The following is a 57,407-nucleotide window of genomic DNA, read 5'->3' on the forward strand; positions in this document are numbered from 1 at the left end:
CACGATTAATACGAAGACATACACCATCTCATTGGGTGATTGAAATCCTTCGTGAATCTCTACATCTTCTTCGACAATGATGTTCTCATGAATCACTACTGGTTCTGTTTCAGCCATAACTGTAGTGGGCGCAGTGATCATGAACAACATAGCGACGAGAATCAGTTGATAAATATATTTCATCATTAACTCCTAATTGATTGGTTTCATTGTGATTAAGTATATCATGTCTTCGCCACACGTCACGTCTGACATTTGACGAAACTCACAGACCAACATGTATAATCAATTATTTATTCAAAATCATATGCGAACAATCTATTTTATTTCATTTTTTTATGAAGGATGTTGATTATTTTCATCCATCAGGTGTCATGAGAATGCCATACAACTTTAATTAAGATAGCGCTTACAATTTAATTGTACTTATTAACTCATTCAGAAAGAAGGATTCTCCTTGAAACGAGCGCTACGCTTTGTAGAATGTAGGCAATTAGCTATGCAGGAACGCATCTCCATTCAGTCGTTATACCCCTTATCAAAGACACCCCCGCTCCTTTCCTTACCTCCTCATCAGCACGTGTACATCGCTTTAAACAAAAATAATCCATTAGCTGCTTTTGTTGCGAATGACGAGCATTTAGAAGCGTTTCAAATCATTCAACTCTCAAAGGTCTCATATATTGATCGTCATGTGTTTCGCGGGTTGCTTGACCGAATCATGTATGAACGAAGTCGAGAAACCACACACCCGATTACGTACTATCTTCAGGAAGAGGACTATCATAATCAAGATAAGCTTCGAATATATGAGGCAACTGGGTTTCAAGTATTCCATCAAACGAATACATATCACTTGCCATTCATTCCTTGTGAGAAAGCATCGCATACATACTGGACCCTCGAATTGATGGATTATTCACGAAGAGCAGATTGGCTCACCTTTCGAAATGCGCATTGTCATGTCCTACCTGGCGCCATTCCGATGACGGATGAACAATTCGCACACGAAACTCGGCAACAAACATTGTTTTACACATTACATTGGTGTCACCAACCAATCGGAATCATGAAAGTACGATTACATATGTATCACGTGTGCGTCCAAGAAATTCAGTTAGATTGTGACGAGTCTATGTTGCGCGATGCCCTTTCCTTTCTTCAACAAAAGTTTTATGATGCGTTCAGATATATCGACGAGGCTCATATTTCTACGACCAACTTGCAATCTGACTTGAATTTTGCACTTCGAAAGCAAGGTGCTCAAGTGTCGTCCGGTGGAATGTGTACGCTTATACAACAAGTACTACCGACTCCACTCTATTGATCAACAAAAAAGACGTCGATTGTATCAACTCGTTCTCACACGAAAAAGTTGTTCATTCGACGTCTTTTATTCTGCAGCAGTTGTCGACTCCATCGCCAAAGGCGGCATTTCCTTAAACAGTTCTGTCCGGAGTCCCGTATCTCTCAAATCGAGCGATTCAATCCGATCAAATTTGATTTGACGATCTACGACACTGAACCAATACGTGATGTTCGGTTCATCTTTGAAACGAATCGCATAATTCGATCCATTCAAATGAAAATCGACCTCGGTAGACAGCAACTCCGTCGGACCAATCTGTTTATGGGTGGTTAACCGTTCGAGCACAACTTGCTCTTCATTGATGCGATAATCGACAAACGTCGCAAGCGAGAGTCCAAACACAAATGATACTAGGGCGAACATGCCCACCAATCCCATTGTGATTTTTCCGTTCATTTCGCTGTCCCTCCCTCTCTTATTATATCGGATATGGTGGAAACGTTGTGAAGTGACATTTTGTTCAACTTTAGGCAAACTGAAGGTTGAGGAGGAATGTTTATGCAAATCGATCATACTGGCATCGCCGTCCGTGATTTAGACGAAGCGATCACATTTTATACAACTGTGCTTGGTGGAGAACTGATTGACCGTTATACGAATACAGCCATTGGGGTGGAAACCGAGCTAGCTGTCATTCACATTGGCGAAGATGTCATCGAATTGTTGCGACCAACAAGTAATACGAGTCCGATCGCGCGTTTCATGAAAGCTCGAGGAAAAGGCGTCCATCATATCGCATATCGTGTAGAAGATTTAGAAATCGCCATCGCTACACACAAACAAAATGGCATTACTTTTTTAGAAGACACACTACGTACGACCGCAAAGGGGCGACGTTTGATTTATATGGACCCACGTCATTCAGGTGGTGTCATCACCGAGCTTTGTGATTATCCTACGCAAAAGCAGTAAGAGACGTCTCTCTTACTGCTTCAACAAAGTATCTTCTATGATTTGACGGTTCTTTTCTTTTAGACGTTCGTTATGAGAAGAGACCATTGCCGTAGCGGTCGCATTCGGGTCAATATACGTTTTGGCCCGATTCACCGCATTCGCCGCATCTTGGAATGCCCCTGCAATCAAATGGACCTTTCCTTCATGCGTCAGAATATCACCTGCAGCATATAATCCCGGAACGGATGATTCACTCCCCGCGTTCCCTTTCACATAAAATCCATTGACCATTTCGACGTTCAATTCACTGTTCCGAAGGAGTTCCGCATCTTGTTCATACCCGTGATTGATGACGACCTCATCGACATCAACCACACTCGTTTCTCCCGTGTCAACCTGTGTTAACAGCACTTGCTGAATCGATTGTCCATCATGAGAAATCAAGTCCGTTACTTTTGACTGGGGGCAACAATCGACTTGGCTTTCTTTAATCTTCTCGATTTGCGCTTCATGACCTCCGAGCTCTTCTTTTCGGTAAACCAAAATGACTTGCTCCGCAATCGGCTCGAGTGCATTGGCCCAATCGACGGCACTATTTCCGCCACCTGAAATCAAGACCCGCTTCCCTTTAAACCGCTCTAGTGACTTGACCGTATAATGAAGGTTTGACAATTCAAATCGCTCTGCACCGCTGACTTCTATCTTGTGTGGTTTCAGAATGCCGCTCCCGGTCGCGACGATAACCGTTTTGGATACGTGATAACCATTCGACGTGTCGATCCCGAATAATCCATCCTGGCGTTTTGAAATCGACTCCACTTTCTCCCCTAGGATGACCGTCGGCGAAAAAGTGATGCCTTGTTGGACGAGTTGATCGATCAGATTTGCTCCCGTCGTCGGAAGGAGCCCCCCTACATCCCACACCATTTTTTCTGGATAAACGTGCAGCTTTCCACCTAGTTGAGGTTGAAATTCGATTATTTTCGTTTTCATGCCTCGTAATCCACTATAAAAAGCAGCATATAACCCTGCCGGACCCCCACCGATAATCGTCACGTCGAATTGTTCCTCGCCCATCGTCGTATCCTTCCCTTCTATGTAGATGATCTACTCACCTTAAAAATGATAATCATTCTCATTAGATGATAACCCTTTTTTCTGTCTTTTACAAACTTTTTCCCAACACCTTCCTCCATTGGTTTTTCTTCATTGAAGGTCGGGTAAGGAAAGATGAATCAAAAGGAAGGATGTGCGCTATGGAGTGGATGGATCTTGCATTGATCATCGTGTCCTGTTTTTGGCTTGTGGAGACATGGAAATTTCGTAATCGAAAAGAAGCAACGGACGGTTCCGTCGAGCGAAAAAGCTTTTATTTCGTCGCGTCGACGATGCTTGTCATGTTCTCTTTGTCTATCATCTATTCAATCTTTGTTGAGGCGCGTCCATCAATGGCTCAACGCATACTTGCTCTTTCGTTTTACATAGCGGGTGTATCATTACGATATTGGGGAATTTTCCACCTTCGTCATCAATTCACCCGACACGTTGTCGTTCGTCCTCAAGACGAGCTCGTCAGCTCTGGTCCTTATCGTTTCTTACGTCACCCCTTATACACAGGATTATTATTCATTACGTTAGGTTTCTCATTGTATTTTCTTCATTGGGCAGTCGCTTTGATCGGTACCGGTCTTACAGCTCTTGCGTTACTATATCGGATTCGGATTGAGGAAGGGATGCTGACCCGTCACTTCGGTCAATCGTATGTATCATGGTCAAAGTCACGCAAACGATTATTTCCGTTTATCTATTAAAAAAGGAGTCCGGTGATCCCGGACTCCTTGCTGTTTTATACGGAGTAACGACTGAGCAATCGGACGACAACGATCCCTGCGATGAACGCAATGACACTGAGTCCCCACATGAGCCCCGTAGCCGGCACTCCTGGAAATACGACGGCGAGCGAACCCATTACCAATCCGATGATGACCGAAAACGTCATTCCTGGGAAATTCGCCAACAAATAGCGAATCACCTTACTACTGACAATAAAGCCGACCGCAACGCCTGCCCCAACAATTCCGATAATGAGCAAATTGAAGTTCGAGATGGCGCTGATCACTGTCGGGTACACTCCAATCAGCAACAACACGAACGATCCGCTGATTCCCGGGAGTAGCATCGCCATACTTCCTAACCATCCAGACAAGAACAAGAGGAGCGCTGTCCCAAAGGTAACGTCCGTAATGATAGACGAATCAACCGGATTGAGAAACGCCATGCTCGCTACGAGTACCGTTGCTACAATCATGGCAATCACATGGATAGGACGAATCGATGCACGTGACTTAAACTCTACAAAAAGTAACGGAATGATCCCTAAAATCAATCCGATAAAGAAGAATTGTGTCGGCGCATAATACTCAAGCAACAAATACTCGATAATTCGACTTAAGGCGATGATGGCTGTTCCCATCCCAATCGCTAGCGGGATTAAGAAACCAATATACTTTTTCCAATATCGGCTGAATACACCGCTGATTGCTTCAATCAATTGATCATAGATGCCTAAAATAACTGCGATGGTACCGCCGCTTACACCAGGAATCAAATCACTCGTTCCCATGGCCATTCCCCGCCAAATATTCTTCCACTCCATAATGTATCTCCTTTACATATATCTTTCCTCAAGCACTTAGTATAGTCGAGAACGAGCGTTTGCGCATCCGCTTTTAGACCGAGAAAGGAGTCGAGCATGTCTCTTTTTTCATATAGTCAAAACGAGATCCCGAAATCATAATTTCCTTTTCTTTTTGGAATCCGAGTCGCGTATACAAACGATGAGCCGCTTGATTGTCTTGATCCACGTTCAAGGTGACGGCCGGGACACCACGTTCTGCCGCGACAGTACAGATCTGTTCAATCAACTTCGTCCCGATGCCACGGCCACCATACGCCTCTAGTACAGCGAGTGAATCGATGTATTGAACGAACCCTTCCGTCTCAACATCTAATTCCACTTTGCTCCCATTCGCCGTCAACCATTCCCGAATCGGGCGATCTAATGCTTCCGCCTCGTCCCCTCGATACGAAATGATCATTCCCGCCACTTCCCCTTCTACATCGGCGACCCATATGTTTTCGTGGCTTAAACGATTCTTCGGTTTTTCCACCCACATCGCCAATCGCTCTAATACTTCATCGGTATTCGTTGACCCCGTCAATGTATACGCGATGTCATGAATCGCCTGATACATGAGCGGTGCGATTTGTGTACAATCTTGCTTCGTTGCTTGTCGAATATTCATCATTAATCCCTCCATCACCTAGTCTAGCATAGGCAAACACATCGATTGTTTGTCCACGCCCGTTTTGTGGCATGATATAGAGAGAAAGGGGCGAAATGAAATGAAAGCAATCATTACTGGAATGAACGGCACGGTAGCACCGGTTGTTGCCGAAGCGTTACAGCGTCATGGCATTGAGGGGATTGCATGGAATCGTGAGCAAGTGTCCACGACAGACGAGCAGGAGATGCGACAATTCATTGAAAGCATCCGCCCGGACTATTTTTTACATATCGGTATGGGACCGGTTGAATGGGCCGAGACGCTCGCTCGTTTATGTGGGGAGATGAAGATTCCGTTCTTGTTCACGAGTACAGTGTCGATTTTTTCAGATGACGTGACTGGACCGATTTCACCGGACACGGCGCCAGATGCTGAAGATGACTACGGAAAGTATAAACGTGACTGCGAACGAGCCATCGTTCGTGTCAACCCGGGTGCTCAGATTGTTCGTCTTGGATGGCAGATTGGGGATGAAGCCGGATCGAACAATATGATGGACTATTTTACGAACGAGATGAAACAACGAGGGGTCATACAAGCGAGTGAGCATTGGTATCCATCTTGCTCATTTTTACCGGATACAGCGGAAGCTTTATTCGAAATCTTGACGAAACGCGGACCCGGCATCTATCAGCTAAACGGGAATGCGAACTATTCGCTTTATGACATTGCCGTCGGACTAAAAGAGCTTCATGACGCCGATTGGCAGATTGAATGCACGGATGAACCGAAACGGGATAACCGAATGATTGACCCTTCCGTCCCAATTCGTCCGATTTCAAAGCGTCTCAATTTACAAACGAAATAAACCGCACTTCATACTAAACGCCTACTCCATCAAGAGTAGGCGTTTACTTATTCGATTCATTTTATATCAGTCAAACGCAGTTTACTTTTCGGTAGACTCGGCATATCAACGAAGCTATAACTCAAATCTTGAGGAGGAACGATATACGAGAACTCCTCCGTAAACAATTCAATGACTTGTTCTAGAATCGCAATCGTCACATGCTCCCCTGCACAACGATGTCCAAAATCTACATCTCCTCCTCCTTGCGGGATAAAATTGAACGGACTCTCCTTCCAGTCCATAAAGCGAGCAGGATTAAATTGATCGGGTTCAGCCCAAATCGCAGAGTCGTGGTTCGTTCCATAAAGATCAAGGAGCGTCAGTGTTCCTTCCGTAAACGCGTATCCGTCCCATTCAAAATCGGTTTTGACTCGAGCTGCCGCTACAGGGAAAAACGGATAGAAACGTCTCACTTCTTGGACAAAGGCTGTTTTCGAAAGCTGTCCTTGCTTTACTTGTGCTCTTTCTCTCGGGAATTGATGAAGCGCTAGGACTGTAAAGAGGACATAGACCGAGATGGCAACAGTCGGTCGCAAAATGTTTAACACTTCGACAGCCACTACTTCTTCAGGCAACAACTCACCAAATTCATCTCGATGCCACGAGAACTCATAAAGTGCCGTCTGTTCATTCGGTAATAATCGATTTGACCGTACTTCTTTGACCATCTGTCGAATCCACGCTTCGGCCGAACTTCTTGCCTTCCGACCTTGCAAATAAGTTGGACCTAAAGAAGTACCCGATTCAAATAACAATCTCATTTCATCGGTCCGCTTCGCTACTTCGTCTCGTGCAAGCGGAACTCCAGACCATTCACAGACAGCTTTCATCAATACCTGTTGCGCCTCGTCATACAAAACGATTTCTTCTCCAGCATGTCGGATTTTTTTCCATTCACGGTCCGTCAATCGAAGCAGACGATCGATGTTTTCCTTCGTCATCAATGACATGAACATACGTTTTCTGAGCGTATGTGCCGTCCCATTCAATGTTTGCACCCCATCTTCCCCGAATAGGGTTTTGAGAAGACGTTTCGGCGCGGCATCCTGACGTGTAAATTTGTCCGCATCATAGAACAAGGCAGCAGCGTCCTCTCCTCCGAGACAAATTACGCGTTCCCCGAGCAAACGCGTTTCAAAAATATTCGACTGAAAACTTTTACGTCGGTTTGCGACAAACAAATATCCTTCACGTAAAAAATCGACACTATGGTCGAGCCCTTCTTGCTTTGGAATGACTTTCCCCATCCAAATCACCCTTTCTCTTTTTTTCGAACTACAAAGGATGTTCCCGCGTTGTTAGCGAACAAACCTAATATCGAAAGGAGCGAGTGACATGTTACCGTTCTTACTGACATTACGCCGGATTGTACGCGGGATTTGGCGCGGCCTCCGTGATCCTGAGTTTCAAGTCTTGTTCAGCCTTGCCTTTCTCACCGTTCTCTCCGGAACACTTTTTTACGCTAAATTTGAAGCGATGCGATGGTTAGATGCACTTTATTTCAGCGTCATCACACTGACGACCATCGGATATGGTGATTTCGCCCCTCAGACAGATATCGGAAAAATTTTCACGATTGGATACGTCATCACCGGTGTCGGCATTATGGTTGGCTTCATCACAAAAGTATTTGACCACTTACAAAAAGCACGACTCGATGAATTAGAAGCGAAACAAAAGACGCCACCCTCTGATTCATGAGGATGGCGTCGATGCGTTTAGGATACTTTTCGATTCTCAATTTCAAGTTGTTGATTGAATCGTTTCGTCTCCGCGATGACAACACCTGACAAGAACAAGAGACCAATCAAGTTCGGAATGGCCATCAAACCGTTGAAGACATCAGATAACGCCCATACCAAGTTTAAGTTGGTTGTCGTAGCACCAAGTCCGGCGACGAGCACGAAGGCAATCCGATATGGAAGAATCGACTTTTGTCCAAACAAATAATGGATGGACCGTTCGCCGTAATACGACCAGCCGAGAACGGTCGAGTAGGCGAATAGGACGAGACCGATTGTGACAATGTAGCCACCTGCCGGACCGAGGAACAGTTCAAATGTGGCTGAAGTCAATTCGACCCCTTCTAGTCCTGTCCCGATTTGACCACCCATGACGAGTGTCAAACCCGTCACCGAACAGACGACAAGTGTGTCTAGGAAGACTTGTGTCATCGAGACGAGCGCTTGACGACCCGGCATATCTGTTTTCGCTGCCGCTGCAGCAATCGGAGCGGAACCAAGACCTGCTTCGTTTGAGAACACACCACGTGCGACCCCATAACGAATAGCTGCCCCAATCGCGCCTCCACCGACGGCTTCTGCACTGAACGTACTGCTAAAAATCAATGCGAACGCATCTGGAATAAGAGAGTAGTTCATGATCATAATCAATAGGCCGCTACCTAAATAAAAGGCAATCATGACAGGAACAAAATAGCTGACTACTTTTCCAATCGAACGTACGCCTCCAAGAATGACCGCCCCTGTAAAAATCATGATGAGAATGCCTGATATGTAGAGTGGTACGTCAAATGTTGTTTTGAGCGCGAGCGCGACAGAGTTCGTCTGGACCCCGTTTCCAATCCCGAACGCCGCAATCGATGCAAATGCCGCAAATGCTACAGCTAGCCAACGTTGATTCAACCCTCGTTCTAGATAGTACATCGGTCCACCAGCCATCTGACCCCGTTCATCGGTGACCCGATACTTAACAGCCAGAACAGCTTCCGCATATTTCGTTGCCATCCCAAAGAATCCGGACACCCACATCCATACGATGGCCCCTGGTCCTCCTAACACAACCGCTGTCGACACCCCGACGATATTCCCCGTACCGACGGTCGCCGCAAGTGCGGTCATGAGTGCCTGGAAGTGACTGATATCCCCTTTAGAGGATTGATCCTGATTTTTCGAAAACGCCAATTTCAACGCATACGGTAATTTGGTGATTTGAATACCACCTAGACGCACCGTCAAGTAAATGCCTGTCCCCACAAGCAAAATTAAAAGCGGTGGTCCCCATACAAAATTGGATGCCGTACTCACCCATTCACTAAATGATTGCCCCATACAAAGTATCCCCTTTCCCCGAAAAATAGTGTACACCCCTATTTTTTCAGAATACTTAGAACAATGCAAAAGTATTGTGCTAAAACAACTGTTCGATACGTACATCTGTATACAAACAGCGAGACGAACTTAATCGTCTCGCTGTGACTCAGGTTTCTCTCGTTGTAAAGGCGCTTTCCAATCAAATGTATCCGGTACGTAATCGAGCCCACCTGGGTGAAACGGTTGGCAACGGATGAGACGGCGAGCGGTTAAATAACTACCTTTGACGGCCCCGTGTTTTTCAATCGCTTCGATCCCATAATGCGAACAGCTCGGATAAAATCGGCATGTTGGCGGCTTTAATGGTGAAATAAAACGTTGATAACCTTGAATCCCTTTTACTAGTACACGTTTCACACGATTTCGCCTCACTCTTTTGAATTAGTGCCATCATAGCGCGATTTGAAACGTTTGTCATGTTCATCGTTTTATGTATCAAATCCTTTTCCATCTCCTTACAATTGAGCAAGATGGGCGATATTCGAGAGCAGGTTTGTTATGATAGTCAACATAACTATTGACCGAATCGAAAAGAAGAGGTGACGAATGATGAAACAATTACTAATGGTCGGCGCAGGATCTATGAGTGAGGCACTCGTTCGAGGGTGGATCGACTCTGGGATCGAACCGACAAACATCACGATGACGAACCGAAGTGACCGGGAACGATTGCTCGCACTGCAAGATGAGCTCGGCGTTCATATCGTCGAAGAAGAAAACGTCAACGACTATGAGATCGTCGTATTAGCGATGCAACCGGACGGTGTCATTCCATACGTGGAGTCGAAAGAGTGGAAAACTCCACTTCTCGTCTCTGTCGCAGCACACATCGAACCGAGTCAATTAGAAGAAGCTTCAGGGCTTCCTGCCGTATGCGCGATGCCAAACACACCTGTCGCATATCGGAGCGGGATGACAGGCTTATGGTTCGGTCCTGAAACAGATGAGGCTGATCGCGCAAAAGCGACTGCCCTCTTTGAACGTGTCGGTCGAACGGCCATCACAGATGCGAAGACAATGTCGGCATTCATGGCAGCAGCTGGTTGTAGCCCGGCTTTCTTTTATGAGATTGTCGGGGCGATGACACCGGTCTTGACTGATGTCGGATACGATGAGGCGACGGCTCGTCAAATTGTGGCTCAGGCGATGAAAGGCTCTGCAGAGTTGCTGTCACACGAAACACGCGAGACGAACGAACTCATTGCTGACGTCGCTGCCCCAGGTGGACCGACGGATCGTGGAGTCGGCGTGTTACGAGACCGCGACCTTGCCGATGTGATGGCTTCAGCCTTACGCGAGAGTGCCAAAGAAGATCATGAAACAATTGAGAAACCATAAAAAATGGACGGAAGCCACGCTTCCGCCCACTTTTTTTACGTCAACATATGTATGGCCGATACAATAAGTGCCACTACTAAAATCCCCGGCAATAAGTTGGCCACGCGAATTTTCGTGATTCCGACCAAGTTCAAGCCAATCGCCACGATCATCACACCACCGGTCGCGGTCATCTCTAAGATAAAGCTGTCCATGAGCGACTCCGGAATGAACTTCATGATTTGAATGGCGAGTAATGCGATTCCACCTTGATACAATAATACCGGAACGGCCGAAAACATGACCCCGATGCCGAGCGTCGAACTCAACACGAGGGCTGTAAATCCATCAATCAACCCTTTCGTATACAGGACGTCATGGTCGCCACGTAATCCACTATCGAGCGCCCCAATGATTGCCATCGCGCCGATGACGAAGATGAGCGTCGCCGTAACGAACCCTTCCGCTACACTCGATTGACTTCCAAGACGCCGCTCAAGCCGATAGCCGATTTCATTCAATACTTCATCTAGCTTCCACCATTCCCCGAGCGCGGACCCAACGACAAGACTTCCGATGACAATCAAAAAGTTTTCACTTTTCATCCCCATTTGAATTCCGAGCAAAATGACCGCAAGCCCGATTGCTGCCGTCACCGTCTCTTTCATACGCTCTGGAATGCGGTGAAATAAGAGACCTAACAATGACCCGATGACAATTAATCCGGCATTGACGAGGGTTCCCGTTAGCACCATGTCGCATTCCCCGTTTCTTTATGTATTGAAAGGAATATACCAATTGCTTTCATACCGTGTCAATATACAAAAAAAGAGCCACTTCTCGCAAGAAGTGGCTTCGCGGAAACCCATGTTCCGGTGGGTTTCTCGAGGGTTTGGCACCCAAGTGATTCTGACTGGGCTCGAACCAGCGACCTCTACCCTGTCAAGGTAGCGCTCTCCCAGCTGAGCTACAGAATCAGGTCGTGTCCTCTCTTAAGGACACTATTAATATATCAAGAAACTATTAAGTTGGCAACAACTTTTTTTATTTTTTTATAGACTTTTTTTAACGAGTCATCTGCTGGCGATCAATATGCCGGCAGAGGCGTTCCAAATCACCTGCATAAACGGACACGAGCATGTTCTGATATAACGTGTCACGGTCCCAGTGAAGACCGTTCGCTTTAGCCACACGCTGAGACGGAACGTTTTCTGGATGAATGAGTGAAATGATTTCCTTCTCTCCTTCGGTGAAAGCATACTGCATCAAACGTGCGGCCGCTTCTCGTCCGTAACCCATATGCCAATGCTTCGGTGACAACCAATAGCCGACTTCTAGCTCGAGTTTACCGTCTAACTCATGAAGCAACGTACCTGCATGACCAATCGGTTCATCACTTTCGAACGTCATCAGCTTCAGTAGACCTGTCTGGCGTCCTGTTTCATAGCGGGCTAATTGACGTTCGAACCATTCGATTGTTTGTTCGTCTGTATACGGTCTCCCGTCCGGACTGATGAAGCGCATCACCCGAGGATCTTGGAGAAGCGACTTAACAAAATAGAAATCAGAGATCGTGTACGGCTCAAACCGCAAACGTTCGGACTGCAACTCAACAAGATGCATCGTTTTCCGCCCCTTTCTTCCATCTCATAATCTGAATTATTCAATTCCCGTTTTCAGCTTGTTTCAATCCTTTACGATACAACTTTTAATCCGACCACACTGCCGATAATCATCATCAGATAAAAGATACGCCAGCGGCTTTTGGACTCATTTAAATAGAGCATGCCTAGAATGACACCACCTGCGGCTCCAATCCCGACCCAGATGGAGTAAGCCAAGCTTAACGGAATGTCTTCAAGCGACTTTGAGAGCCAATAAAAACTGAGCGCGAACGACAAAATCGATAAGATTGACCATTTTAAAATTTGATACCCTTTCGATTTCCCCATAAAGAAGACAGCTGTCATCTCAGCAATCCCTGCGCCGATCAAATATACCCAACTCATGCTTCTTCTCCTCCTGTCACTTGTTTCAATCCGATGATTCCGATGATCAACGTCGTCACAAGTAAAAGTTTCCAGCCACTGAGCGCCTCGTCAAAAAGAAGAGCACCGACAATCACCGTTCCAACCGCTCCGATTCCTGTGAAGACGGCATATCCTGTGCCTGCCGGTAGAACGCGGAATGCCTTAGCTAGTAAGCCGAAACTGACAATCAAGAGTACGATCGTCCATAACGTCGGACCAAGAACGGTAAACCCTTCAGACAACTTCATCGTCGTTGCCCAAATGATTTCAAGCAATCCTGCGAACAAGAGAGAAATCCAGGCGACTTTTTCCTTATCCATTCCACCCCACACCTTTCTTGAAGATTCGGAATGCGGCTTGTTGTCGCATCTCCCGGTCATCTTCAAATGTAAATAAAGACAATAAAGCCCCATCTAAAAAGCAATAGTACGCAGCATAGAGTTCATCGAGTGGTTGCGACGGTAAGTCTCCACGTTCCATCGCGAGACGAAACTGTTCTTTTTCAAACCGTTTTAACTCCGTCTCCACCTTTCCGATGACTTCTTCAATATAGTCCCGAAATTCTGGGGGTGGTACGAGGAGCATCCGTTTCGTCAACATCCACGTCTCGTGATCGCCAAAGAATGACGTGAGCGTACGAACGATCGACTCAATCCGTTCTAAAGGTGGTCGATCTTCGGTATCCTCACAAGTTTGCTGCCATGCTTCTTCGTAACGATTCGCCATATCGGTCACGACTTGCTTAAACAATTGTTCTTTCCCATCGATGTGAGCATACAGAGAAGCCTTTCGGATACCAACGTCTTCGGCAACCGCCGCAAGTGATAATCCTTCATATCCTTCACGTGCAAACCGTGTCCGCGCGGATTGCATAATTTTCTCTTTTGTATTCACGAGTCTCACTCTCCTTCCACCTCACTTTACCTAACGAACGGTAGGTAGTCAAGACTTACGTTTGTCTTTTCGTTCATGATTCTCCACAATACAAGGTGAAAGAGGTGATGAAAAATGATTGAACAATTGAACGTATCGATTCCAACGGAGAAGGTTCGTGGTCAAAAACGGATTGTTCGCGTATTTCGACCAGACTGGGTCAATGCCGACACCCCACTTCCTGTCCTTTATATGCATGATGGGCAAAATGTATTTTCAGGAAGCACTGCTACATATGGAGAAGGGTGGGAAATCGATCGCTGCATCGACACACTCCACCTCCCTCTCATGGTCGTCGCCATCGCAAGCGCTCCGAACTGGTTAGATCGTTATGATGAGTATTCATATGAAGAAGATGAGATGTTATATCGCCGTATCGGACCGGAACTTGCGAAAACGCGCCCAACCCTTGGTGGTCAAGGTCGTTTGTATACAGATTGGCTTATGAACGTCTTAAAACCACGAATCGACAAGGAGTATGCGACAAATCCAGAAGATGTCGGCGTCATGGGGAGTTCGATGGGAGGGGTCATCTCTCTATATATGATGGCAACCTACCCTTCCATCAAAAGAGTCGGATCCCTCTCCACCGCAGCATGGGCTAATCTGGATCCATTGATTCAGACTATTCAGCAAGCCGATATCACTGGAAAACTGTATATGGACATCGGAACGAATGAAGAGAGCGGACCAATCACAGCGAAGGATTACTTGTTCACGAATGCAAAACTGATTGAAGCAATCGCTAAAAAGGGTATCGCCTTCCGATATGAAGTGGAACCGGATGCGATTCATCACGAATCAGCCTGGCGCCGCCGTTTGCCTCACGCCCTTCGTTATTTGTACGACGTCACATGAAAAGAGCGAATTCCGATTTCGGAATTCGCTCTTTCGTTTAGATGACCCAGTTGCCGTCACGCATGATTGCTTCGCGCGTGCCGTCTTCCCGTTCACCATCGATATTCATTTCAGCTGACCCAATCATGAAGTCAACATGTGTCATCGAGTCATTCGCGCCGTTCTCCGCGAGTTCTTCTTGCGACATCGAAGGACCACCTTCGAGACATGTCGAGTAGGCACGACCTAATGCCAAGTGGCATGATGCATTCTCGTCAAACAACGTGTTGTAGAAGAGAAGACCTGAGTTTGAGATTGGCGAATCATCTGGAACGAGCGCCACTTCACCGATGCGGCGTGCTCCCTCATCCATGTTCAACAACTCATCAAGAGCCGCTTGTCCTTTTTTCGCTTCTGCCTTAACGACTTTCCCACCTTCAAACCAAAGCGTGAACTCGTCAATCAAGTTTCCGCTGTAGCTGAGTGGCTTCGTGCTCGACACGTGACCTTCCACAGAATCTTTATCTGCGAGCGTGAACACTTCTTCTGTCGGCATATTCGCGATAAAGTCGATGCCATCGACGTTTGGACCGCCACCGCCAAGGAAGACGTGCTTTTTCGGAAGTCCGATTGTAAGTTCAGTGCCTGGTGCTTGGTAGTGCAACTTCGCATACTTCTTCTCTGTCAGCAACTTCGCACGGCTACGGAGTGATTGATCATGTGTATCCCATGCCGCGACCACATCTTCTTGATCCATACGTGTTGCTGCGAAAATCGCTTGCCATAAAGCTGCGACCGCATCTTCACGCCCTGGGAATACTTTTTCAGCCCACGCTTCTGACGCACCTGCAACGATTGACCAACTCACGTTGTCACTCATCACATATTGACGCCATTTCGCAAGTGCTTGTCCGGCTGCACGGTTCGCATCCGAGATGCGTGACGATTCAACGCCGTTTAAAGCATCCGGGTCGTCACTGACGATTGACAAGAATGCCGTCTTCTCTTCAGCCAATTGTTCAAAACGAGCCTTTAACCAATCTGGAAACTCTTTGAACGAGTCTGCTGGTGCATCGAAATAACGAATCTTCGATGTCTCCTCATCGCTCCAATTAACAAATACTTGTTTCGCACCTGCCGCATACGCAGCTTTCACCACGTGACGGACAAGTGGCGCCTGGCTAATATCGGCACGTACCTCTAGCTGTTGACCCGGTTGAATGTTGACACCTTTTTTCACAGCTAGCTCTGCATAGCGTGCAAAATCTGCCTCGGTTGGCATAGAAATCATAGACATATGTATCGTTCCTCCTTTTCAGTTATCTTTATTTTCTTAAATTTCAGGAAAAGTTGCAACCGATGCGCAAAAACGGGCATATTAGTAGATGAAGAATGAAGGAGGAATTTACTATGGCAGATTGGAAATCAACCTACACACACTTTTTGAAACAAGCGAAAGAAGACATCCACGACCGCGAACAACTCGGTGACTTACTCGTCCAAGGTGAACGCGCCCTCGCAAAAGTGACCGTAGACGTGGCATCCAATGAGATCAGCAATATCGAGCGCGAAGAAGAACTGACGCTCTACTTCCAGATGAAACAAATGCTGAATATGTTGCGCGCGCTATACAATGATCAATTTGAAATGCAACCTGACAAACAAGAAGAGCTCATCGCGGCAATCCTATACTTCGTCTCCCCGTTCGATGCGATTCCGGATGATGTACCACTTGGCCTATTCGATGACGCTCAAGTCATCGACTATGTGCATGAACAATTGGCAAGTGATATCGACCGATTCCATAACGAATTGTGACTTGAAATGATGAACGAGTAGCAGTACGCTAGCAGAAGACTTACTAAAAGGAGGCGTAAGGCCTAGCCATTATCTATGTATGCTAAATCTCGAAAACGGGTTGCCCTTGAAACGGTACTGTTCATCATTGCCGGGACAATCCTTCAGTCTGTCTTTGTCAGTTTACTGCTCAAACCTAATGAAATCGGTTCGGGAGGAATCGTCGGAATCACGTTGATTACGAACGAACTATTCGGAACGCCAATCGGGATGACTCAGCTCGTGCTCAATATCCCACTCTTCATCTTAGGGTTAAAATATTTAGGACGTCGCTTTATTTTGATGACGGGGATTGTTGTCGTTCTCTCTTCTATCTTGATCGATAGTTTACCAGTCCTCATTCCGCCGACTCCGCTCGACGACCCACTCGTTGCTTCCGTGTTCAGCGGAATCGTCTCGGGTCTTGGACTTGCCCTACTCTTGTTCGCAGGCGCTTCTACCGGCGGTCTCGATATTTTAGGGAAAGTTATCTATATGAACAACCGAAACTTGTCGTTACCTAAAATCTTTTTGACACAAGATATCATTGTTTACGTATTAGTCTTCATTGTTTTTGACATTAAAGCTGTTATGTATGCCCTTGTGTTAAGTTTTGTCCGGTCACGCACGTTGCTCACCATCCATAAGTTCTTCTCTGCTCAAAAGCAATGTTTCATCATTTGCCAGAAAGCGGATGAAATCAACTTGGTCATTAAGCAGAACTTAAAACGTGGCGTCACCATCATGGATGCGACAGGCGGATATTCGAACGATTCGAAAAAAATGCTGTACGTCGTCGTCCAGAACAATGAAATCCCTCGACTTCGTCAGATTGTTTCTGAAATCGATTCTGAGGCATTTGTTACTGTGTCCGAAATCGATTCAATCGTTGGGAACTTCAAAGAACATTCATATACGCTTTAAATTCTACCTGTTCGACAACAATCTCGTATTGTTGTCGATTTTTTTGTGTAATCTTCCGTCACCTATTCCGATAATAAATAAGAGACCCATATATATAAAGAAGGAGGTGCATGAGTTGTCAGTTTACTCGTTGCGCCAATACGTTCCGGCGATTCTCATCGGAACATTTTTTACCGGACTTTTATTATTATTTTTGACTCCGCATGATTTGCGAAACAGCACGTTGCTCATCTATTACCTCGTCATTTCAGGAGCAGCCATCTTATTTAGTGGAATGGCAATTTTTAAACATAGAGGAATGAGACGGTTTATTCATGTTTTGATTAGTGCGGGAAATGTGTGCTTCGCACTTTATTTACTGATGCACTATGATTCGACAGGTGCGAATACTCAATACCTCTTATTCTTACAAAATTTCTTTTACTTAATTATGGCTCTGATCGTCATTACTCAATCCATTGAGATTCGCACGTTGAAATTACGTACGTTCGACTTGTTCGCCTTATTTAGTTTTTTTGTGATTGGTGCACTACATATCTGGTTTTATTCCACACAAGACGTGTCACTCGTATCTCAGTTGAGTGGCTTTGAAGAGCAGATGCTACTGATCAGCCTGTACATGATGCTATCATTCTTGTATTTAAATCGCGTCGTCTCGGCCGGACAGCAATTCCGTATTCTTGTGCTCGTCGGGATTTTAAGCTTCACGGTTGCCTCGATCGCGAACACACTCTTCGTGTTTTCAGGCATCACACATGAAATGGTCCATCTCATCCAAGTCAGTAGCATTCTTATGATTTCAATCAGTTATTGGGTCGAGGACACATCGGAAGACGCCCTTGCTTACGATTCCATTTTGGATTACGTTCTGTACAGCGTCGTCGTCATGCTATTTTTACTCGCTTCAGACCGCCTTCTCGGTACGTCTGTAATCGATTCGATGATTGCGAATGCTGTTCTCTTATTACTCATTCGCCAGTTTGTCGTCTCGAAACAGAACGCGCTTATCAGCCATCGTCTCCATACGGTCAATTCAGATTTAGAAGTAGCTGTGTCGACGAAGGCGCATGAACTCGAGATTCGTGAACAGCAATACCGCTCGCTCTTCGCCTATCACTCAGAACCGATTTTCTTATTCGACTTACACGGTGAAGTGTTATCGGTCAATGAGGCCGGAAGTTCAATCCTTGGATTGACGACAGACAAGTTACTTGGATCAAACATCCTCGATATCATCGAATCGAATGATCGTGCCCCGTATACGATCATTCTTCAAGAGTTATCAAACGGTCGACCACGAACGATTGATGTACGGATTATGACAGAAGAAGGCGAGACACGTGTCTGGCAACTCGTCAACGTTCCGATGATCATTGACGGGGAAGTTGAAGGCATTTACGCCATCGCCAAAGACATCACGCAAATGATCGAGCAGCAAGAGCAAATTTTATACCAAGCCAAATTTGATAGTTTGACGGGACTTCACAATCGCTATGCACTACAAGAGCAAATCGAACGTTTGATCGAAGAAGGTCGCACGTTCACGCTCATGTTCTCTGACTTGGATGGCTTTAAAGAAATCAACGACCAATTCGGGCATCATATGGGAGACGAACTTCTCCAACATATCGGAAAGCGTCTACGCACCGCACTTCTTCCGAATGAGTATGCCGGACGTCTTGGTGGTGATGAGTTCATTGTTGTCGCCGAACACGGTGACGATGAAATGTTGACAGAACGTTTGCGACGTCTCGTCTATCGCCCACCTTATTATATGGCTGGAACACTGGTTGAAGTACATGCCTCGATTGGAATCGTCCGTTTCCCGGAGCATGGTAAAAAATTAAAACACTTACTTTCAAATGCTGACCTGGCCATGTATCGCGCAAAAGACAATGGTCGTGACGAGACCGTCATGTTCGAACCTGAGTTACGGGAAGACAAGGAAGAACGAAAAGTGTTAATGGAAGGGCTCGATACCGCGCTTGAAAAAGGAGAAATCTCACTCTTCCTCCAACCTCAAGTCGATGCATCTACGAAGGCAGTCATCGGAGCAGAGGCACTCATGCGTTGGCAACATAACGGGACATTCATCCCGCCGAGTCAATTCATTCCAATCGCCGAAGAAACCGGTCATATTCACGATTTGGGTCGCTGGATGATTCATGAGACGTTCCAGTTGCTTCATGTGTTCGAACAAGGAGACATCCATTTGCCGAAGCTCTCGGTCAACTTGTCCGTTCGTCAGTTATTCGATGAACATTTGATTGATTATTTGAATACGTTGTTCGAGCGTTTCCCAATCGATCCGTCACGACTCAATTTTGAATTGACCGAAACAGTCGCCGCTCATCATTCAGATCGTGTTTTAAATCGCATCTTAGAATTAAAGTCGCTCGGCATTAAACTTTCGATTGATGATTTCGGGACAGGATATAGTTCACTCGCCTATCTCGTTCGTTATCCAATCGATGAACTGAAAATCCCTCGTGAATTCACAATGCAACTTGAAGAGAATCGCGAATATCAGATGGTTACAACGACCATCGTCGCAATGGCGAGACAACTTGGTATGGCGCTTGTCGCTGAAGGTGTGGAAACCGAATATCAAGAGACATTCCTTCGTAAAATCGGATGTGATTCCATGCAAGGCTATCGCTATGCAAAACCGATGCCGCTCGATGAGTTCATCATTTATTACATGAAACATACAACGCCCTGGACCGAATGACATGTCGGTCCAAGGCGTCTTTTTATTTCATCTCATATACTTTGACTTCACCAGGTTTTAAATCGACGTGGAGATTCCATTGTTCGTCAAACGCATGTTCTGCATATGGCCACGAAGTCGGCGAGTACACCATCTCCGCAAAACGACTCGCATTCCAATTTCGACGACGTACACCATCGAGCGAAACCACGCCTCGTAACGATTCCCACATATTCGTATTTGCCACAACGAGCAATGTATCATTCGTCTCTGGACGTAACCAAGCGAATCCGATAAACGGTGCGAACGGTTCGTTTAAAATAAGTGGTTCAAAATGGTTCGGGTCAACGAGTACATCGAGCCAACGGCGACGAATCTCTGCCACTTGATGCATCACTTCAATCATCTCATCTCGCTCTGGATGGTCCCAATGGAACTGATACGCATCAAAGAATGCGAGTTTTCCGAAATACGGGTCGGTCGGGAAGAGTTGATACGCTTCTTCAGGACGGCAATCGAGTCCGGTATTCATCGGCTGCGTTTCATATAATTCAAGTCCAGAGTTTGTCATCGGGACGCCATTCGGCATAAAACCGTTCAAGACTGTCAACAACCGACTTGCTTGTCGTCCCCCTTCTCGCGTCGCCAGTCGACGTGTATCCGCTGTTTCCCCTGCTGCGAATACTGGAAGTGGTAAAAAGCGTGAGTCGTATAAGAATTGATGGGTTTCATGCGTGTCGAATCGAGGTTCTTTATAAAAACCATATCCGATGATCATGTTATAACCGGCATCTTTCGCCGCCCAAGCTCCTGCTTCAATCAATTCCTCTGCGATGAAGCTAAAGTTCGAATCGAGTGAACGTGGTTTTGCCAGAATGCGCTGTGCCAAATCGACAGGAAGTGCATGACCCATATCGATGCGTGCGCCATCAATGCCATATTCGCGTTGATAGTGTGGAATGATATCGGCGAGCATCTCCCAAAGCGGTTCGTTGATGACGTTTCCTCGGAATTGATTGGACTTGATTGAATCAAACAAAATATAAGGAGCAATGTTCGCGTCGTTCACATAAGGAGCCGCTGCAAGCGGATGGTCTAAGAAGAGGCGGAAGTAAGTCACGTCTGACCAAGGCGGTTGCGGGTCGTTGATACAGTCTGAAAAGGCAGGCGCTGTCGTCAACCCAAATTCCTGTTCAATCGTTGCGAGTACATTCTCTTCTGGATGTTCGATTAGGAAAGCACGAACACGTTCCCACTTTTCAACATCGAGCAAGTTTGGAGCCATCGAGAATCGTCTCAAGTGTTGCCATACGTCTTCTGAGTTGTACACCATTGGTAAGAAAGCAAATTCTGGTTTTACATTCTCTCCAATCCCTGGCACAGATGGTGGATGATAATAATCAACTTCAGCCAGCGGAATCCAGTAGAACCACTCCGGATTTTCAAGGATGAGTCGATTGTCCCGCGCACATGTACGAGGGATGACATCGATGACGACACGAATTCCTACCATGTGACAAGCTTCCACAAATGCTGAAAACTCTTCTTCTACAGTCATCGCATCACCAGTCAACGGTTCCTTTAACTCTTCATCGATGGCAAAAAAGTCTTGAACGGCATAAGGAGAGCCAAATTCACCTTTCTTGTTTTTATGACTATGTTGAGAAATCGGTAACAAGAATAATGTATCAATCCCCATATATAGGAGATGCGGAATGAGTGCAAGCGTTTTCACAAATGTGCCTGTATCTTTCATTCCTAGTGAGTTCTGCATCTCCACATAACCCGATCCATCATGATCCCAGGAAGTGGATGTACGAACTTGCATCGAATAGACAGAAGCACGCTTAATCCAATCGCCACCCGTCTGTAAATGGCCATCCGCACTCGCGATGGACGTATGATATTCTCGATTTTCTACCGCATATGGAAGAATCGCTTTCTCTATTGTTTCTACTAAAAAATCATACGGATTCACACGCTCGACCCCGTCACGAATCGGCTCAGAAGGAAAACGCATGCGATTCCATAAACTTGGAATCTCGTAAGTAAGATTCGTACGCTGATCTTGTAACACCTGGTACAACTTGTGTAACGATGAATTCTCTGACATATTGACTCTCCTTATGCTTCTAATGGTCTTCTGTTATATAGAGTTCTTACACTAATTGATTATACATTTACCCGTTTTTTCCTTTTTCAAAAAAATATTTTCTGTCGATTTTTCTAAAATCATGTACGATGGAGTAGAAAGGAGGGGCACGATGTCACAACGAAAGTGGATTTTACTATGGATTAGCCTATCCGTGCTATCCATCTCGATCATTGGTATTTTTATTTTTCAATTGAGAGAGACAAATGAGCGGCTAGAAATCATACAAGATGAACAACTCGGCTCTTACGAGGCGATTGAAGATATCATGTATTATAATATTGAACGCGCAAACGCAATCCGTGGTTTACTCGCCTATGAAGATCGACATTTTTTAGAGATGTACTATAGCATGTCTCGGCAAGCAAAGGCGTTGAAACAGTCCGTCATCGCTGACCCGGACACACCGAGTTCCGTCCTCGATTTACTCGAGCGAGATGCCGTATGGGAAAAAGAAGCTGATCGTGTGCTCGTCATCTATGAAGAAGGCGACCTTGTTAAAGCAACAGCAGTAGCCGAGACGATGACGCAACTACGACAGACTATCCTAGAAGATTTAAGGTCGCTAAAGCAGATGCAATATAAAGATATCCAGAAAGAGCTGATTGCAGCAGAAAATCAAGTCTCATTCTTAACTCAAGTACTGTTTACCATCACGTTTTTATTGATTGCCATCATCGTCATCCTCACCTTCTTGTTAGCACGTATCAAACCCCAACAGGAAACGATCGAGTAGGAAAAGGAGTGTCTCAGACTAATGCTGAAACACTCCTTTCGTCATCATGAAGTCATTCGTAATAATCTTGTCGCATTCGCGATGGCAAGCAGTGCCACACCGACGTCTGCGAAGACAGCCTCCCACATGGTCGCAATTCCGAATAATCCTAAAACTAAAACAAGCACTTTCGTTCCGAACGCAAAGAAGATATTCTGCCAGACGACACGTTTTGTCTGTTTCCCGAGCTTGATGGCTCGAACCACATCGTTCGGGTCGTCATGCATCAAGACCACATCTGCTGCCGTGACCGCTGTATCACTTCCGACTCCCCCCATAACAAGCCCGACATCGGCCCGTGCCAACGCTGCCGCATCGTTCATTCCATCTCCGACAAATGCAACTTTTTGGGAGGCGGTCATCTGTTCAATCGCTTCTACTTTTTCGTGCGGAAGCAATTCGCCTCGCACTTCATCTAGTCCTAGTCGTTCGCCGATTGTTGTAGCGACTTCGCGTCGGTCTCCCGATAACATCACCGTCCGGTATCCGGCTTCCTTCAACGCTTGGATTGCAGTATACGCATCCGGCTTCACCGTATCCATTAATTCGATTCGCCCTAGCCAACGATTGTTTTTCATCACGTGAACACTTGTCCCAATCGATGTATCCTCAATCGTTTGACCTAAATACCTCATATACCGGGCACTCCCCACATAAATATGATCATCGCCATCCTGGGCATGGAGACCATATCCCGGCTCTTCTTGGATTGATTCGAACGCCTGAACGTCTCCGACTCGATTGACGATGGCTTGCGCGAGCGGGTGGTTCGATGCCCGTTCGACGCGAGCGGCAAGGTGCAACAACTCTTCAGCATGTACCCCTTCTGTCGTCACGACGTTCGTCACTTCAAACCGTCCTGTCGTCAACGTTCCTGTCTTATCAAAGACGACAGTGTTCACTTCTGTTAACGTGTCTAAATATTCTCCACCTTTTACAAGAACGCCTTGTTTAGAGCCCGCTCCGATTCCACCAAAATAACCTAACGGAATTGAAATCACGAGCGCACATGGACAACTGATGACGAGGAAAATGAGCGCACGGTAGACCCACTCTGATAAGTCACCGACAAACAGAGGTGGGACAAATGCGACGATTGTCGCCATGACGACAACGAAAGGCGTATAGACTTTTGCCAATCGGGTAATCATCTGTTCTGTCTTCGCTTTTTTCCCATTCGCCTCTTCTACGAGGGCAATCATCTTTTGAAGGCTCGATTCTGCGGCGAGCTTCGTCGTTCGGATGACGAGTCGTCCCTCCAAATTGATCATCCCTGCCAACACCTCTTCACCTGCTCTCACTTGACGAGGAACCGCCTCACCTGTCAACGAAGCCGTATCGAGTGAACTCGCTCCACTGAATACAACCCCATCCATCGGAACGAGTTCTCCGGCACGGACAATGAGGTGTGAACCGACCGATACGTCTTCTGGCAATCGCTCGACTTCTTCCTCACCAACTAGCACGCGAGCGATTGTTGGTCTCATATTTAACAAAGATTGTATCGACTTCCGCGAAGCGCGTACCGCACGCCCTTGCACGTATTCTCCAAGTTGATAAAACAACATGACCGCTACGGCTTCCGGATATTCGGCAATCGCGAATGCCCCGATGGTCGCGATGGTCATTAAAAACTTTTCGTCAAACCATTCCCTGTGCCATACATTTCGGATGGCACCATATACGACATCATATCCAGCCAGTCCATACGCCACAATGTAGCCTGGAATGGAGTCCATCCAAAGGGCAACCGAAAAGACGAAAGCAGCCGCAAGGAATCGCCAAAGGATGGTATCTCGTTGTTCGGTTTGACCTTCCTCTGTTTTGATAAACTTCGCACCCGGCTCGATTCGTTTCATTGTCTGCTCGATTGACTCGAGCATTGCTTTGCGTTCAGAAACATCAATCCATTCAATCACCATTCGGCTCGTTGCGAAATCAATTTGGCAAGATGCCACTTCTTCGCGTTTCGTGACATCCCGCTCAATTTTTGCCGCACAGTTCGTGCAAGTGATTCCAGAAACAGGTAACACGTCTCGATTTTTCATTCCGCTCCCCCTAACATTCAAACATCCATTTGAATATATCGTAACGTGAAATGAAATTCATGACAATAGAAAAAATGACCGAACCCTAAAAGGATCCGGTCATTGGATTCAAACATCTTTCTGTTCTTCGCTATGGGCCAGCGCAATTTCAACAAGCTGTCTGACATGTTCATCGTCTAATGAATAATAAACAACTTTTCCCTCTTTACGATATTTCACCAGTCCTTGCTCGAGTAACGTCCGTAAATGATGGGACGCGGTCGCATTCGAATGGCCGATGACAGCGGCAACATCACAAACGCAAAGTTCATGTTCGAGCGTCAGTACATACAGTACTTTCAAACGAGTCGGGTCAGCGAACGCTTTAAACAATCGACTGACACGTGGGGCATCTAATTGTGCCAAGGCGGTTTGTAGCGTCGGTACATCTTCTGATTGGATCCCAATCGTCTCACATTGGGGCACTTTCATATTTTTCACCTCGTTTTTTATGTATATAGTGTAGCAAAAATTCGGCAACATATCTGTTATATATTATAGTTGACTTATAGACCACTGTTATAATACAATCATGACAACAACCAAAACTGTCAGACAATTTACCGAAGGAGGCATTTTCATATGAATGAATGGGCGAGCCGACTCGAATCATCTGTCGAGTTTTATCAAAAATTACCGGATAAGACATGTCAGGAATGCGGAAAACATATGGACGAACAGTGCGAGTCATACGAAACGACTTGTGCTTCATGCACAGAAAAGCTTCAACACGCAGAATAACACAACACCCCTTCGATTGAAGGGGTGTTGTGTTATTAAATCGACCAACCGATGTAAGCCGCGATTAGTCCGAACAGATAGGTCGCAAGCAAATAGAGACCGAATCGAATCCAGTCTTTTGTCGCAAACCGCATCAATTCAAGTTTTAAGGTCGAGAACGTCGTAAACGAACCAAAAAATCCGATACCTAAAAAGAGAATGAGCGATTGGTGATCGGTATGCGCGTACAAGTACCCGAGACCAAACGACCCTGTTATATTGACGAACAACGTCGCCCACGGAAAAGTTGAATCAGACCATTTTTTCATGGTCTGACCGATTGCGAAGCGGAGAATCGCACCGATGAAAGCGCCAGCTGCAACCCAAAGAAGCGTCATTTCACTTCACCTCTTGTCGACGTTTTTGTTCCAATGTGATAACCAAACCAGGAACTCCATAAACCGAGTGTGATGCTGAGGAATACATATGTAACAGCGAGAAGTATATAATCATTTTCAACTAATTGAATCGTTTCTACACTAAACGTGGAAAACGTGGTAAACGACCCGATCATTCCGGTTCCGATAATCGTGACGATTTGAGGAGAAGGTTTTCCCGCTTGAAGAAATCGATGTGTCAGCCATCCTAATAGAAAGCTTCCAATTAAATTGATGAACAGTGTCGAAACGGGAAACGGACTCGCTCCGAATGAATCGACTAGTAATCCAAGTCCGTACCGTGCCAATGCTCCAACTGCACCTGCTAACCCAACGTATACATACAGCATCTCGTTCCCTCCTCCACGAAAAAGACACCTGCAACATGCAGGTGTCCATTCAACTGAGGCTATTATACCAAGCTGTCGCTGTTTACGAAATAGCTGCCGGAGCAAGAACTGCTTCGATTGCTTCAAACGCTTGGTCGAGCTCTTCTTTCGTGATGACGAGAGGTGGTGCCAATCGAATGACTGTCTCATGCGTTTCTTTGCAGAGGAGTCCACGTTCTTTAAGTGCTTCACAATATGGACGAGCTGCTTCCGTCAATTCGATGCCGATGAATAATCCGCGTCCACGGACGTCGCGAATCATCGGATTATCGATTGATTTCAAACGTTCCATGAAATAAGTCCCTAGCTCTAGTGAGCGTTCGACAAGTTTCTCTTCTTCCAACACTTCGAGCGCTGCGACTGAGACCGCGGAAGCGAGCGGGTTTCCACCGAATGTCGAGCCGTGCGATCCTGGATTAAATACGGAGAGAATCTCTTGATCCGCGGCAACGCATGAGATTGGGAAGACACCGCCTCCAAGCGCTTTTCCGAGAATGTACATATCTGGTGTGACATCTTCCCACTCGATGGCAAACCATTTTCCTGAACGGCCAAGTCCAGACTGAATCTCATCAGCGACGAACAGGACGTTGTGTTGTTGACAGAGTTCAGATGCACGTTTCAAGTAACCTTCTGGTGGAATGATGATTCCTGCCTCACCTTGAATCGGTTCTACGATGAACGCTGCTGTGTTCTCTGTGATTGCCGCTTCAAACGCCTCGATATCGCCATATGGCACAACTTTGAATCCTGGCAATAATGGTCCGAACCCGCGTTGGTACTCTGCTTCAGTCGACATCGACACAGCAGCCATTGTGCGCCCATGGAAGTTTCCGGTGCAGACGATAATTTCGGCCTGACCTGGAATCCCTTTCACTTCATATGCCCAACGACGAGCAGTTTTCACAGCTGTCTCTACGGCTTCTGCGCCTGTGTTCATCGGCAGCACCATTTGCTTCTTTGTAAGCGTTACCACTTTGTCGTAAAAACGTCCGAGTTGATCATTGTAGAAGGCACGTGACGTTAACGTAATCTTATCTGCCTGATCTTTGAGCGCTTGAATGATTTTCGGATGGCAGTGTCCCTGGTTGACTGCAGAGTATGCACTTAACATATCCATGTAGCGATTCCCCTCAGGATCGGTTACCCAAATCCCTTTCGCCTCCGAAATAACAATCGGTAGTGGATGATAGTTGTGCGCCCCGAATTTTTCTGTCAGCTCAATCACATCATGTGTTTTTGACATATTGCTTCCCCCTTATTCAAAACTATCTTACCCTTTCAGTATATGATGTCCCTCTTTCTTTTGACAATGGCGAACTTAAGCATTCCTTGAATTGGCAAAATCAGGTACACTGACATTAGAATATGCATTTAGCATGACAGATTGGAGGAAATGATGTGGCTTCATTGCGCGATTTACCGGTAGACCAATTCATCGACGCTTTATCTGTACCGTGTTGTTATATTTCTCAAGATGGTACGGTTCTGTTATGGAATACACATGCCGAAGTGTTATTCGGCTGGGAACGTGAAGAAGTCCTCCATCAACCGCTCCCTGTAGTTCGGCAGTTGGAACATGCTTTAGAAACATGGATGCCGCTCCTCCTTCAATATCCATTTTCGACGACGGCGATGACGCCGTTCCAACATAAAAATGGGTCCGTCATCTATGCGACCGCATACTTGCAATCTTTTTCACTCGAAGGGATTAATGGCTACTTCCTGGCTTTCCTTCCAAAAGGGTTTGGTCCGCTCATCAGTACAGAGCAATTCAATCTACTTCATCATTTTCAAGAAATGATCAAGCAATCCACCCATTACTTGGCGACGAACGCAAAAGGTGAAATCGTCGATATTAATCCATCCTTGTGTCGTTTACTCGATGCAACGGAGCAGCAACTAATCGGACGAAACTGGTTCGAGCTCATTCATGACGCAAGTGACCAGAATCGGATTTCACGTGATGTCTTAAAGTCCTTGGCAACGAATCGCATCTGGAACGGAGAAATGCCGATTTCTTGTAAAGAGCATAATCTGGAACCGTGCTGGCTTAATTTGACCGTCGTGCCGATTGTAAGTGAAAAAAATGATGTGATTCAGTATACGGCGTTTGGATTCGATGTTTCAGAAAAGAAACGTCTCGAAAAAGAAGTTCGATTCCTGGCTTATCAAAACGAGTTAACAGGACTCTACAATAAAAAAGGATTCTTACGTCAATACGATTCGAGTCTCCAACAAATCGCTGAACGGGAAGGGCTTCTCCACATCGCTTTATTCGACATCGACCGCTTCAAGATCATCAACGAATCGTTCGGATCTCGCGTCGGGAATGAGCTCCTCGTCCAAATCAAGGAGCGCGCACTTCACCTCATTCCAGAATCCGCTTTATTGTTCCATCCGACGGGCGGACTGTTCGGCGTCATGTTCTTTGAAGAGTCGAAAGAAGAAGTGTTTCAATCACTCCGCCATCTGCAACACGAGTTGCAACGACCATTCCGAATCTACCATCACTCGATCATGGTCTCCATTTCGGTCGGTTGTGTGTTTTATCCGTCTTCTGCGAGTTCACTCGAGGAACTGTATACGCGTGCTGAAAGTGCCCTCTTCAAAGGAAAACAGATTGGAGTTGGTACGATTCAATTCGTGACAAAAGATATGGATGCCGCTTTCTCAAGACAAATTCATATTGAAAAAGCCTTATATCGCGCGCTAGAAGAAAAACACTTTTATCTCGAGTATCAGCCAAAATATGAGCTGGCGACAGACCGTCTCATTGGCTTTGAAGCGCTCCTTCGTTGGCATCACGAAGAATTGGGACAAATCCCTCCTTCCGAGTTCATTCCACTCGCAGAGGAAATGGCGCTCATCGTTCCAATCAACAACTGGGTCATTTTAGAGGCGACAAAACAATTGAAGACATGGAAGGCTGAATTTGACCAGCCTCTCTCGATGGCGATCAATATTTCACCAAACCAGTTCCGAAGCGACAGTTTCTTAAATACGCTTCGAAACATCAAGCAACAACTCCAACTCGACACATCAGATGTCATTTTAGAAATTACAGAAAGCTTGGTCACGCAACAAACCGACGAAATCATTGAACGCATGGAGCAGATTAAGCGACTGAATTACCGCCTGTCGATTGACGATTTTGGAACGGGCTTCTCGTCCTTGCAATATTTAAAGTCATTCCCCGTCGATGAGCTTAAGATTGATAAAGTATTTCTCGACGACTGGATGACATCTAAATCTCACTTGCTAGACGTCATCGTTCATCTCGGGAAGAGTTTGAACCTTCACGTTGTGGCCGAAGGAGTCGAAGACGAAGAGATGCTTCAACATCTAAAGTCTACCGCGTGTGATTCATTCCAAGGTTACCTGTATGCAAGACCTGGTTCTCCAGAGGCAATCGAACAATTACTCCGGTCATCAAAAAACTCACCGAACGCATGAAGCGTCGGTGAGTTTTCTTATAATGCGATCGACGATGTCCAGAGACCATATACGCCGTACGTGGCACACAACAAAATAATGACGGCGATGATTGACTGCGTGCGTGTCAAGAACGGGCGTCCCTGCTCCCGCTCTGCTAACAGGAAGACAAAAATACCAGGTGCGTAAAGAATCATCGCAATCAGGACGTATTCGATTCCCGATGCATACAGTAGCCATGTGGCGTACAACGAGGCGATGGCAGAGATGACCATCATCCGTAACGATGCCGTCCGTTTCGCTTCCATCCATCCATAAAGTGCCGAGAAGAGATATGGAACGAGTGCTGCGATCCCGGCGATACTCGACAAGACAAGATACGTCTGCTCCGAGAACAACGCAACAGCTGTGACGATTTGCGTAAACACCTGTGTGATCAATAATGCGTTCACTGGCGTGTCGTTTGCGTTCAGTCGATTGAACACTTTCGGGAAGACGCCATCTCGACTAGCGACATATGAAATTTCTGTCGCTAAAATCGTCCATCCGAGCAATGCGCCTGTCAATGAGATGAGCAACCCGATATTAATCAATGTCGCACCGAACGGTCCGACGACCGCTTCTAACACATAGGCCATCGATGGTTCTGGTAACGCTGCGAGTTGTTCTTGCGTCATGACACCGAACGAGAAAATCGAAATCATCATATAAATCAACAATGTGCCGATCAATCCAATCACTGTCGCTCGACCTACATCTTTTTTCTGACGCGCGCGCGAGGATAAGACGACTGCCCCTTCAATACCGACGAACGCCCATAATGTCACGAGCATCGTAGACTTCACTTGAGGGAAAACATTTGCCCAAACAAATCCCGACTCGCCCCAAAAGTCGACCCGGAACGTATCAATCTGAAACGCGAAGAGAATGAGCACGATGAACAAGAAAATCGGAACGAGCTTCGCGATCGTCGTGACGATGTTCAACAGTGCCGCCTCCCGCATTCCACGGGAAATGAGCCAAAATAATCCCCACACCAAAATTGCACTGACGAACAAACGGAACAATCGATGTTCTGCCGAGAATACAGGGAAAAAGTACGCCAACGTGCTAAAAATCAAAGTGATGTTTGCCACTGTCCCAATCCAAGCCGACATCCAGTAACCCCATCCGCTGTTAAACCCGACAAATTTGCCGAATCCTTCCCGTGCATAGGCGTAAATACCACCTTCTAACTCAGGACGTGTGTCTGCTAAAAACTGAAAGACGAAGGCGAGCATGATCATCCCGATCCCCGTAATCCCCCATCCGATTAAAACAGGTCCTACCCCTGCCCCTTGCGCCATGGCACCTGGGAGATTAAAAGCTCCCCCACCAATCATTGTCCCGACGACCATGGCCGCGAGACCGAAAAAGCCGATTCCGGCTGAATGTTGTTTCAAAGTAACGCCTCCACCAATCTATAATCTTATCGAATAACTATACAGAGATATTGTATAATCATTCGCCGATTTTTCTATTCTACTTCCTAAAAGGATTGAGGGATAGACATTCTAAATAAGTTTATATTTTCGAATAATTTGAAAAATTCCATTGCATATTCATCCTAGATGTAGTTTAATTACAACATATTCTAAATTATCAGAATTTTCGGGAGGTTGTATAATGCGTAACAAAAAATGGCTAGCTTTATCGGGGGTCGCATTATTGGCGACGGCGGCTTGTAGTACAGGGAATGACTCATCAAGTTCGGAGGATTCATCTTCAAGCGATGCTAAAAAAGAAATCACAATGGTATCGGCGACAGATTTGCCACAGCTCGATCCGACGCTTACGACGGACTCGACATCGATTATCGTGACGAACAACGTGTTCGAAGGGTTATATCGTCTAGACGAGAACAACCAACCGACACCAGGGATTGCCGAAGATGTCGAAGTATCCGAGGATGGTCTTACATACACGTTCAAACTACGTGACGCGAACTGGTCAGACGGCTCACCGATCACAGCTGAAGACTTTGTCTACTCTTGGAAACGCGCACTCAATCCGGAAACAGGTGCCGAGTATGCGTATATCCTTCAAGATTTAAAAAATGCAAACAAAATCCTTGCGGGCGAAGCGTCTCTTGACGATCTCGGTGCGAAAGCAATCGACGAGAAGACACTTGAAGTTCAGTTGGAAGCACCAGCACCGTATTTCTTAGGATTAACTGGTTTCCCAACATACATGCCGCAAAAACAAGAGTATGTCGAAGAACAGGGCGAAGAATTCGCGACTTCTGTCGACAAGACGCTCTATAACGGTCCTTATGTGTTGAGCGAATGGCAAGACAATGCAGGATGGGTCTACAAGAAAAACCCAGAGTATTGGGATGCTGAAAACGTGAAGATGGATACAATCAACGTCAAAGTCGTAAAAGACGTATCGACAGGTGTCAACTTGTTCGAGTCAGGCGAAGCGGACTACACGCTTCTCTCATCTGAATTCGTTCCACAATTTGAAGACAGTGACGAATTCAAGACGCGTGCCGATGCACGGATCAACTTCCTTCGTTTCAACCAAAAGAACGAGGCTCTTCAAAACGTCAACATTCGTGAGGCACTCGCCAAAGGATTTGACAAGCAAAGCGTGACGGATGTCATTTTGACAGACGGTTCACAACCAGCGAACTTCATCGTGGCGAAAGATTTCACATTCACAGAAGACGGCGCTGATTTCCGTGAGAAGCATCCAGACCTCCTCAGCTACAATGTTGATGAAGCGAAAGCCGCTTGGGAGAAAGGTCTTGAAGAGCTAGGAGTCGAAACAGTCGAGCTCGAGTTCCTCTCACGTGATGAAGAAGCGTTCAAGAAAGTCAACGAATTCATCAAAGGTGAACTCGAGAAAAACTTGCCTGGTTTGACACTTAACATCAAACAACAACCGTTCAAAAACTTCCTTGACCTAGAAGGCAAAGGTGAGTATGACGTTTCTGCTGCTGGTTGGGGTCCTGACTATCAGGATCCAATGACATACCTCGATATGTGGGTTACAGACGGACCATTCAACCGTATGGAGTACTCAAACGACGAGTATGATCAGTTGATCCAATCAGCGAAGAAAGAAGCGGATCAGATGAAGCGTTGGGAAACGATGCAAGAAGCTGAACGTATCCTTCTTGAAGAAGATTTCGCAATCGCTCCGATTTACCAAAAAGGTGAAGCATACTTAGAGCGTTCAAACATCGAAAACATGTACCGTCACCCGTTCGGCGCCGATGCGAGCTTCAAGTGGCTTGACGTCAAATAATGAGAAAGCATCCTTGATTCTATCTGGATCAAGGATGTTTTTCTGTCGTAAAAAGATTATCAACTTATGAAGAGTGGAACACTATAGCTCACCTTATTTGCTACCGTAATCTGTATCCTCAATATTTTTGGATTTGATGACCGGAACTTCTTATTGTTTTGACTTCACCTCCATTTGGGTTACTCGAGACAGCTTGGTTTTCCTCACATATCATCCATTCGACCTCACTGCCACAGTCAGCACTGTACATGGTGACAGCCTCCTTCTGGTTCATTCTCGGTAGACTGTTCGATCGTCTAGTTGATTCAGCAAAAACACACAAAAAAAGACTTCCATCGATGTGATGGAAGTCTTTTTCATCTATTAAGCTTCACGCTGTGCGCGAATGTCAGCAGGTACTTTCCCACGTTTTGAAATCACTTGCGCGATTCCTACTAGTACCACAAACGAGATCAATGCCGCAAAGAACCCGATCCAAATCGATGCTGTGATTCCGAGTACCAAGTATCCAATCGCTGATACGATTGCTGCAAGGATTGCATATGGTAATTGCGTCAACACGTGATCGATATGGTGTGAGCCAGCTCCTGTCGAACTGAGAATCGTTGTATCCGAAATTGGTGAACAGTGGTCACCGAACACCGCACCTGCCAATACAGCAGCGAGTGATGCGAGAAGAAGCTCTGGTTCGACTGCCATGATCAAGTCCGCCCCGATCGGAAGCATCAAACCAAACGTTCCCCAGCTCGTCCCTGTCGAGAATGCCATAATTCCGGCAATCAAGAAGAGAAGAAGTGGCAAGTACGAAGCAGCAATTGTATCCGTGACGAAGCTCGCCAAGTATTCCCCTGTCTTCATGTCACTGATAACTGCAATGATTGTCCAAGCAAACAAGAGGATGAGGACGGCTGGCCACATCGCACGGACGCCTTCCCATGCCGCTTTTCCATAGTCACGCGCCGGGATTTTACGACCGACAAGAAGAAGGAGTGCGACAATCAAGCTGATGACGACACCTGCGACGAGCGAACGTGTCACGTCTGTCGATTCGAACGCCCCGATCAATGAGAAGTTCTGACCATCTGCTGCCAGTGCTTGTCCACCTGTGTATAGCATTGCCGAAACAGTTGCAATGATGAGTGTGATGATTGGAACAATCAAGTCGCGAACTTTCCCACCTTCGTGTTCATGCAAATCTTCGCTCATTCCCATTGGCTTTCCTTTTGCTGAATCATACAATTCACCTTGAAGGGCACGAAGTTCATGCGTACGCATCGGTCCGATGGCAAGTCCAGTAAAGGCCACATACGCTGTCAACAAGAGTGCGAAGACGGCATAGAAGTTCATCGGAATGATTTGAATGAACGCAGAGAATGATGAGTAGCTATCAATCGAATATTTTGTCAAAATTCCAGCGATGATGGCGATGATGTACGCACCCCAACTTGAAAGCGGGCTGATGACACAGACAGGTGCTGCTGTTGAGTCAATCGTGTACGCAAGTTTCGCGCGTGAGATGTTTTTACGGTCTGTGAGTGGACGACTGATGTTCCCGACCGCCAAACTGTTAAAGTAGTCATCGATAAAGATCAAAATACCAAGACCAAACGATACGAGACGCGCTCCGCGTGCCGTCTTGACGTTTGCAGCAGCCCATTCACCGAATGCGCGTGCGCCACCTGACGTTTGAATGATTGACGATAAAATTCCAAGAAGGAGCAAGAACGCAATCAACAATACGTTCCATTCGTTAATGGCTCCATCCGACCAGAATAGGGCAATGATGTTCGACCACAAGTATTGAATCGAATCGAGCGGATTGAAACTATGCAAGAGAAGCACCCCTGCGATAATCCCGACACCGAGTGATGGGATGACCTTTCTTGTTGTGATTGCCATAATAATTGCGAGTAATGCCGGTACAAGTGAAAGTACCGAAGTTGAATAATCTACCATGCTGAATTCCTCCTTTTTTATTAGGATGAGGCCCCCCTATGCTTAAAAAAACGCAAAGCGAGGGCATCGGCAACAAAGCCGACACCCTCGCTGGATGTTCCGTCTTTCTTAGCCGACTTGGAGCGCTCCATACGTAAATATGTATGGCAGTCCGACGGGTATTTCCCGTCAGCCCAGCACAACCCCACGGACATGGTGTTGCACTTCGGCGATCCTGCCTTTTTGTAGTCCTCATCGTTGTCATCCTCCGACTACTTACTCATCAGCATCGCACCTCTACCTCATCGATAGCACGAATATTCATTTAAAGTTACGTCTAAATTATCACAAGTTGACGTCACATATCAATAGTTTTTTTCATCACGAATGATTCTCTTCAAAACAGCAAGCGCTTCTTGGTCATTCGTCTCTACTGCTTTAAAGAAATCGTTGAAGAAGTGGTATAACACGAATCGGTCAGCGTGAGACTTCGTCTGTTCTTTAATCGTAGAAAAGATGAGTCGCCGTAAACGACGTTTCGTCTGTGTTTCTTCTGGCAGTTCTTCGCATCGGTCCTTGAAAGCACGATATACAGAATTGATCAATTCCTCATGTTCATCATACGACCGATTGTAAGCAACTTGTTCCATCTGTAATATCCCCCCTTTCAAATTTGACCCGATGAAACTTGTCGTAACTATACCAACTTCCTGTCAGTCATTCAATCGTTATCGACCGTTCTTAACAAAAATCATACGTTAGACCGAGTCAATCGTTGATGAATGAGAAAGTGGTCACGTCGAACAATCCCATGTCGGTCAATTTCAAATCTGGAATAACCGGTAAGGCAAGGAATGACATCGTCAAGTATGGATTAAAGTGACGGTGTGCACCGACAACGTCGAGCGCATCATTTAACTGTTCGAGAATATCTGCGACTTCACGGTAAGGACGTTTCGTCATGAGACCACCGATTTCAAGCGGGAGCACGGCGAGCACTTCCCCTTCCGATACGGCAACGACCCCTCCGCCTACTTTTTCAAGTGTTCTCGCTGCGAGTAACATATCTTCCGGGCTGACTCCAGCGATGACCAAATTGTGGCTGTCATGGGCAACAGTAGCTGCAAGTGCACCTCGTTTTAATCCGAATCCTGTGACGGGAGCTAGCGCCATGTGACCTGTCCCATGATGACGTTCGATGACGGCGAGCGTGGCGATATCCTGTGATAAATCTGCCCCTGACGCATCTGGTTGGAACGTGAGACGTTGTCGTTTTGTCAACAAGCTGTTCGGAAGCACTTGAATGACATCCACTTCTTCCTCGCTCGGGGCAAGTCGGAACGAGTCAGCAGTCAATTCAGGTAATGCTAGTTCACCTTTCATCGGTTTTGGCACTTCAATCCCCTCAGCGTCAAATGTCGCATTCCCCGCTTCGGCGACGAGCGTACCATTGACGTACACTTGCTCGATTTTTACCGATTCGACGTCTGACAAGATAACGAAGTTTGCTTTCTTCCCAGGTGCGATGGCCCCGATTTCTTTTAACCCGTAGGCTTCTGCCGCATGTAAGCTCGCCATCGCATAGGCCGTCTCTAGCTTGACGCCTTGCTTGATCGCTGTACGAATGTTGTAGTCAATTCCACCTTCTGCGACCAAGTCATCCAAATGCTTATCGTCTGTACAGAAAAGGAAACGATGGGCATTGCTTTCTGTCACGGCCAAACTGACCTTCTCTACATTTCGTGCAACGGAACCTTCCCGAATTTGAACGTAGAATCCACGTCGTACCCGTTCAATCGCCTCTTCGGCCGTCGTACATTCGTGGTCCGTCATGATTCCTGCTGAACGATATACATTCAATTGATCGGGGTTGAGACCTGAAGCATGGCCATCCACGACTTTGCCCACTTGTTCCGTCTGCGCAATCTTTTGAAGCATATCCTCGCTTCCTGCTTCAACCGATGGATAGTCCATGACTTCACCTAATCCATGTACACCAGGGTCTCCTAAAAACGGTGCCAAGTCCTCTGCGTACAACTTTGCACCTGCATGTTCGAATGGTGTCGCCGGCACACAGCTCGGTAACATCATGCGGACATCGAGTGGGAGCCCTTTCGCATCCGCTAACATATATTCAATCCCAAGTGCCCCATTCACGTTCGCAATCTCATGCGGGTCCGCAATGACCGTCGTGACCCCGAGTGGCAAGACCGCTTTCGCAAACTCATGAGGTGGTACCATCGACGACTCGATATGGACGTGCGAATCGATAAAGGACGGGGCAAGCGTCCAAGTCGGGTCATGATATTCGACCTCTCCATCGTATCCTTCCCCAATAGCCACGATATACCCGGCATCGATGGCGACGTCCGTACGAATCGTCTCACGACTGTACACGTCAATCACAGCGACGTCTTTAAAGACGACGGCCGCTTTCTTTTTCTTTGCGGCGATGTCAATCAAATGTTGTTTCTCCATCTTTTGATCTCCTTATTCAACGTATTTTAACTATCTTACCAAGAATATTCTTTTCGTTGCAATTTCTTTTTCAAGTTGTGCGACAATGATAGCATATCGATCTGAAAGGGGTTACAACGATGCAATACAAACTAGGAGAACTGACACCACACGTCGATTCGACGACTTATCTTGCACCAGGATCACATGTCATTGGTGATGTGACAATCGGGGCACACTCAGGAGTATGGTTCAATACCGTCATCCGTGGAGACGAGGGTCCGATCCGAATCGGTTCTTATGTAAATATTCAGGATGGTTCGATGATCCATCAATATGAGGGTTCACCGACCATTATCCATGACCGTGTCTCGATTGGTCATATGGCGATGATTCACGGGTGCGAGATTGAAGAGGATTGCTTGATCGGGATGCACGCTACCGTGCTCGATGGTGCAAAAATTGGAAAAGGGTCATTCGTGGCTGCGGGTGCGCTTGTGACACCGAATATGCAGATCCCTGAAGGAGTGATGGTGATGGGCGTACCAGCAAAAGTCGTCCGTCCTCTGAACGACGAGGACCGCTTCATTATGGAGAGAACGGTTAAGAAGTATGCGAAACGCGCTGAACAATACCAACAATCGTGCGTACCTGTAAGCGAAACGCCTAGTTTGTGAAAGCGTTTACAATATTCATAAAATGTTAATGTTTCTCTCGAATTTTCTAAACAGTTCCTTTGTATACTAAAGATGTAGCCAAGCTGACGTATTGAAAGGAGCCCACTCTATGTATCCGAACCACGATCAACTCATGTTAGACTTGTACGCCTCATCGATCAACCCAAGTTATGGCCTTCATATCGATGATTCTTTCGATGACACGCTCCATGGTGCACATCGTGAGGTTTGGGAACGTATGCATTTGGATAATACTAGAGAAGAAGATTCTAAAAATGGAGGAACGGCTGGATGATTCCAACACCTGTGATTCAAGATTGGCTCGCAACTAAATTAAAACGATAACGGATTTATATAGACAGCGAGCGAAGGATTCTCCCTTCGCTCGCTTTTTTATTCAAAAATGGTCAGGTGTGCATCAATTGGCTGTCGTGCTTTCGGTGCAGGGATATCTGCTGTGTCATATTTTCCGATTTGCAGAAGACCGATAAACGTCTCCCCTTCCGCTCCAATCATTTCTTTCAAACGCGCATCGTCAAATAGTCCACCCGTACGCCAGACCATTCCGATTTCACGTTCACTAAACAAGAGTTGAACATTTTGAATAAATGTCGCCGTCGCGAGCAACGCGTCACGATTTCCTTTTTCTGTCTCAAATCGCTTTGCCGTCACATACATACACGTCGCCGCGTTTAAGATTCGTCCTGTCACCTTTTCACGCTGTCCTTCTGACGCCTCCGAGAAAGCTGGCTCGAGCGCATCGAGTAACACTTGTTTTCCATCCCCATTGAACACATACACGTTCCATGGCTCGACTTTATTATGAAACGGTGCGTGGTGTGCCGATTGCAACACCTCGTAAAGCACCTTCGTATCGATCGGTTCTTCTTTGAACATCCGAACGGTGCGTCTTTCTTCAATTAATTGTTGTGCTACTGTCTTTGTCATGACCGTCACTTCCCCTTTTTTTCTCTTCTCTATCATAATTGAAAAACGTTCTCATTTCAAAATCAAAAAAGACTACAGATTGCTCTGTAGCCTTAAATCGATTGACCAATGACCTCGCATGCCACCAGGTCTTCAAACGTTTGGCGACGTACGACGAGGCGATGATGTCCATCTTTGACGAACACAACGGCAGGACGAAGCATTTGGTTATAGTTGCTCGCCATCGAGAAGTTATACGCTCCCGTTGCTTTGACGAGTAGCAAATCACCCGGTGTGACAGGAGGGATCAAAGAGCGGTTCGAGATGATATCTCCCGACTCGCAACACGCTCCGACAATTTTTGCCTCGAGCGTCTTCTCTTCATTCATCCGAGTCGCTGCCACGACTTCATATTCTGCGTCATATAGCGCCGGACGAATGTTATCCGTCATCCCACCATCGACGGATACAAACGTGCGCACGCCACTCACTTCTTTGACAGTTCCCACCTCATAAAGCGTGGCGCCTGCATTGGCGACGAGCCAACGACCCGGTTCGATCCCGATTTTCGGAAGTGGCAATTCACGTGCCTCGACTTCCTCGACCAACGTCTCCATCACACGCTCCATCGTTTGTCCGAAGTCGAGACGCTCGTCTTCATCCAAGTAAGCGACACCGAAGCCACCACCGATATTCAACACATCCGTCGTATAGCCGGTCTCCTGACGAATCGTATCCATGAAGCGCACCATCGTCTTCACCGTATTGATGAAGAGGGTCGGATCTTGAATTTGAGAACCGACGTGACAGTGAATCCCCTTCAACTGTAAATGTTCCGCTTCCAACGTCGCACGAATAGCATCTAAATACGTGTCGTCATGCGTCGGGAAACCAAATTTTGTATCAACCCCACCCGTTTGTATCGCCGCATGGGCACCTCCAACGACTTGAGGCACGATGCGGAGAAGAACATCGACTTCACGATTATATTCAGCCGCAAGTCCTGACAAGAGACTGATTTCACGCATGTTGTCGATGGTAAAGTGTGTAATCCCCTGTTCGAGCGCGAACGTGATATCCAAGATCGTCTTGTTCGACCCGTGAACGTGAATGCGCTCTGCCGGTACACCGGCATGGAGTGCCACGTACATCTCACCCCTTGAGACGACGTCAACACTTAACCCTGCGGCCATTACTTTTTCATACACAGCCGCAATCGATAACGCTTTTGACGCGTATAACGCATACGTGTTCGGATACTTGTCTAGAAACGCATCCTGAACAATCCCGAGGCGACGCTCTAGTTCTGGCTCACTCATGATGTATAAAGGTGTCCCGTACGTCGCTTGAAGTTCACGGACGGACACACCTTCGATCAAACATTCTGATTGATTGGTGGTGTACATACAATTCCTCCTTCAAAGCGATGGGGGACACGCCATGAACGAGCGCAGAGCTGTTCTGAATTGTTGGCGTAACCAACACGTGTCACGTCATCGATTTTCGTTTCTACCCCATACAGTGTGACCCGATCGCCGATTTGTACGTCGTCGTCCACTTTGATGAAGCTATGACTCATAAAAATATTGCTGACGAACGGATAGGCTTTCCCTTCAATATGAACAGGCAAGTGACGTCTCGCCCGCATTAACCCATCTCCGTATCCGACAGGAAGAACGGCAATTCGTTCCTTCGTTTCGGCTGTGTATCCCGTTCCATATCCGACATGAGCCCCCGCTTCGATGTCATGGACCGCGACCACTTTCGTCTCCCAATAGAAGGCGGGAACCAACCATTCAACGGGTTCGACCGATGAATAGCCATATAAGAAGATACCGACACGCACATGTGTGCAATGATGCAAGCGCGCGTCATCTTGAAGCGTGGCTGCACTATTTGCCGCATGGATCAATTCAAACGTATGACGTTCCATCAATCGTGTCGACCAGTCGGCAAAACGTTCGACTTGCACGCTATGCTCGACTTCCGCGTTATCTGCATCCGCGAGCGGGAAGTGCGTACATAATCCGACGAGGTCCAGTCCTTCATTTTGACAGAAGGCGACGATTTGTAGCGCTTCTTCAAACGTTTTGGCACCGAATCGGTTCATCCCGACATCCAGTTTTAAGTGTAGGCGAACCCCATCAAGATGCTCTCGCTGTGAGATGAGCCATTCATATGACCCGATGGCGACATCAAAGTCATGGGCATGCACGTGTTGCCACGTATAGACCGGATTCATGACGAGGACACGAGCCGATGCTGCATGTGTTCGAACTTCGATCGCTTCTTCGATTGTTGTCACCATGAAGTGACGGACCCCTTCATCATACAAAGTCGTCACAACTGGCTCCATCCCTAGGTTATAGGCGTTGTTTTTCACGACTGCAAACACGGGGCGCCCGAGCGCTTCAATCCGACGTTTGTTCTCGCGAATCGCATTCAAGTCAATTGTGACTCCCATCTTTCAAAACTCCTTTACTCTTTAACTGCTGATTTTACGAACGTGACCCAATCGCGATGTTCCGGAAGTTGTCCTGATACGGCCTCACGATAGCGTGTCAACATTTCTGTCGCGACCGACTGGACACCGCCACCGATTGAGATGTGGTCGACCTCGATGACACTCGTCACCTCGGCTGCCGTTCCCGTCAAGAAAATCTCATCGGCTACATATAGCTCATCACGCCCGATGTGACGTTCTACGACTTCGTAACCTGCTTCACGCGCAAGTTGCATAATCGTCTGACGCGTGATGCCATCGAGTACGGAGCAATCGAGCGACGGTGTCGTGATTGTCTTCCCTTTGACGAGGAAGATGTTCGCGACGCTCGCCTCACTGACGTTTCCGTTCATATCGAGGGCGATCGCTTCATCAAATCCGTCACGAAGCGCTTCCCCTTTTAGTAACTGAGAGTTCATATAGTTCGATGCCGCTTTCGCTTGCATCGGCATCATCGTAGAAGATACGCGGCGATACGAGGCTACTTTCGCCCGAATTCCGACTGTTTTGCTGAAATATTCGCCGAGCGGCCAACACGAGATGGCAACATGTACCTTCGTCTCTGCTGTCGGCATAAGTGCTTGCCAAGGTGTCCCGAGGAAGACGAACGGGCGGATATAACATGCTTCAAATCCGTTTCGTTCAATCAATTCCATCGTCGCTTGTTCGAGTTCGTCTACCGTGTAAGGTAGTGTGACGTGGTAGTATGCACACGAGCGAACGAGTCGCTCCAAGTGTTCACGTAAGCGGAAGATGGCTGGGCCTTCCTCCGTGTGATACGCGCGAATCCCTTCAAAGAACCCGCTTCCGTAGTGAATCGCGTGTGTCATGATACTCGTGTTTGCGTCAGTCGGCTCAATCCAAGCCCCGTCTTTCCACATCCATTGTCCATACTGTTCCATAATGCAACTCTCCCATTCCTCATTGTTTATATTTTCTGTCTATTATACGTTAGAGAGAGCGTAAGTCATCAACAAGTTGCGTTTTTTCAGAAGTTTTTTCATCTTTCTGTTTGATGACTCGTGCCGGTGTACCCGCGACGACCACACCTGGAGGCACATCTTGCGTGACGACACTTCCAGCTGCGACTACCGCATTTTCGCCGACGCGAACCCCTTCCAAGATGACAGCGTTCGCCCCAATCATGACACCATCTTCAATGATGACTGGATCTTTTGAAGGTGGCTCAAGGACACCGGCGACCACGGCACCTGCTCCGAGGTGAACGTTTTTCCCGAGCGTTCCGCGTGCTCCGATGACGGCGTTCATGTCGACCATCGAACCGTCTCCGATGACTGCCCCGATGTTGACGACAGCCCCCATCATGACAACAGCGTTGTTTCCGATTTGAACGTGGTCACGGATGAACGAACCTGGTTCAATTCGTGCGTTGAGTTGTGTCGTATCGAGCATCGGAACGGCACTGTTGCGACGATCGTATTCAAGATGTGAATCGGTGATGACTGACGCATTCGCTTCTAAGAAAGCTGCTGCGCGCTCCGCCGTCGTCAAGAACAGTTTCGACTCGTCTGTACCGAATGCTTTCGCTTCTTCGATTTCAAGACCTGCCAATTGGCCGTTGACGTAAAGTTTTACCGGTGTTTCCTTTTTAGCATCTTTAATATATTGTGCGATTTCATAAGCGTTTGTGAGTAACATGAGTAGCCTCCTCGTATAAGTTCGATAGATTATAAAGTCCTGCCGGGCGATCGATGATTGTTGCCGCAGCGGCAAGGGCCCCGTTTGCAAACACGCGTTTGGATAACGCGGTATGTTTCAATTCAATCATTTCATCATCTCCAGCGAAAAGCACGGTATGTTCCCCGAAGATGGTGCCCCCACGAATCGAGTGCATGCCCAACTCTTCGGCGCCACGCGCTTCCCGGCGTGATGTTCGTTCGTAAATCGGTGTCACCTCTCGCTTCGCTTCGATGGCGCGGGCCAACAGCTCCGCCGTGCCGCTCGGTGCGTCCACTTTCTTCCGGTGGTGCGCCTCGATGACCTCGATATCATAGCCGAGCGTGAGCGGAACGAGTTGATCGAGTAACTGCTTCAACAGAGCAATCCCATACGATGTGTTATACGACTGAAAGATTGGGATGTCTGATGATGCTTCTTCAATCTCTGCAAGTTCCTCAGGTGTGAATCCTGTCGTCGCAATAACGAGCGGAATGTTACGTGACCGTCCGAATGCAAGCAAGTCAGGAAGTAGTGCCGGATTTGAAAAATCAATGACGACATCGACTTGTGCATCTACCTCTTCTAATGATGCCAGGTGCTCGTCACTTCCCGGTGATACGATAGCCGAGATGTTCACACCTTGCGCGTTGGCGACTTCTTCGACGATTCGTCCCATCGCACCAAACCCGTGGATGAGTACATTCATTGTCTCACCTCGTTAAACTGCTCCATCGCCGATAGCAATTTCGCTTCGGCCGTCGCGCTCATCGGGACGAGCGGAAGGCGTGGCGCACCAAATTCAAATCCTCTCGCTTGAAGAGCGGCCTTCACAGGAATCGGGTTCACTTCTGCGAAAAGTTCGTCGATCACGGGGAGGAGGCGTAATTGCCATGTGCGCGCCGTCTGAAGATCACCTGCTAGGAGAGATTCTGCCAATGCGACAGTCGCACCCGGATAAACGTTCGATAACACTGAAACGACCCCTTGAGCGCCCCAAGCCATATATGGCAAGATCTGATCGTCATTTCCGCAATAAACGGTGAATCCTTCCGGAAGGTGAGCCATCATCTGTGCCATAACCGAGATATCTCCACTCGCTTCTTTCAAAGCCGTGATGCGCGGATGTTCTGCAAGCTCACCGACCGTTTCAGGTGCTAAGGCGACGCCAGTCCGTGACGGGACGTTGTAGAGCATGAGCGGAATCGGTGACGCATCCGCGATTGCTGTAAAGTGAGCAAGGAGTCCTGCTTGTGTCGACTTGTTATAGTATGGGGTAACGACCATCGCCATTTCCGCTCCAAGTTCTGCGGCGCGCTTCGTTTTTTCGATACTGACAGCCGTGTTGTTTGATCCCGTTCCCGCGATAATCACCGCTCGACCGTTTGCGACCTCTACTGCTCGAACGAGCAAAGTCTCGAACTCCTCATTCGTCAGTGTCATTCCTTCGCCGGTCGTTCCACCGATGACGAGTCCACTTACTCCTTCTTGAATTTGGTCTTCAATTAACGCTGTCCATGCCTCTAAGTTTAACTGTCCATCTTCTTGAAACGGTGTCGCTAGTGCTGTCGCAACTCCTGTGAACATGTCATCTCCTCCTTATTTTGTCGCTGTTTGACTGATCATGCATTGTGCGATTTGAACCGCATTTGCCGCTGCCCCTTTTCGAACATTATCCGCGACGCACCACAAATGGAATGTATTCGGCTGTGAGTCATCCCGGCGAATCCGACCGACATACACCTCATCGGTCCCGTTTGCATCGAGTGGTGTCGGATATGACAGTTCGGCTGGGTTGTCCATAACCACGACACCTGGCGCATCTGCGAGTACAGCTTTGACTTCTGCGACTGTCGCATCCCGTTCGAGCGTCACCGTGATGGATACCGCATGACTGTTTCGTACTGGCACTCGGACACAAGTGGCCGTTACGCCAAGGTTCGGCGCGTTCAAAATTTTACGCGTCTCTTCAATCATTTTTTGTTCTTCTTTCGTGTAACCATTTTCTAAGAAGACATCGATTTGCGGCAATACATTATCATAAATCGGATACGGATAATTCGTCGGATCCTCACCACGAGCACCGCGTTCGAGGTCATCAATCCCTTTTTGACCCGAACCGGATACGGCTTGATAAGACGTATAGGCGACTCGCGTCAATCCATATACTTCCGATAGCGGCGCGAGCGCGACGACTGATTGAATCGTTGAACAGTTCGGGTTCGCAATGAGTGTCTTCTCCGGGCTGAGTTCGACTCGATTCACTTCCGGTACGATGAGCGGAATTCCTTCTTGCATTCGGAATGCGCTTGAGTTGTCGATGACGATAACCCCTTGTTCACTTAAGCGTGGCGCATACTGTTCGCTGATACTTCCACCGGCAGAGAACAAGGCGATATCGATTGGGTCCGCATAAATCGAATCGTTCAATTCACGAATCACAATCGATTGTCCGTTCACTTCGACTGTCTTACCTGCCGAACGGGCCGAAGCGTATAGTCTCAGTTCACTGATTGGAAATTCGTATTCGGTTAGAACGTCAATCATTTTTTGTCCGACGGCGCCCGTTGCGCCGACGACAGCTACGTTATACATCGTGCTACCCCCTTATAAGTTGAAGCGAGCCGCAATGGCTGCGACGGCCGCTTCCACGTCTTGTTCTTGAATCGTGTAGGAAATGCTAATCTCAGATGTCGTGACTTGATAGAACGGAATCCCCATCTCGCGGAATGTCGCGAAGAGTTCTGATGCGACACCGGTCGCGTCTCGCATGCCGATTCCGACGACCGAAATTTTTGCGTGTTCCGTATGACGATCGATTTTGATTTGTGGCAAGGTCGCTGTTAATTCTGCGAGTGCCTCTTCTAAGAACGCCTCTTCGTCGAGTGGGCATGTGAACGAAAGGAACACTTCGCCATCGAACGCCGTCTGTGAAATCATATCGATATTGACGTGACGTTCAGACAATCGCTCAAAGATGTCCGCGACTCCGGCTGCCGTGTGCGGGATGTGTTTAATTGAGACACTGAGTACGTTTTTGACGACACTCACACTCGTGACTGCTTTCTGTTCCATTGCTTGCGTCGTATCCATGATCCATGTTCCTCCTTCGCTCGAGAGCGTCTTTCCAACAAAAATATTGACGTCATACTTTTTCGCGAGCTCGACGCTTCGCATTTCCATGACTTTAGAGCCGAGTGCACTCATCTCCATCATTTCATCGTAAGAGACGGTGTCGAGGCGTTTTGCCGTCGGATGAATCCGTGGGTCCGTCGTATACACCCCAGCCACATCCGTATAAATTTCACAACGTTGACCGAGGACGGCCGCAAGTGCGACTGCTGTCGTATCCGAACCGCCACGCCCGAGTGTCGTAACGTCTCCCGCTTCATTCACACCTTGGAAACCAGCGACAATCAAAACGTCATATTGACGTAACTTCTCATGTAATACTTCTTTACGAATCGCTTTGATTTTGCTCTTCGTATGGATGCCCATCGTATCAATCCCGGCTTGTTGTCCGGTGAGTGAAATGGCAGGTACGCCTCGCGAGTTCAAGGCGATGCTGAGTAAACTGATTGTCTGTTCTTCCCCGACGGCGAGTAATCGATCGAGTTCACGAATCATCGGGCGCTCCGTGATTTGTTTAGCGAGCGACAGGAGCGAGTCCGTCGTCTTGCCCATTGCTGATACGACGACGACCAATTTTTCACCGGTCGCCACACGTGTTTGTAAATAGTCCGAAATGGCTTGTATTTGTTCGATTGTGGCAACAGAGCTGCCTCCAAACTTCAGTACGGTTGTCATCAAGTTCCCCACTTTCAAGATGTCCACCAACAGAAAAAGCGGCAGACCGGTAGGAAGCACTCTCCCTACGGCCTGCCGCTTGTACGCGCAGTTGAAAAACGATTAAAGAATCGTTCCGTAGATAGCGCTCCATGGTTGTTGACCATGGCAGTGTAGGCGTTATTCACGACTACCCCAGCCTTCATTCACACGCACGTGAACGTCGACTTCGGCGAATTTCCCCTTTCGGCTCGGTCCGGAGTGCGTCCGTTTCAACCAAGCTTACTCATGTCATTCGCAACCTCTATCTGTCAGTTGTTAGTATTAGTTATAACAAAACGAAATCTTCTTGCCAACCTTTTTTTAGAAAAATGGGATATTTCAAAAAAGAATTACCACGTTTTCCGCATCATACGGTGTGGGATATTGGCATCTAGAAACTCATCTCCGAACGCCTCATACCCAAGCTTTTCATAGAACGGAAGCGCCGTGAGCTGTGCACCTAGGCGCAGTTCACTTAATCCTTGATGTTTTGCGACACGTTCGACTTCGTCCATGATTTCTTTTCCATATCCATGACCTCGGGCCGTCTGAATCGTCGCCACCCGCTCCACTTTCCCGATAGCCGAGTCTACTGGGCGAAGACGTGCTGTCGTCACCGGCTGTTCGTCAAGGAGACCGATCACGTGCGTACAGACATCATCTAAATCATCGTATTCGAGACTCGCATCGATTCCTTGTTCCTGAACGAATACGATTTCCCGTACTTGCTTGGCCTGCTCGATCAACTTGGCTTCTTTTCCCGATTGAATCGTCAACATGGTAAGACCCCCTCTTGTAATCGTCTCACGATTTCTTCCATCCCTCGTTCAAGTTCCGTGACAGAAGTGAATCGTGCTTGTGCCTGCTTATGATTCCCACCACCGCGACCAATCTTCATCTCTTGAAGGGTTGCTCGGAGGAATGTTCCGACCGCGATATCATGAGTCCCATCATGCATGACAAATAATTTTTGCGTACTGTAGTTGGCTCCGACAGCGATTCGTCCGGTCGCTGCGATTCGTTCAATAATTGCAGTCGTCAATGTTTCGGCTTCCGTCCGTCCCACGTGTAATGCCACATAATTATCCTCTTGTAAGACTGCCTCCACTTTCGCTTTCGCAATCCGTTCTTCGAGTGTCTTGATTTCTTTCTCACGTTCAAGACGAATCGTGTGCTCTTCAATCACACGCGCCGCCACTGATTCATTCGTTGTCGAGAACGTATGGTGGATTGTCCGTAACGCTTCCCGTGCTCGTTGCGTCGCTCTCAACGCCCGATTACCGGCCACATACGTCAGGCGGATGTTTCCTCTCACTTTTTTGAGCGCCGTCACGTGAATCGTACCAAGTTGCCCTGTCGTTTCCACGTGTGTCCCACCGCACGCGTTATAATCAAGCCCTTCGATTTCGACGATTCGAATCATCCCTGTTCGATCGGTCGCTTTCCGTAAGCGCGTCCGATCCACTTTTTCTTCTGCGATTTCATACACATGAATCGGATAATTCTCAAAGATGAGTTGCTGCATCTCTTGCTCAAGAGCTTCAACTTGAGCCCAGTTCATCCCTGCCGTCTCAATCTCAATGGACGAATCTTCTTCCCCAATTCCAAAACTGAGCGTACGAATGCCGTGACGATCTTCTAAAATCGCCGTTAACAAGTGTTGGGCAGTATGCTGGATGGAATGGTCTCGTCTCACCTGTTCATTGATTCGAGCCACTACTGATGTTCCGGTAGGTAATGCCGCTGACAACAGATGCCACACTTCACCTTCCTTGAGTTGCACGTCTAATACGTCGTACGAATCAATCCATCCCCGGTCTGCCGGTTGCCCCCCACCTTCGGGATAGAAAGGACTATGCTCGAGCGTGTGCCAATGACCTTTTCCATCCTCGCTTACTGAGGTCACGATTGTATTGACTGTATATTGATTCATCTTGTCCTCCACCTTCTCTCTATAAATCTGTTCAGACAACTAGTCTAATTTCGTCTATAATGAAACATACATCTTCTCAGTCAGGAGCGAAATGATATGTTAGAAATCGATAAACAATCTCCGTTACCTATTTATTATCAAATTGAAGCGTACTTAAAGCAACAAATTGATGACGGATTGTTAAAGCCAGGAGACACGCTACCTTCAGAACGTGAATTCTCCGAACAGTTTCATGTCAGTCGCATGACGATTCGTCAAGCAATCATGAACCTCGTCAACGCCGGTTATTTGAGCCGTCAAAAAGGACGAGGGACATTCGTCGCGAGCCAAAAGATTGCCATGACGTTGTCCGGACTGACGAGTTTTTCTGAAGAAATCAAACATCGTGGCATGCGACCACTCAGTCGTCTTTTGTCCTACGAGGTCATCCCGGCAACGGATCGAATCGCCCAACAACTGAGTATCCCGAATCAAACACCGGTATACGAAATGAAGCGGCTCCGACTCGCAGACGACCATCCGCTCGCGCTCGAGACCGCCTACATTCCTGTCCGTTTATTGCCTGACTTGACGAAAGAAGACGCGACCGGTTCCATTTATGCATACGCCGAACAGCACGGTTTACGTTTGAAAAATGCAACACAGACACTCGAAGCCCGCAGCGCCGGTCCCGAGGAAGCGAAACTGCTGACCATCTCTCCAAACGCACCGGTATTGCTGATCGATCAACGTACCTATCTCGAGAACGGTGACATGTTTGAATATAGTCGCTCGCTCTTTCGTGGAGATTCGTACTCCTTGACCGTTGCGATGGATCGCATATAACGCACGAAACAGAAATATGATTTGACCATGACACTGATGTGGAGGATGTATATCGCTGTACTTACTGTGAGACCAAATTTTTGAGTGGGAAAATCATTGACTAAATCAATTTTCAAGCAATCCCACACAAAAAAGCAATCTGACCTGAAATACATTGCCACATAAAAACGCTCAGAAAATGAATTCTGAGCGTTTTGCATTTTTCGTAAGTGAAACTTTATTGCGCTTCGTACGTGACCCCACTCGGATCTAACGTGTAAGACTCTAATTCCGTATCCGTCATCGGTTCCACAGGATTGCCTGCGTCCGCCTGTTGCACACGGTAGCGTACTTCTTCAAGAAGCGGTTCATTTAAGAAATAGTAGAAGTGGCCGTCATCTGCACGGGCGCCTTCACCTGTCAATTGATATTGCACCGTATTGTGTAGTGCGCCGACGTCTTCAATCAAACGCATATAGTCATTCGGTCCGAGCGTCGTCTGCATGTTATCGCCCACGGCTTTCAAGACCTTATCATAGTTATTGATGAGTGACGTGCCAAGTGATTGTTCGAGCACGGCATTGATGACTTCCATTTGGCGTTGTCCACGCCCGATGTCTCCACGTGGGTCGTCATATCGGTTACGGACATAGGCGAGTGCCTCTTCACCAGAAAGTTGCTGAAGTCCTTCTTCGATTTGTACGGTCTCACGTGAGGCGTCATAGCTGTTTTGTTGTGATGAGAATGGAACGTCGATCTCAACACCACCGACTGCATCGATGAAATCTACAAATCCTTGGAAGTTGAGCGAGACGACATGGTCGATTTCAACGCCGACCAAGTCCTCAATCGTGTTTGTTGCCATACGCATCCCGTTGTTCGGGTTCGATTCATCCATGGAACCGAAGTAGTAGGCATGTGTGATCTTATCTTGATCAAGACCTGTCTTTCCATAAGGGATATTGTATCCTGTGTAATCGATATTGACGTACGAGTCACGCGGGATACTGAGCATCGTCGTCTGCTTTTCTTTCTTGTTTAAAATGACGACAATCATAACATCTGAGCGTCCATACTCTCCACGTGCTTTCTTTTGTGGAGAAAGGTCTGTCCCTAAAATCAAAAATGACTCCGTATCTTCTTTGTCAAAGCGAGTCGGTTCAACCGTCGGGTCGTCCTCAAGCGTGACTTGGGTGCCGGACAACATGTTGTGGGCTTTATAAAATGCGGTACCGTAAATGCTAGACCCAGCAATAATCGCAATCAGCACAAGGGCACTAAAGACTTTATAAAACGCAGACGGACCTTTGCGCTGTCTACGAGTATGTGTTCTAGAATTCATAATGGTCTCCTTCGAGTCAAAGTAATAAGCTTCACTCATTATAGAGGAAAGTGTGAAATTTGTCGAAAACGTTTTGATGACAAATTCATTTCTTTACATTTTCCCATAGTTGAAAACAGAAAAACCCACGGAGATGTCTCCGCAGGTTGATTAAGCCCGAATGGTGAAAAATCGTGTTGCTGCTTCTTGTCCTCGTGCTTGAAGGGCATCCGCACAGCGTGATGCGGCCGCTTCATCGAGTACGACCGTCACACCTGGATGCGCTTGAAGGATTGTCGCTGGCCAGTCGACCGTCGGTACGCTTTCAATCATATGTTGTACGGCCTCTGCCTTTCGCTCGCCCGTCGCCACAAGAACGATTTCACGCGCATTCATGATTGTATCGAGTCCCATCGTGATCGCATGCGTCGGCACGTCTTCCAACCGGTCAAAAAAGCGACGGTTTGCCTCTCGTGTGGATTCGGTGAGTTCCGTCACATGTGTCTTCGCATCAAGCGCCGTGCCCGGTTCATTAAATGCGATGTGACCATTTTCCCCGATACCGAGAAGTTGTAAGTCAACACCAAGCTTTCGGACGAGACTTTCGTAACGAGCCGCCTCCGACTCAGGGTCTGGTGCATCACCTTGAGGAAGATGGCTTTGTTTGAACGGCACTTCGCCAAACAAACGATCTTTCATAAAGCGGTTGTAGCTTTGTGGATGCTCTGGTGATAGACCGATGTATTCATCTAAATTGACGCTTGTCACATGGCTACAATCGAGCGCGTCTTGTTTAAACATTTGATACATTCCGACTGGCGTGCTGCCTGTCGCGAGACCGAGTACGAAGTCATGCTTCCCTGAAATCCGTTCTTTAATGAGCGAATAGGCGATACGTTCCGCGTCATTCGCTGTCTTTGCGACTAATACGTTCATCGTTGTTCCTCCCGTTCATATGCAATGTTTCCTTTGACGATTGTCATTTGAACATGTGCACTGTCATCCCAAACGACAAGGTCCGCATCAAACCCCGATTTGATGTCTCCTTTTGTCGTCAATCCGAATTCTTTTGCTGCATTTGTCGAAGTCATTTTGACCGCTTCTTCCACCGTACATCCCGTATACGCTTGAATATTTCGGAATGCCGCATCCATCGTCAAGACACTCCCGGCGAGATTCCCTGCTTCAAGACGGGCAGCGCCTCCTTCTACGATGACGGGTTGCCCCCCAAGTTCATACTGTCCGTCAGGCAGCCCCTTCGCCCGCATCGCATCCGTGATGACGACGAGTTCATCCGCTCCTTTTAAGCGGTAAGCAAAATCGACCATCTCCGGACGACTGTGAATCCCGTCTGGAATGATTTCGGCCATGACACTTTTCTCTAAGAGACAATATCCGACCGTTCCCGGTTCCCGATGATGCAAGCCACGCATTTGGTTATATAGGTGTGTTCCATGTTTGACGCCCGCCTGCTTATTTTCTTCAAACGTCGCACTCGTGTGTCCCGCTGAACCGATCGCACCCGATTCACGAAGGGCTGCTTCAAATGCTCGGGCTCCCGGGCGTTCCGGTGCATACGTGACGAGACGGATATGACCCCCGGCAAGCTCTTGCCACTTTCGGAATTGTTCCGCATCCGGGTCAGTGATATGTTCTGCTGGTTGTGCACCCGCCATTTCCACATTGACGAACGGCCCTTCCAAATGAATCCCGACGATGGTCGTATCCTCTGCTTCAATGACGTTCCGAACTGCTGTCAACGCCCGTTCAATCGCTTCTTTCGACTGGGTGATCGTGGTCGCAAAGAATGACGTGACGCCCTCTTGAAGCATGTCTTCACTTAATTGACGAAGCCGTGACTCGTCCGCGTCCATCGTGTCGACTTCATATCCCCCGTGTATATGGACATCGATAAGGCCAGGCGTGACGAGCGCACCCGAGACATCGATCACACTCTCATCTCGTTGCTTAAACTGTTCCATCGATCCGATTTCTTCAATCGATTGGTCACTCCATCTGATGTACCCACGCTCCCACGTTTGTTCCGCTGACACGATATGAGCATTGATCAATGTCCCCATCGCTTCACCACTCCTTCTTTTGTTTTCTTCCATGTTATCATATCGAATAAAAGTATAGTTGTATAGACCAATTTTAGATAAATAAAAGATTGTTCACACTTGTGAACAACCTTTGGGTTATGACGTCGATGGAAGCGTCCCGAAGCGACGGACAATCCACACTAGTCGGAGGAATAATAAGACCGCTCCGGCAGCCAGTCCGGCAATCAATCCAATCCAGTAGCCATCCGGTCCAAATCCAGCATGCTCCGCCAACACATAACCGAGCGGTAAGCCGATGACCCAATAGGCGACGAGAGAGAGAACTAACGTAATGTTGACGTCTTTAAAGCCTCGTAAAATCCCTTGAATCGGTGCGGCGACAGCATCTGATAACTGGAAGAACACGGCGAAAATCATGAAGTGTGCCGCAAGGTCCACGACTGTCGGGTCATTCGTATAAATGGCTGCGACCCGTTCATTTTGCCAAAACAAGAAAGCACCCGAGAAGATGGAGACACCTAGACAAAGCGAAATCCCAATCTTCGCATATCGAACGGCGTCCTGTAGTCGTTTCGCACCAAGTTCATACCCGACGACAATCGTCAACGCGCTCGATGCCGACAACGGGAGCATGTACACGAACGACGCAAAGTTAATGGCCGCTTGGTGTGCCGCGACGATTTGATCACCGTATGAGCTGAGCAGTAGCGTGACTGCAGCAAAGATGCTGACCTCAGCGAAGATTGCTAGCCCGATTGGTGTCCCGAGTTGTAACAACTCTTTTTGTCTGAGCCAGACGATTCGCTCCGATGTCCGTAAAAACTTGTACTCGCGGAACGGCTTTCCGTTTCGGACGAAAAAGAATGCCATGAAAAAGAGCAACCAATAGGTGATGCTCGAGGCGATTCCTGCTCCGACGCCACCGTACGCCGGAATCCCGAGTTTTCCAAAGATGAAGATGTAATTTAATCCGACATTAATGGGTAACCCTAATAGTATGAGGATCATCGAGACCCTCGTCTTGCCAAGCGCATCCATGAGCGTGCGAAGCACGTTGAACAAGAACATCGGCAAGACACCGAAACCAAGCGCAAGTAAGTATTGGGTCGCGATTCGTTTCCCCTCCGTACTAAGCCCCATCCCTTCGATTGCGAGTGGCACGAGGAAAGACCCTAATGTCAGCGTGATTACACTGAGCATGATGGCTAAGTAGATGCCTTGAAATAACGTGCGTTGAATTTGTTGACGGTCCCGCGCGCCGAGCGCTTGCGACACGATCGGGGCAACTGCCAACAAGATTCCGCTAAGCCCGGTGTAAACAGGCATCCAAAGACTCGAACCGACACCGACGCCAGCCAAGTCGACGGCGCCTGCGCGTCCGGACATGACGGTATCAAAAAAGCTAATCAAATAAAAAGACACTTGCGTGACTAGGATTGGAAAGAAAATCGTAAAGAACAGTTTGATTTTTTCGTTTAATGAATGTGTTTGGTACATGGACAACCCTCATCTCTTTTTCAGAAAGGAAACAATATCATGAATCAACGGCATGCAGAAAAACTTAAATTTGAGCTGTTAGAAACGTGGAACACGTTTAACCATTACGTGACCGAGGCTCTCTCGTTCAACAATTCCGAGGACATTCATCGCGCCCGCGTTCATTTACGAAAGCTGATCACGTTCATGCAGATCTTTGAGACGAAGCCGGCGACGTTCCGGCAACTCAAACAATTGATGGAAGCACTCGGTCATGTACGTGACCTCGATGTCCTCATCGAACAGTTTGATGTAAAAACAGAGCTCGACGAAGTATTTCTACAAACCATGGAAAAGCAACGGGCCATCGAACGAACCATTCTCTCGACACGAGTCAGTGAAAAGATGACCCCCTCACTCGACCAACAGATTCGTCGTTTCATCGGCGGACCGTTGTTTCGTGCGTTTAAAAAAACGAACGCCTCTCCGATGTTAGAAAAGGCGAAAAGCGAACGCAAACAACGAATTCGCATCTATCATGAACAATCGAGTGGAAAAGAACAAATCGAAGCGCTCCATAAGGTTCGCTTAGCCGTGAAACGTGAGCGATACTTGCATGAATATTTGTTAAACTACGAGTCGGACGCGTCAATCGACACCGTCCGTACGTTAAAAAAGATGCAAACCGAACTCGGTGAGATGAATGACCATGATCAACTGTTGAAGCGTTGGCTGGCCTTCACCCCTCCTACCGACCTGCAATCCCCGTACGACAAAAAAGTTGAAGTCTTACAGCAGGAACTTGATGAATCCGTGGAGCACCTATCAATTTAACGTGATGTATACCGTTCAATCAATAGTTCGAGCAACTTCATCCCTGCAATCGAATTCCCTTTTGAATCAAGCGCTGGACCGAAGATGCCAAACCCGACGTTATTCAAATCCAGCTCGTGGTTTCCGACTGCTAAAATCGCACCCGACACCCCACTCTTGCCGGGAAGACCGACACGGACGGCGAACTCACCTGAAGCATCGTACATGCCACATGTCGTCATGATGGCTTTAACAATTCGGACGACACGACGCGGAATCAATTCTTCACCTGTCTCCGGGTCGTCCCCGTTCCCTGCGAAGACACGTCCGATTCGCGCTAAGTCAAAACAATCGATTTCAATGGCACATTGTTTCGTATATACGTCGATAATCTCATCAACGTCTCCTTCTACAATTCCATGATGACGCATGAAATAGAGGAGTGCGCGATTCAAGTCGGTCGTCTCGTATTCAGAGCGAGCGACTTTTTCATCGTACGTAATCTCCTCTACGGATCGATTCAATAAGGTCGCTAAAAATTGGCGGAACTGATAAATCTTTAAGTCAGCCGTCTCCCCTAAAATCATACTCGTCACCGCTAACGCTCCTGCATTAATCATCGGATTTAGTGGTTTTGACGGGACCGTCTCCTCGAGTTTCGCGATCGAGTTGAACGCATCACCCGTCGGCTCCATCCCCACTTTTGAAAACACATAGTCTTCCCCAAATTCCATCAGCACATAACAAAGCGTCAGCGCCTTCGATACACTTTGAATCGTAAACTTGTGATGAACGTCCCCAGCGTGAATATACGTACCGTCCGGCAAACAAATCGCCACCCCGAGTAAATCGTTTTTCACATGCGCCAGTTCTGGGATGTAGTCCGCCACTTTCCCCTGAGCCGTATACGGACGACACTCATCAATCAAGTGGTTCAACTGTTGTTCGAGTACATTCATTCGATCACCTCATGTTCCATCAAATTTCAACCGGGTCATCTTATCATATTACCCGTCTGGCGGTCCATCTTCTTTATACCACTCTTCATCCGCCCAAATCATCGGTGGACTTTCTTCGTCCCCGACCAATTTTTCCCCATGCCGATTCATCGTCACAATAAAACCAACCACACCTGACACAATGACAGTCGCGACAATGATGAAAGCCATCATTTCATCGTCCCCTTTCGAATTCGTGACAAATTTGTCTAGAACTCCGTGACACTTATCCTATGTCTGCGTCTATATTCTCGGTACCGTTAATACGACAGGAACTTTACAGAAATGGGTGAATCGATTGAATCAGATCGCAATTATTGGAGGTGGCATCGCCGGGCTGGCCGCAGCACATTTTGCCAAAGAAGCCGGCGCACACGTCACACTGTTCGAAGCACAAGACCGCCTTGGCGGAAAAATCAAAACCATCTATCGAGATGGATTTACGTTAGAGACCGGCCCGGACGGTTATATGGCGCGTAAGCCGACCTTGACGTCTCTCATTACCGACCTCGGCCTTGAGGACCAACTCGTCCGTTCTAAAACCGGGAC

At 47.3% G+C, this 57,407-nt stretch carries 60 protein-coding genes, 1 tRNA gene and 2 riboswitches (2 of these 63 running past the window's edge); of the genes, 19 read left to right on the forward strand and 42 right to left on the reverse strand.

The window, feature by feature from the left end; all coding sequences use genetic code 11:
* Window positions 1-183, reverse strand: partial view of a hypothetical protein gene (locus KNP04_RS12815; RefSeq protein ID WP_214876545.1) — the 5' portion only. It extends 45 nt beyond the left edge of the window; only the first 183 of its 228 coding nucleotides appear in the window; it begins with the start codon at window positions 181-183; its stop codon lies off the left edge, out of view.
* A gap of 397 nt (window positions 184-580) precedes the next feature.
* Between KNP04_RS12815 and KNP04_RS12820 the strand changes: the two genes are divergently transcribed.
* Complete coding sequence (locus KNP04_RS12820; RefSeq protein ID WP_214876547.1) at window positions 581-1,327, forward strand: hypothetical protein; 747 nt, start codon at window positions 581-583, stop codon at window positions 1,325-1,327.
* A 66-nt stretch (window positions 1,328-1,393) separates the two neighbouring features.
* Here the strand turns inward: KNP04_RS12820 and KNP04_RS12825 are convergent, their stop codons facing one another.
* Window positions 1,394-1,765, reverse strand: coding sequence for a hypothetical protein (locus tag KNP04_RS12825; protein ID WP_074033021.1), 372 nt, complete (start codon window positions 1,763-1,765; stop codon window positions 1,394-1,396).
* Window positions 1,766-1,867: 102 nt separating this feature from the next.
* Between KNP04_RS12825 and KNP04_RS12830 the strand changes: the two genes are divergently transcribed.
* Window positions 1,868-2,281, forward strand: a complete 414-nt coding sequence (locus KNP04_RS12830) for a VOC family protein (protein ID WP_483297974.1) — start codon at window positions 1,868-1,870, stop codon at window positions 2,279-2,281.
* Between the two features lie 12 nt (window positions 2,282-2,293).
* On the opposite strand, the gene KNP04_RS12835 is transcribed toward KNP04_RS12830, so the two are convergent.
* Window positions 2,294-3,340: an NAD(P)/FAD-dependent oxidoreductase gene (locus KNP04_RS12835; protein ID WP_214876551.1), complete on the reverse strand. Its 1,047-nt coding sequence runs from the start codon at window positions 3,338-3,340 to the stop codon at window positions 2,294-2,296.
* Window positions 3,341-3,519: 179 nt separating this feature from the next.
* On the opposite strand from KNP04_RS12835, the gene KNP04_RS12840 reads away from it, so the two are divergent.
* Window positions 3,520-4,074 carry a methyltransferase family protein gene (locus KNP04_RS12840; protein ID WP_214876553.1) on the forward strand — a complete coding sequence of 185 codons (555 nt, stop codon included), beginning with the start codon at window positions 3,520-3,522 and terminating at the stop codon, window positions 4,072-4,074.
* A 35-nt stretch (window positions 4,075-4,109) separates the two neighbouring features.
* Here the strand turns inward: KNP04_RS12840 and KNP04_RS12845 are convergent, their stop codons facing one another.
* Together KNP04_RS12845 and KNP04_RS12850 are read right to left on the reverse strand one after the other, a co-directional pair.
* Window positions 4,110-4,919: a DUF368 domain-containing protein gene (locus KNP04_RS12845; RefSeq protein WP_214876555.1), complete on the reverse strand. Its 810-nt coding sequence runs from the start codon at window positions 4,917-4,919 to the stop codon at window positions 4,110-4,112.
* 73 nt (window positions 4,920-4,992) lie between these two features.
* Window positions 4,993-5,568 carry a GNAT family N-acetyltransferase gene (locus tag KNP04_RS12850; protein WP_214876557.1) on the reverse strand — a complete coding sequence of 192 codons (576 nt, stop codon included), beginning with the start codon at window positions 5,566-5,568 and terminating at the stop codon, window positions 4,993-4,995.
* Between the two features lie 100 nt (window positions 5,569-5,668).
* Here KNP04_RS12850 and KNP04_RS12855 point away from each other — a divergent pair, with 100 nt between their 5' ends.
* Window positions 5,669-6,418 (forward strand): sugar nucleotide-binding protein, encoded by a 750-nt coding sequence (locus KNP04_RS12855; RefSeq protein ID WP_214696862.1) that lies wholly within the window; start codon window positions 5,669-5,671, stop codon window positions 6,416-6,418.
* 56 nt (window positions 6,419-6,474) lie between these two features.
* Here KNP04_RS12855 and KNP04_RS12860 read toward each other — a convergent pair whose 3' ends face one another.
* Entirely contained in the window at window positions 6,475-7,707 is a 1,233-nt protein-coding gene (locus KNP04_RS12860) for a cytochrome P450 (RefSeq protein WP_214876559.1), read from the reverse strand.
* 88 nt (window positions 7,708-7,795) lie between these two features.
* Between KNP04_RS12860 and KNP04_RS12865 the strand changes: the two genes are divergently transcribed.
* Window positions 7,796-8,161: a potassium channel family protein gene (locus tag KNP04_RS12865; protein WP_214876561.1), complete on the forward strand. Its 366-nt coding sequence runs from the start codon at window positions 7,796-7,798 to the stop codon at window positions 8,159-8,161.
* Window positions 8,162-8,178: 17 nt separating this feature from the next.
* On the opposite strand, the gene KNP04_RS12870 is transcribed toward KNP04_RS12865, so the two are convergent.
* Complete coding sequence (locus KNP04_RS12870) at window positions 8,179-9,531, reverse strand: alanine/glycine:cation symporter family protein (protein WP_214876569.1); 1,353 nt, start codon at window positions 9,529-9,531, stop codon at window positions 8,179-8,181.
* A 129-nt stretch (window positions 9,532-9,660) separates the two neighbouring features.
* Window positions 9,661-9,930: a membrane protein insertion efficiency factor YidD gene (gene yidD, locus KNP04_RS12875; protein WP_015880777.1), complete on the reverse strand. Its 270-nt coding sequence runs from the start codon at window positions 9,928-9,930 to the stop codon at window positions 9,661-9,663.
* Between the two features lie 192 nt (window positions 9,931-10,122).
* Between yidD and KNP04_RS12880 the strand changes: the two genes are divergently transcribed.
* Entirely contained in the window at window positions 10,123-10,911 is a 789-nt protein-coding gene (locus tag KNP04_RS12880) for a pyrroline-5-carboxylate reductase family protein (RefSeq protein WP_251129959.1), read from the forward strand.
* Window positions 10,912-10,946: 35 nt separating this feature from the next.
* Here the strand turns inward: KNP04_RS12880 and KNP04_RS12885 are convergent, their stop codons facing one another.
* From KNP04_RS12885 to KNP04_RS12910, 6 genes are all read right to left on the reverse strand, one after another.
* On the reverse strand, window positions 10,947-11,645 hold the full coding sequence (locus KNP04_RS12885; protein ID WP_214876573.1) for a DUF554 domain-containing protein: 699 nt from the start codon (window positions 11,643-11,645) through the stop codon (window positions 10,947-10,949).
* 149 nt (window positions 11,646-11,794) lie between these two features.
* Window positions 11,795-11,867 (reverse strand) — tRNA-Val (locus KNP04_RS12890).
* An 88-nt stretch (window positions 11,868-11,955) separates the two neighbouring features.
* On the reverse strand, window positions 11,956-12,513 hold the full coding sequence (locus KNP04_RS12895; RefSeq protein ID WP_214696843.1) for a GNAT family N-acetyltransferase: 558 nt from the start codon (window positions 12,511-12,513) through the stop codon (window positions 11,956-11,958).
* Between the two features lie 71 nt (window positions 12,514-12,584).
* Window positions 12,585-12,899: a DMT family transporter gene (locus KNP04_RS12900; protein ID WP_074033008.1), complete on the reverse strand. Its 315-nt coding sequence runs from the start codon at window positions 12,897-12,899 to the stop codon at window positions 12,585-12,587.
* The gene (locus KNP04_RS12905; RefSeq protein ID WP_214696841.1) at window positions 12,896-13,240 is read right to left on the reverse strand and encodes a DMT family transporter; all 345 of its coding nucleotides are present in this window, start codon (window positions 13,238-13,240) and stop codon (window positions 12,896-12,898) included. The genes KNP04_RS12900 and KNP04_RS12905 overlap by 4 nt, the downstream gene beginning before the upstream one ends.
* The gene (locus KNP04_RS12910) at window positions 13,233-13,814 is read right to left on the reverse strand and encodes a TetR/AcrR family transcriptional regulator (protein WP_214696839.1); all 582 of its coding nucleotides are present in this window, start codon (window positions 13,812-13,814) and stop codon (window positions 13,233-13,235) included. Before KNP04_RS12910 ends, KNP04_RS12905 begins: the two co-directional genes overlap by 8 nt.
* A gap of 114 nt (window positions 13,815-13,928) precedes the next feature.
* Between KNP04_RS12910 and KNP04_RS12915 the strand changes: the two genes are divergently transcribed.
* Window positions 13,929-14,711 carry an alpha/beta hydrolase gene (locus KNP04_RS12915; RefSeq protein ID WP_214876575.1) on the forward strand — a complete coding sequence of 261 codons (783 nt, stop codon included), beginning with the start codon at window positions 13,929-13,931 and terminating at the stop codon, window positions 14,709-14,711.
* Between the two features lie 37 nt (window positions 14,712-14,748).
* Here KNP04_RS12915 and KNP04_RS12920 read toward each other — a convergent pair whose 3' ends face one another.
* The gene (locus KNP04_RS12920) at window positions 14,749-15,987 is read right to left on the reverse strand and encodes an aminopeptidase (protein ID WP_214696835.1); all 1,239 of its coding nucleotides are present in this window, start codon (window positions 15,985-15,987) and stop codon (window positions 14,749-14,751) included.
* A 113-nt stretch (window positions 15,988-16,100) separates the two neighbouring features.
* Between KNP04_RS12920 and KNP04_RS12925 the strand changes: the two genes are divergently transcribed.
* The 3 genes from KNP04_RS12925 to KNP04_RS12935 all read left to right on the forward strand — a co-directional run bounded on the left by KNP04_RS12925 (window position 16,101) and on the right by KNP04_RS12935 (window position 20,181).
* A complete protein-coding gene (locus tag KNP04_RS12925; RefSeq protein WP_214876584.1) occupies window positions 16,101-16,508 on the forward strand; it encodes a YkvA family protein in 408 nt (135 codons plus the stop codon).
* 75 nt (window positions 16,509-16,583) lie between these two features.
* Entirely contained in the window at window positions 16,584-17,450 is an 867-nt protein-coding gene (locus KNP04_RS12930) for a YitT family protein (RefSeq protein WP_214796307.1), read from the forward strand.
* A gap of 115 nt (window positions 17,451-17,565) precedes the next feature.
* Window positions 17,566-20,181 (forward strand): putative bifunctional diguanylate cyclase/phosphodiesterase, encoded by a 2,616-nt coding sequence (locus tag KNP04_RS12935; RefSeq protein ID WP_214876586.1) that lies wholly within the window; start codon window positions 17,566-17,568, stop codon window positions 20,179-20,181.
* 22 nt (window positions 20,182-20,203) lie between these two features.
* Here KNP04_RS12935 and KNP04_RS12940 read toward each other — a convergent pair whose 3' ends face one another.
* Window positions 20,204-22,273, reverse strand: coding sequence for an alpha-amylase family protein (locus KNP04_RS12940; RefSeq protein WP_214876588.1), 2,070 nt, complete (start codon window positions 22,271-22,273; stop codon window positions 20,204-20,206).
* 151 nt (window positions 22,274-22,424) lie between these two features.
* Here KNP04_RS12940 and KNP04_RS12945 point away from each other — a divergent pair, with 151 nt between their 5' ends.
* A complete protein-coding gene (locus KNP04_RS12945; RefSeq protein WP_214876590.1) occupies window positions 22,425-23,048 on the forward strand; it encodes a hypothetical protein in 624 nt (207 codons plus the stop codon).
* 44 nt (window positions 23,049-23,092) lie between these two features.
* Here KNP04_RS12945 and KNP04_RS12950 read toward each other — a convergent pair whose 3' ends face one another.
* Window positions 23,093-25,135, reverse strand: coding sequence for a heavy metal translocating P-type ATPase (locus KNP04_RS12950; protein ID WP_214876592.1), 2,043 nt, complete (start codon window positions 25,133-25,135; stop codon window positions 23,093-23,095).
* A gap of 108 nt (window positions 25,136-25,243) precedes the next feature.
* Window positions 25,244-25,606, reverse strand: coding sequence for an ArsR/SmtB family transcription factor (locus KNP04_RS12955; protein WP_214747369.1), 363 nt, complete (start codon window positions 25,604-25,606; stop codon window positions 25,244-25,246).
* A gap of 150 nt (window positions 25,607-25,756) precedes the next feature.
* Between KNP04_RS12955 and yhfH the strand changes: the two genes are divergently transcribed.
* The gene (gene yhfH / locus KNP04_RS12960) at window positions 25,757-25,915 is read left to right on the forward strand and encodes a protein YhfH (protein WP_214696823.1); all 159 of its coding nucleotides are present in this window, start codon (window positions 25,757-25,759) and stop codon (window positions 25,913-25,915) included.
* 35 nt (window positions 25,916-25,950) lie between these two features.
* Here yhfH and KNP04_RS12965 read toward each other — a convergent pair whose 3' ends face one another.
* The 3 genes from KNP04_RS12965 to KNP04_RS12975 all read right to left on the reverse strand — a co-directional run bounded on the left by KNP04_RS12965 (window position 25,951) and on the right by KNP04_RS12975 (window position 27,966).
* A complete protein-coding gene (locus KNP04_RS12965) occupies window positions 25,951-26,292 on the reverse strand; it encodes a fluoride efflux transporter FluC (RefSeq protein WP_214876594.1) in 342 nt (113 codons plus the stop codon).
* Window positions 26,289-26,681 carry a fluoride efflux transporter CrcB gene (gene crcB, locus KNP04_RS12970; protein ID WP_214876596.1) on the reverse strand — a complete coding sequence of 131 codons (393 nt, stop codon included), beginning with the start codon at window positions 26,679-26,681 and terminating at the stop codon, window positions 26,289-26,291. The genes KNP04_RS12965 and crcB overlap by 4 nt, the downstream gene beginning before the upstream one ends.
* A gap of 82 nt (window positions 26,682-26,763) precedes the next feature.
* Complete coding sequence (locus tag KNP04_RS12975) at window positions 26,764-27,966, reverse strand: ornithine--oxo-acid transaminase (protein ID WP_214876598.1); 1,203 nt, start codon at window positions 27,964-27,966, stop codon at window positions 26,764-26,766.
* A 155-nt stretch (window positions 27,967-28,121) separates the two neighbouring features.
* Here KNP04_RS12975 and KNP04_RS12980 point away from each other — a divergent pair, with 155 nt between their 5' ends.
* Window positions 28,122-30,176, forward strand: coding sequence for a sensor domain-containing protein (locus KNP04_RS12980; protein ID WP_214876600.1), 2,055 nt, complete (start codon window positions 28,122-28,124; stop codon window positions 30,174-30,176).
* Window positions 30,177-30,193: 17 nt separating this feature from the next.
* Here KNP04_RS12980 and KNP04_RS12985 read toward each other — a convergent pair whose 3' ends face one another.
* A complete protein-coding gene (locus tag KNP04_RS12985; RefSeq protein ID WP_214876602.1) occupies window positions 30,194-31,597 on the reverse strand; it encodes a basic amino acid/polyamine antiporter in 1,404 nt (467 codons plus the stop codon).
* 223 nt (window positions 31,598-31,820) lie between these two features.
* Here KNP04_RS12985 and KNP04_RS12990 point away from each other — a divergent pair, with 223 nt between their 5' ends.
* Window positions 31,821-33,446 carry a peptide ABC transporter substrate-binding protein gene (locus KNP04_RS12990; protein ID WP_214876604.1) on the forward strand — a complete coding sequence of 542 codons (1,626 nt, stop codon included), beginning with the start codon at window positions 31,821-31,823 and terminating at the stop codon, window positions 33,444-33,446.
* Between the two features lie 363 nt (window positions 33,447-33,809).
* Here KNP04_RS12990 and KNP04_RS12995 read toward each other — a convergent pair whose 3' ends face one another.
* The 3 genes from KNP04_RS12995 to ade form a co-directional block, all read right to left on the reverse strand.
* Window positions 33,810-35,402 carry a Na+/H+ antiporter NhaC family protein gene (locus KNP04_RS12995; RefSeq protein ID WP_214696812.1) on the reverse strand — a complete coding sequence of 531 codons (1,593 nt, stop codon included), beginning with the start codon at window positions 35,400-35,402 and terminating at the stop codon, window positions 33,810-33,812.
* Between the two features lie 112 nt (window positions 35,403-35,514).
* Window positions 35,515-35,689, reverse strand: a riboswitch (Lysine riboswitch).
* Between the two features lie 57 nt (window positions 35,690-35,746).
* Entirely contained in the window at window positions 35,747-36,031 is a 285-nt protein-coding gene (locus KNP04_RS13000; protein WP_015880753.1) for a hypothetical protein, read from the reverse strand.
* A 118-nt stretch (window positions 36,032-36,149) separates the two neighbouring features.
* A complete protein-coding gene (ade, locus tag KNP04_RS13005) occupies window positions 36,150-37,859 on the reverse strand; it encodes an adenine deaminase (RefSeq protein WP_214876606.1) in 1,710 nt (569 codons plus the stop codon).
* 119 nt (window positions 37,860-37,978) lie between these two features.
* Between ade and KNP04_RS13010 the strand changes: the two genes are divergently transcribed.
* Together KNP04_RS13010 and KNP04_RS13015 are read left to right on the forward strand one after the other, a co-directional pair.
* Complete coding sequence (locus KNP04_RS13010; protein ID WP_214876608.1) at window positions 37,979-38,515, forward strand: gamma carbonic anhydrase family protein; 537 nt, start codon at window positions 37,979-37,981, stop codon at window positions 38,513-38,515.
* A gap of 109 nt (window positions 38,516-38,624) precedes the next feature.
* Window positions 38,625-38,810, forward strand: coding sequence for a hypothetical protein (locus KNP04_RS13015; protein ID WP_214876610.1), 186 nt, complete (start codon window positions 38,625-38,627; stop codon window positions 38,808-38,810).
* 98 nt (window positions 38,811-38,908) lie between these two features.
* On the opposite strand, the gene KNP04_RS13020 is transcribed toward KNP04_RS13015, so the two are convergent.
* The 11 genes from KNP04_RS13020 to KNP04_RS13070 form a co-directional block, all read right to left on the reverse strand.
* Window positions 38,909-39,463, reverse strand: a complete 555-nt coding sequence (locus KNP04_RS13020; RefSeq protein WP_251129961.1) for a nitroreductase family protein — start codon at window positions 39,461-39,463, stop codon at window positions 38,909-38,911.
* A gap of 92 nt (window positions 39,464-39,555) precedes the next feature.
* Window positions 39,556-40,848, reverse strand: a complete 1,293-nt coding sequence (gene lysA, locus KNP04_RS13025) for a diaminopimelate decarboxylase (RefSeq protein ID WP_214876612.1) — start codon at window positions 40,846-40,848, stop codon at window positions 39,556-39,558.
* Window positions 40,818-41,906, reverse strand: a complete 1,089-nt coding sequence (gene alr / locus KNP04_RS13030; protein ID WP_214876614.1) for an alanine racemase — start codon at window positions 41,904-41,906, stop codon at window positions 40,818-40,820. The genes lysA and alr overlap by 31 nt, the downstream gene beginning before the upstream one ends.
* Window positions 41,907-41,920: 14 nt before the next feature.
* On the reverse strand, window positions 41,921-42,847 hold the full coding sequence (locus KNP04_RS13035) for a branched-chain amino acid transaminase (RefSeq protein WP_214747408.1): 927 nt from the start codon (window positions 42,845-42,847) through the stop codon (window positions 41,921-41,923).
* Window positions 42,848-42,896: 49 nt separating this feature from the next.
* Window positions 42,897-43,604, reverse strand: a complete 708-nt coding sequence (gene dapD, locus KNP04_RS13040; protein ID WP_074032983.1) for a 2,3,4,5-tetrahydropyridine-2,6-dicarboxylate N-acetyltransferase — start codon at window positions 43,602-43,604, stop codon at window positions 42,897-42,899.
* A complete protein-coding gene (gene dapB, locus KNP04_RS13045) occupies window positions 43,582-44,331 on the reverse strand; it encodes a 4-hydroxy-tetrahydrodipicolinate reductase (RefSeq protein WP_214876616.1) in 750 nt (249 codons plus the stop codon). The genes dapD and dapB overlap by 23 nt, the downstream gene beginning before the upstream one ends.
* Entirely contained in the window at window positions 44,328-45,209 is an 882-nt protein-coding gene (dapA, locus tag KNP04_RS13050; RefSeq protein ID WP_214876618.1) for a 4-hydroxy-tetrahydrodipicolinate synthase, read from the reverse strand. Before dapA ends, dapB begins: the two co-directional genes overlap by 4 nt.
* 12 nt (window positions 45,210-45,221) lie before the next feature.
* Window positions 45,222-46,217: an aspartate-semialdehyde dehydrogenase gene (locus KNP04_RS13055; RefSeq protein ID WP_214876626.1), complete on the reverse strand. Its 996-nt coding sequence runs from the start codon at window positions 46,215-46,217 to the stop codon at window positions 45,222-45,224.
* A 12-nt stretch (window positions 46,218-46,229) separates the two neighbouring features.
* The gene (locus KNP04_RS13060) at window positions 46,230-47,429 is read right to left on the reverse strand and encodes an aspartate kinase (RefSeq protein ID WP_483297975.1); all 1,200 of its coding nucleotides are present in this window, start codon (window positions 47,427-47,429) and stop codon (window positions 46,230-46,232) included.
* A gap of 114 nt (window positions 47,430-47,543) precedes the next feature.
* Window positions 47,544-47,723, reverse strand: a riboswitch (Lysine riboswitch).
* A gap of 77 nt (window positions 47,724-47,800) precedes the next feature.
* On the reverse strand, window positions 47,801-48,229 hold the full coding sequence (locus KNP04_RS13065) for a GNAT family N-acetyltransferase (protein ID WP_214876629.1): 429 nt from the start codon (window positions 48,227-48,229) through the stop codon (window positions 47,801-47,803).
* The gene (locus tag KNP04_RS13070) at window positions 48,223-49,383 is read right to left on the reverse strand and encodes an alanyl-tRNA editing protein (RefSeq protein ID WP_214876631.1); all 1,161 of its coding nucleotides are present in this window, start codon (window positions 49,381-49,383) and stop codon (window positions 48,223-48,225) included. The genes KNP04_RS13065 and KNP04_RS13070 overlap by 7 nt, the downstream gene beginning before the upstream one ends.
* A gap of 96 nt (window positions 49,384-49,479) precedes the next feature.
* Here KNP04_RS13070 and KNP04_RS13075 point away from each other — a divergent pair, with 96 nt between their 5' ends.
* Complete coding sequence (locus KNP04_RS13075; RefSeq protein ID WP_074032977.1) at window positions 49,480-50,208, forward strand: GntR family transcriptional regulator; 729 nt, start codon at window positions 49,480-49,482, stop codon at window positions 50,206-50,208.
* Between the two features lie 217 nt (window positions 50,209-50,425).
* Here KNP04_RS13075 and KNP04_RS13080 read toward each other — a convergent pair whose 3' ends face one another.
* From KNP04_RS13080 to KNP04_RS13095, 4 genes are all read right to left on the reverse strand, one after another.
* Complete coding sequence (locus KNP04_RS13080) at window positions 50,426-51,529, reverse strand: LCP family protein (RefSeq protein ID WP_214696771.1); 1,104 nt, start codon at window positions 51,527-51,529, stop codon at window positions 50,426-50,428.
* A 150-nt stretch (window positions 51,530-51,679) separates the two neighbouring features.
* On the reverse strand, window positions 51,680-52,444 hold the full coding sequence (gene nagB / locus KNP04_RS13085; protein ID WP_214876633.1) for a glucosamine-6-phosphate deaminase: 765 nt from the start codon (window positions 52,442-52,444) through the stop codon (window positions 51,680-51,682).
* A complete protein-coding gene (nagA, locus tag KNP04_RS13090) occupies window positions 52,441-53,589 on the reverse strand; it encodes an N-acetylglucosamine-6-phosphate deacetylase (RefSeq protein WP_214876635.1) in 1,149 nt (382 codons plus the stop codon). The genes nagB and nagA overlap by 4 nt, the downstream gene beginning before the upstream one ends.
* Window positions 53,590-53,706: 117 nt before the next feature.
* A complete protein-coding gene (locus tag KNP04_RS13095; RefSeq protein WP_214876637.1) occupies window positions 53,707-55,068 on the reverse strand; it encodes an MATE family efflux transporter in 1,362 nt (453 codons plus the stop codon).
* Between the two features lie 39 nt (window positions 55,069-55,107).
* Here KNP04_RS13095 and KNP04_RS13100 point away from each other — a divergent pair, with 39 nt between their 5' ends.
* Window positions 55,108-55,881, forward strand: coding sequence for a CHAD domain-containing protein (locus KNP04_RS13100; protein WP_214876639.1), 774 nt, complete (start codon window positions 55,108-55,110; stop codon window positions 55,879-55,881).
* Here KNP04_RS13100 and glsA read toward each other — a convergent pair.
* Both glsA and KNP04_RS13110 read right to left on the reverse strand, forming a co-directional pair.
* On the reverse strand, window positions 55,878-56,819 hold the full coding sequence (gene glsA, locus KNP04_RS13105; RefSeq protein ID WP_214876641.1) for a glutaminase A: 942 nt from the start codon (window positions 56,817-56,819) through the stop codon (window positions 55,878-55,880). The two genes, KNP04_RS13100 and glsA, sit on opposite strands and share 4 nt — an antisense overlap.
* A 48-nt stretch (window positions 56,820-56,867) precedes the next feature.
* Complete coding sequence (locus KNP04_RS13110) at window positions 56,868-57,029, reverse strand: hypothetical protein (RefSeq protein WP_214761720.1); 162 nt, start codon at window positions 57,027-57,029, stop codon at window positions 56,868-56,870.
* Between the two features lie 118 nt (window positions 57,030-57,147).
* Here KNP04_RS13110 and hemG point away from each other — a divergent pair, with 118 nt between their 5' ends.
* Window positions 57,148-57,407 carry the beginning of a protoporphyrinogen oxidase gene (hemG, locus tag KNP04_RS13115; RefSeq protein ID WP_214876643.1) on the forward strand. It continues 1,105 nt past the right edge of the window, so only the first 260 of its 1,365 coding nucleotides appear in the window; the start codon lies at window positions 57,148-57,150; the stop codon falls past the right edge of the window.

The organism is Exiguobacterium sp. CH10, assembly GCF_018617635.1.
Classification (GTDB): Bacteria; Bacillota; Bacilli; order Exiguobacteriales; family Exiguobacteriaceae; genus Exiguobacterium; species Exiguobacterium aestuarii_A.

Coding starts and splice junctions, on each gene's coding strand:
- KNP04_RS12825 (WP_074033021.1), bottom strand. CDS start 1,765: ATGAACGGAAAAATCACAATGGGATTGGTGGGCATGTTCGCCCTAGTA.
- KNP04_RS12830 (WP_483297974.1), top strand. CDS start 1,868: ATGCAAATCGATCATACTGGCATCGCCGTCCGTGATTTAGACGAAGCG.
- KNP04_RS12835 (WP_214876551.1), bottom strand. CDS start 3,340: ATGGGCGAGGAACAATTCGACGTGACGATTATCGGTGGGGGTCCGGCA.
- KNP04_RS12840 (WP_214876553.1), top strand. CDS start 3,520: ATGGAGTGGATGGATCTTGCATTGATCATCGTGTCCTGTTTTTGGCTT.
- KNP04_RS12845 (WP_214876555.1), bottom strand. CDS start 4,919: ATGGAGTGGAAGAATATTTGGCGGGGAATGGCCATGGGAACGAGTGAT.
- KNP04_RS12850 (WP_214876557.1), bottom strand. CDS start 5,568: ATGAATATTCGACAAGCAACGAAGCAAGATTGTACACAAATCGCACCG.
- KNP04_RS12855 (WP_214696862.1), top strand. CDS start 5,669: ATGAAAGCAATCATTACTGGAATGAACGGCACGGTAGCACCGGTTGTT.
- KNP04_RS12860 (WP_214876559.1), bottom strand. CDS start 7,707: ATGGGGAAAGTCATTCCAAAGCAAGAAGGGCTCGACCATAGTGTCGAT.
- KNP04_RS12865 (WP_214876561.1), top strand. CDS start 7,796: ATGTTACCGTTCTTACTGACATTACGCCGGATTGTACGCGGGATTTGG.
- KNP04_RS12870 (WP_214876569.1), bottom strand. CDS start 9,531: ATGGGGCAATCATTTAGTGAATGGGTGAGTACGGCATCCAATTTTGTA.
- KNP04_RS12880 (WP_251129959.1), top strand. CDS start 10,123: ATGAAACAATTACTAATGGTCGGCGCAGGATCTATGAGTGAGGCACTC.
- KNP04_RS12885 (WP_214876573.1), bottom strand. CDS start 11,645: ATGGTGCTAACGGGAACCCTCGTCAATGCCGGATTAATTGTCATCGGG.
- KNP04_RS12895 (WP_214696843.1), bottom strand. CDS start 12,513: ATGCATCTTGTTGAGTTGCAGTCCGAACGTTTGCGGTTTGAGCCGTAC.
- KNP04_RS12900 (WP_074033008.1), bottom strand. CDS start 12,899: ATGAGTTGGGTATATTTGATCGGCGCAGGGATTGCTGAGATGACAGCT.
- KNP04_RS12905 (WP_214696841.1), bottom strand. CDS start 13,240: ATGGATAAGGAAAAAGTCGCCTGGATTTCTCTCTTGTTCGCAGGATTG.
- KNP04_RS12915 (WP_214876575.1), top strand. CDS start 13,929: ATGATTGAACAATTGAACGTATCGATTCCAACGGAGAAGGTTCGTGGT.
- KNP04_RS12920 (WP_214696835.1), bottom strand. CDS start 15,987: ATGTCTATGATTTCTATGCCAACCGAGGCAGATTTTGCACGCTATGCA.
- KNP04_RS12925 (WP_214876584.1), top strand. CDS start 16,101: ATGGCAGATTGGAAATCAACCTACACACACTTTTTGAAACAAGCGAAA.
- KNP04_RS12930 (WP_214796307.1), top strand. CDS start 16,584: ATGTATGCTAAATCTCGAAAACGGGTTGCCCTTGAAACGGTACTGTTC.
- KNP04_RS12940 (WP_214876588.1), bottom strand. CDS start 22,273: ATGTCAGAGAATTCATCGTTACACAAGTTGTACCAGGTGTTACAAGAT.
- KNP04_RS12945 (WP_214876590.1), top strand. CDS start 22,425: ATGTCACAACGAAAGTGGATTTTACTATGGATTAGCCTATCCGTGCTA.
- KNP04_RS12950 (WP_214876592.1), bottom strand. CDS start 25,135: ATGAAAAATCGAGACGTGTTACCTGTTTCTGGAATCACTTGCACGAAC.
- KNP04_RS12955 (WP_214747369.1), bottom strand. CDS start 25,606: ATGAAAGTGCCCCAATGTGAGACGATTGGGATCCAATCAGAAGATGTA.
- yhfH (WP_214696823.1), top strand. CDS start 25,757: ATGAATGAATGGGCGAGCCGACTCGAATCATCTGTCGAGTTTTATCAA.
- KNP04_RS12965 (WP_214876594.1), bottom strand. CDS start 26,292: ATGACGCTTCTTTGGGTTGCAGCTGGCGCTTTCATCGGTGCGATTCTC.
- crcB (WP_214876596.1), bottom strand. CDS start 26,681: ATGCTGTATGTATACGTTGGGTTAGCAGGTGCAGTTGGAGCATTGGCA.
- KNP04_RS12975 (WP_214876598.1), bottom strand. CDS start 27,966: ATGTCAAAAACACATGATGTGATTGAGCTGACAGAAAAATTCGGGGCG.
- KNP04_RS12990 (WP_214876604.1), top strand. CDS start 31,821: ATGCGTAACAAAAAATGGCTAGCTTTATCGGGGGTCGCATTATTGGCG.
- KNP04_RS12995 (WP_214696812.1), bottom strand. CDS start 35,402: ATGGTAGATTATTCAACTTCGGTACTTTCACTTGTACCGGCATTACTC.
- KNP04_RS13000 (WP_015880753.1), bottom strand. CDS start 36,031: ATGGAACAAGTTGCTTACAATCGGTCGTATGATGAACATGAGGAATTG.
- ade (WP_214876606.1), bottom strand. CDS start 37,859: ATGGAGAAACAACATTTGATTGACATCGCCGCAAAGAAAAAGAAAGCG.
- KNP04_RS13010 (WP_214876608.1), top strand. CDS start 37,979: ATGCAATACAAACTAGGAGAACTGACACCACACGTCGATTCGACGACT.
- KNP04_RS13015 (WP_214876610.1), top strand. CDS start 38,625: ATGTATCCGAACCACGATCAACTCATGTTAGACTTGTACGCCTCATCG.
- KNP04_RS13020 (WP_251129961.1), bottom strand. CDS start 39,463: ATGACAAAGACAGTAGCACAACAATTAATTGAAGAAAGACGCACCGTT.
- lysA (WP_214876612.1), bottom strand. CDS start 40,848: ATGTACACCACCAATCAATCAGAATGTTTGATCGAAGGTGTGTCCGTC.
- alr (WP_214876614.1), bottom strand. CDS start 41,906: ATGGGAGTCACAATTGACTTGAATGCGATTCGCGAGAACAAACGTCGG.
- KNP04_RS13035 (WP_214747408.1), bottom strand. CDS start 42,847: ATGGAACAGTATGGACAATGGATGTGGAAAGACGGGGCTTGGATTGAG.
- dapD (WP_074032983.1), bottom strand. CDS start 43,604: ATGTTACTCACAAACGCTTATGAAATCGCACAATATATTAAAGATGCT.
- dapB (WP_214876616.1), bottom strand. CDS start 44,331: ATGAATGTACTCATCCACGGGTTTGGTGCGATGGGACGAATCGTCGAA.
- dapA (WP_214876618.1), bottom strand. CDS start 45,209: ATGTTCACAGGAGTTGCGACAGCACTAGCGACACCGTTTCAAGAAGAT.
- KNP04_RS13055 (WP_214876626.1), bottom strand. CDS start 46,217: ATGTATAACGTAGCTGTCGTCGGCGCAACGGGCGCCGTCGGACAAAAA.
- KNP04_RS13060 (WP_483297975.1), bottom strand. CDS start 47,429: ATGACAACCGTACTGAAGTTTGGAGGCAGCTCTGTTGCCACAATCGAA.
- KNP04_RS13065 (WP_214876629.1), bottom strand. CDS start 48,229: ATGTTGACGATTCAATCGGGAAAAGAAGCCAAGTTGATCGAGCAGGCC.
- KNP04_RS13070 (WP_214876631.1), bottom strand. CDS start 49,383: ATGAATCAATATACAGTCAATACAATCGTGACCTCAGTAAGCGAGGAT.
- KNP04_RS13075 (WP_074032977.1), top strand. CDS start 49,480: ATGTTAGAAATCGATAAACAATCTCCGTTACCTATTTATTATCAAATT.
- KNP04_RS13080 (WP_214696771.1), bottom strand. CDS start 51,529: ATGAATTCTAGAACACATACTCGTAGACAGCGCAAAGGTCCGTCTGCG.
- nagB (WP_214876633.1), bottom strand. CDS start 52,444: ATGAACGTATTAGTCGCAAAGACAGCGAATGACGCGGAACGTATCGCC.
- nagA (WP_214876635.1), bottom strand. CDS start 53,589: ATGGGGACATTGATCAATGCTCATATCGTGTCAGCGGAACAAACGTGG.
- KNP04_RS13095 (WP_214876637.1), bottom strand. CDS start 55,068: ATGTACCAAACACATTCATTAAACGAAAAAATCAAACTGTTCTTTACG.
- KNP04_RS13100 (WP_214876639.1), top strand. CDS start 55,108: ATGAATCAACGGCATGCAGAAAAACTTAAATTTGAGCTGTTAGAAACG.
- glsA (WP_214876641.1), bottom strand. CDS start 56,819: ATGAATGTACTCGAACAACAGTTGAACCACTTGATTGATGAGTGTCGT.
- KNP04_RS13110 (WP_214761720.1), bottom strand. CDS start 57,029: ATGGCTTTCATCATTGTCGCGACTGTCATTGTGTCAGGTGTGGTTGGT.